The 57,671-nt window shown below is 36.0% G+C and carries 62 protein-coding genes, 3 other RNA genes and 2 riboswitches (1 of these 67 only partly in view); of the genes, 9 read left to right on the top strand and 56 right to left on the bottom strand.

The window, feature by feature from the left end; translation table 11 throughout:
- Positions 1-144: riboswitch (M-box (ykoK) riboswitch) on the bottom strand (it extends 22 nt beyond the left edge of the window).
- 125 nt (positions 145-269) lie between these two features.
- The 3 genes from CER22_RS11375 to CER22_RS11365 are packed head-to-tail and all read right to left on the bottom strand — an operon-like array spanning position 270 to position 2,203.
- On the bottom strand, positions 270-656 hold the full coding sequence (locus tag CER22_RS11375) for a DUF350 domain-containing protein (protein ID WP_000606860.1): 387 nt from the start codon (positions 654-656) through the stop codon (positions 270-272).
- Positions 653-1,888 carry a glutathionylspermidine synthase family protein gene (locus CER22_RS11370; RefSeq protein ID WP_088062737.1) on the bottom strand — a complete coding sequence of 412 codons (1,236 nt, stop codon included), beginning with the start codon at positions 1,886-1,888 and terminating at the stop codon, positions 653-655. Before CER22_RS11370 ends, CER22_RS11375 begins: the two co-directional genes overlap by 4 nt.
- A 3-nt stretch (positions 1,889-1,891) precedes the next feature.
- A complete protein-coding gene (locus CER22_RS11365) occupies positions 1,892-2,203 on the bottom strand; it encodes a hypothetical protein (RefSeq protein WP_000169026.1) in 312 nt (103 codons plus the stop codon).
- Between the two features lie 83 nt (positions 2,204-2,286).
- On the opposite strand from CER22_RS11365, the gene CER22_RS11360 reads away from it, so the two are divergent.
- A complete protein-coding gene (locus tag CER22_RS11360) occupies positions 2,287-2,736 on the top strand; it encodes a hypothetical protein (RefSeq protein ID WP_088062736.1) in 450 nt (149 codons plus the stop codon).
- A 54-nt stretch (positions 2,737-2,790) separates the two neighbouring features.
- Here the strand turns inward: CER22_RS11360 and ssrS (CER22_RS11355) are convergent.
- From ssrS (CER22_RS11355) to CER22_RS11335, 5 genes are all read right to left on the bottom strand, one after another.
- A non-coding RNA gene (ssrS, locus tag CER22_RS11355) (6S RNA) lies at positions 2,791-2,974 on the bottom strand.
- A gap of 21 nt (positions 2,975-2,995) precedes the next feature.
- A non-coding RNA gene (gene ssrS, locus CER22_RS11350) (6S RNA) lies at positions 2,996-3,178 on the bottom strand.
- Between the two features lie 116 nt (positions 3,179-3,294).
- A complete protein-coding gene (locus CER22_RS11345) occupies positions 3,295-4,128 on the bottom strand; it encodes a sulfurtransferase (RefSeq protein WP_000637539.1) in 834 nt (277 codons plus the stop codon).
- Positions 4,129-4,130: 2 nt separating this feature from the next.
- Positions 4,131-4,403, bottom strand: coding sequence for a YpbS family protein (locus CER22_RS11340; protein WP_000451816.1), 273 nt, complete (start codon positions 4,401-4,403; stop codon positions 4,131-4,133).
- Between the two features lie 21 nt (positions 4,404-4,424).
- Positions 4,425-4,892 carry a GNAT family N-acetyltransferase gene (locus CER22_RS11335; RefSeq protein ID WP_087985571.1) on the bottom strand — a complete coding sequence of 156 codons (468 nt, stop codon included), beginning with the start codon at positions 4,890-4,892 and terminating at the stop codon, positions 4,425-4,427.
- Between the two features lie 72 nt (positions 4,893-4,964).
- Here CER22_RS11335 and CER22_RS11330 point away from each other — a divergent pair, with 72 nt between their 5' ends.
- Positions 4,965-5,219, top strand: a complete 255-nt coding sequence (locus CER22_RS11330; protein ID WP_000369740.1) for a DUF3931 domain-containing protein — start codon at positions 4,965-4,967, stop codon at positions 5,217-5,219.
- 3 nt (positions 5,220-5,222) lie between these two features.
- Here the strand turns inward: CER22_RS11330 and CER22_RS11325 are convergent, their stop codons facing one another.
- A complete protein-coding gene (locus CER22_RS11325) occupies positions 5,223-8,882 on the bottom strand; it encodes a dynamin family protein (protein ID WP_088608770.1) in 3,660 nt (1,219 codons plus the stop codon).
- 549 nt (positions 8,883-9,431) lie between these two features.
- Between CER22_RS11325 and CER22_RS11315 the strand changes: the two genes are divergently transcribed.
- Positions 9,432-10,595, top strand: a complete 1,164-nt coding sequence (locus CER22_RS11315) for a DUF418 domain-containing protein (protein ID WP_088608768.1) — start codon at positions 9,432-9,434, stop codon at positions 10,593-10,595.
- A 15-nt stretch (positions 10,596-10,610) separates the two neighbouring features.
- Here the strand turns inward: CER22_RS11315 and pbuX are convergent, their stop codons facing one another.
- From pbuX to CER22_RS11250, 13 genes are all read right to left on the bottom strand, one after another.
- On the bottom strand, positions 10,611-11,933 hold the full coding sequence (gene pbuX, locus CER22_RS11310) for a xanthine permease PbuX (protein ID WP_088608767.1): 1,323 nt from the start codon (positions 11,931-11,933) through the stop codon (positions 10,611-10,613).
- 3 nt (positions 11,934-11,936) lie between these two features.
- Complete coding sequence (locus CER22_RS11305) at positions 11,937-12,530, bottom strand: xanthine phosphoribosyltransferase (protein ID WP_000866483.1); 594 nt, start codon at positions 12,528-12,530, stop codon at positions 11,937-11,939.
- 106 nt (positions 12,531-12,636) lie between these two features.
- A riboswitch (purine riboswitch) is annotated at positions 12,637-12,738 on the bottom strand.
- A gap of 116 nt (positions 12,739-12,854) precedes the next feature.
- Complete coding sequence (locus tag CER22_RS11300) at positions 12,855-13,601, bottom strand: type I methionyl aminopeptidase (protein ID WP_088608766.1); 747 nt, start codon at positions 13,599-13,601, stop codon at positions 12,855-12,857.
- Between the two features lie 154 nt (positions 13,602-13,755).
- Entirely contained in the window at positions 13,756-14,229 is a 474-nt protein-coding gene (locus tag CER22_RS11295; protein WP_087985567.1) for a GNAT family N-acetyltransferase, read from the bottom strand.
- Between the two features lie 47 nt (positions 14,230-14,276).
- Positions 14,277-15,794, bottom strand: a complete 1,518-nt coding sequence (gene ypwA / locus CER22_RS11290; protein ID WP_088608765.1) for a carboxypeptidase — start codon at positions 15,792-15,794, stop codon at positions 14,277-14,279.
- 100 nt (positions 15,795-15,894) lie between these two features.
- Positions 15,895-17,832: an ATP-dependent DNA helicase gene (locus CER22_RS11285; RefSeq protein WP_060489642.1), complete on the bottom strand. Its 1,938-nt coding sequence runs from the start codon at positions 17,830-17,832 to the stop codon at positions 15,895-15,897.
- Positions 17,833-17,970: 138 nt separating this feature from the next.
- Positions 17,971-18,153 carry a DUF3921 family protein gene (locus CER22_RS11280; protein ID WP_000376888.1) on the bottom strand — a complete coding sequence of 61 codons (183 nt, stop codon included), beginning with the start codon at positions 18,151-18,153 and terminating at the stop codon, positions 17,971-17,973.
- Between the two features lie 61 nt (positions 18,154-18,214).
- Entirely contained in the window at positions 18,215-19,354 is a 1,140-nt protein-coding gene (locus CER22_RS11275; protein ID WP_000521230.1) for a THUMP domain-containing class I SAM-dependent RNA methyltransferase, read from the bottom strand.
- A 180-nt stretch (positions 19,355-19,534) separates the two neighbouring features.
- An RNA gene (gene rnpB, locus CER22_RS11270) (RNase P RNA component class B) lies at positions 19,535-19,925 on the bottom strand.
- 87 nt (positions 19,926-20,012) lie between these two features.
- Entirely contained in the window at positions 20,013-20,351 is a 339-nt protein-coding gene (gene gpsB / locus CER22_RS11265) for a cell division regulator GpsB (RefSeq protein WP_000622425.1), read from the bottom strand.
- Positions 20,352-20,448: 97 nt separating this feature from the next.
- On the bottom strand, positions 20,449-21,003 hold the full coding sequence (locus tag CER22_RS11260) for a DUF1273 domain-containing protein (RefSeq protein WP_000862919.1): 555 nt from the start codon (positions 21,001-21,003) through the stop codon (positions 20,449-20,451).
- Between the two features lie 56 nt (positions 21,004-21,059).
- Positions 21,060-21,476: a CotD family spore coat protein gene (locus CER22_RS11255; protein ID WP_088608764.1), complete on the bottom strand. Its 417-nt coding sequence runs from the start codon at positions 21,474-21,476 to the stop codon at positions 21,060-21,062.
- 155 nt (positions 21,477-21,631) lie between these two features.
- Positions 21,632-22,231, bottom strand: coding sequence for a YppG family protein (locus CER22_RS11250; protein ID WP_088608763.1), 600 nt, complete (start codon positions 22,229-22,231; stop codon positions 21,632-21,634).
- A 177-nt stretch (positions 22,232-22,408) separates the two neighbouring features.
- On the opposite strand from CER22_RS11250, the gene CER22_RS11245 reads away from it, so the two are divergent.
- Positions 22,409-22,600, top strand: coding sequence for a YppF family protein (locus tag CER22_RS11245; RefSeq protein WP_000242661.1), 192 nt, complete (start codon positions 22,409-22,411; stop codon positions 22,598-22,600).
- A gap of 26 nt (positions 22,601-22,626) precedes the next feature.
- Here the strand turns inward: CER22_RS11245 and CER22_RS11240 are convergent, their stop codons facing one another.
- Both CER22_RS11240 and CER22_RS11235 read right to left on the bottom strand, forming a co-directional pair.
- Positions 22,627-22,971, bottom strand: coding sequence for a YppE family protein (locus CER22_RS11240; protein ID WP_000872967.1), 345 nt, complete (start codon positions 22,969-22,971; stop codon positions 22,627-22,629).
- 15 nt (positions 22,972-22,986) lie between these two features.
- On the bottom strand, positions 22,987-23,229 hold the full coding sequence (locus tag CER22_RS11235) for a hypothetical protein (RefSeq protein WP_001252041.1): 243 nt from the start codon (positions 23,227-23,229) through the stop codon (positions 22,987-22,989).
- Positions 23,230-23,314: 85 nt separating this feature from the next.
- Here CER22_RS11235 and CER22_RS33035 point away from each other — a divergent pair, with 85 nt between their 5' ends.
- On the top strand, positions 23,315-23,491 hold the full coding sequence (locus CER22_RS33035) for a phage portal protein (protein ID WP_087985562.1): 177 nt from the start codon (positions 23,315-23,317) through the stop codon (positions 23,489-23,491).
- A gap of 309 nt (positions 23,492-23,800) precedes the next feature.
- Here CER22_RS33035 and CER22_RS11225 read toward each other — a convergent pair whose 3' ends face one another.
- A complete protein-coding gene (locus tag CER22_RS11225) occupies positions 23,801-24,826 on the bottom strand; it encodes a DUF2515 domain-containing protein (protein ID WP_087985630.1) in 1,026 nt (341 codons plus the stop codon).
- 103 nt (positions 24,827-24,929) lie between these two features.
- On the opposite strand from CER22_RS11225, the gene recU reads away from it, so the two are divergent.
- Both recU and CER22_RS11215 read left to right on the top strand, forming a co-directional pair.
- Positions 24,930-25,532: a Holliday junction resolvase RecU gene (gene recU / locus CER22_RS11220; protein ID WP_046958934.1), complete on the top strand. Its 603-nt coding sequence runs from the start codon at positions 24,930-24,932 to the stop codon at positions 25,530-25,532.
- 65 nt (positions 25,533-25,597) lie between these two features.
- Entirely contained in the window at positions 25,598-28,297 is a 2,700-nt protein-coding gene (locus CER22_RS11215) for a PBP1A family penicillin-binding protein (protein ID WP_088608762.1), read from the top strand.
- Between the two features lie 23 nt (positions 28,298-28,320).
- On the opposite strand, the gene CER22_RS11210 is transcribed toward CER22_RS11215, so the two are convergent.
- The 10 genes from CER22_RS11210 to panB all read right to left on the bottom strand — a co-directional run bounded on the left by CER22_RS11210 (position 28,321) and on the right by panB (position 37,486).
- Positions 28,321-28,839: a YpoC family protein gene (locus CER22_RS11210; protein WP_088608761.1), complete on the bottom strand. Its 519-nt coding sequence runs from the start codon at positions 28,837-28,839 to the stop codon at positions 28,321-28,323.
- 3 nt (positions 28,840-28,842) lie between these two features.
- Positions 28,843-29,490 carry an endonuclease III gene (nth, locus tag CER22_RS11205; RefSeq protein WP_046958931.1) on the bottom strand — a complete coding sequence of 216 codons (648 nt, stop codon included), beginning with the start codon at positions 29,488-29,490 and terminating at the stop codon, positions 28,843-28,845.
- A 15-nt stretch (positions 29,491-29,505) separates the two neighbouring features.
- On the bottom strand, positions 29,506-30,213 hold the full coding sequence (gene dnaD / locus CER22_RS11200; protein ID WP_000728534.1) for a DNA replication protein DnaD: 708 nt from the start codon (positions 30,211-30,213) through the stop codon (positions 29,506-29,508).
- Between the two features lie 121 nt (positions 30,214-30,334).
- Positions 30,335-31,522, bottom strand: coding sequence for an aspartate transaminase AspB (aspB, locus tag CER22_RS11195; RefSeq protein WP_088608760.1), 1,188 nt, complete (start codon positions 31,520-31,522; stop codon positions 30,335-30,337).
- A gap of 18 nt (positions 31,523-31,540) precedes the next feature.
- Positions 31,541-32,044, bottom strand: coding sequence for a cell wall elongation regulator TseB-like domain-containing protein (locus tag CER22_RS11190; RefSeq protein WP_088608759.1), 504 nt, complete (start codon positions 32,042-32,044; stop codon positions 31,541-31,543).
- Between the two features lie 7 nt (positions 32,045-32,051).
- The gene (locus CER22_RS11185) at positions 32,052-32,222 is read right to left on the bottom strand and encodes a YpmA family protein (protein ID WP_000358351.1); all 171 of its coding nucleotides are present in this window, start codon (positions 32,220-32,222) and stop codon (positions 32,052-32,054) included.
- A 250-nt stretch (positions 32,223-32,472) separates the two neighbouring features.
- The gene (dinG, locus tag CER22_RS11180) at positions 32,473-35,277 is read right to left on the bottom strand and encodes an ATP-dependent DNA helicase DinG (RefSeq protein WP_088608758.1); all 2,805 of its coding nucleotides are present in this window, start codon (positions 35,275-35,277) and stop codon (positions 32,473-32,475) included.
- 128 nt (positions 35,278-35,405) lie between these two features.
- Positions 35,406-35,789 (bottom strand): aspartate 1-decarboxylase, encoded by a 384-nt coding sequence (gene panD, locus CER22_RS11175; RefSeq protein WP_088608757.1) that lies wholly within the window; start codon positions 35,787-35,789, stop codon positions 35,406-35,408.
- Positions 35,790-35,801: 12 nt separating this feature from the next.
- Entirely contained in the window at positions 35,802-36,650 is an 849-nt protein-coding gene (gene panC, locus CER22_RS11170) for a pantoate--beta-alanine ligase (RefSeq protein WP_088608756.1), read from the bottom strand.
- On the bottom strand, positions 36,650-37,486 hold the full coding sequence (gene panB, locus CER22_RS11165; protein ID WP_000853116.1) for a 3-methyl-2-oxobutanoate hydroxymethyltransferase: 837 nt from the start codon (positions 37,484-37,486) through the stop codon (positions 36,650-36,652). Before panB ends, panC begins: the two co-directional genes overlap by 1 nt.
- 408 nt (positions 37,487-37,894) lie before the next feature.
- Here panB and CER22_RS11155 point away from each other — a divergent pair, with 408 nt between their 5' ends.
- Entirely contained in the window at positions 37,895-38,284 is a 390-nt protein-coding gene (locus tag CER22_RS11155; protein ID WP_078183454.1) for a cupredoxin domain-containing protein, read from the top strand.
- A gap of 26 nt (positions 38,285-38,310) precedes the next feature.
- Here the strand turns inward: CER22_RS11155 and CER22_RS11150 are convergent, their stop codons facing one another.
- The 7 genes from CER22_RS11150 to CER22_RS11120 are packed head-to-tail and all read right to left on the bottom strand — an operon-like array spanning position 38,311 to position 43,866.
- Positions 38,311-39,291 carry a biotin--[acetyl-CoA-carboxylase] ligase gene (locus tag CER22_RS11150; protein WP_046955213.1) on the bottom strand — a complete coding sequence of 327 codons (981 nt, stop codon included), beginning with the start codon at positions 39,289-39,291 and terminating at the stop codon, positions 38,311-38,313.
- Positions 39,276-40,469 (bottom strand): CCA tRNA nucleotidyltransferase, encoded by a 1,194-nt coding sequence (locus CER22_RS11145; protein WP_088608755.1) that lies wholly within the window; start codon positions 40,467-40,469, stop codon positions 39,276-39,278. The genes CER22_RS11150 and CER22_RS11145 overlap by 16 nt, the downstream gene beginning before the upstream one ends.
- On the bottom strand, positions 40,456-41,601 hold the full coding sequence (gene bshA, locus CER22_RS11140; RefSeq protein ID WP_087985552.1) for an N-acetyl-alpha-D-glucosaminyl L-malate synthase BshA: 1,146 nt from the start codon (positions 41,599-41,601) through the stop codon (positions 40,456-40,458). Before bshA ends, CER22_RS11145 begins: the two co-directional genes overlap by 14 nt.
- Positions 41,602-42,303: a bacillithiol biosynthesis deacetylase BshB1 gene (gene bshB1, locus CER22_RS11135; protein ID WP_048543522.1), complete on the bottom strand. Its 702-nt coding sequence runs from the start codon at positions 42,301-42,303 to the stop codon at positions 41,602-41,604.
- An 11-nt stretch (positions 42,304-42,314) separates the two neighbouring features.
- The gene (mgsA, locus tag CER22_RS11130) at positions 42,315-42,710 is read right to left on the bottom strand and encodes a methylglyoxal synthase (protein WP_046955216.1); all 396 of its coding nucleotides are present in this window, start codon (positions 42,708-42,710) and stop codon (positions 42,315-42,317) included.
- Positions 42,711-42,724: 14 nt separating this feature from the next.
- Entirely contained in the window at positions 42,725-43,525 is an 801-nt protein-coding gene (gene dapB, locus CER22_RS11125; RefSeq protein WP_048543525.1) for a dihydrodipicolinate reductase, read from the bottom strand.
- On the bottom strand, positions 43,525-43,866 hold the full coding sequence (locus CER22_RS11120) for a nucleotide pyrophosphohydrolase (protein ID WP_048543622.1): 342 nt from the start codon (positions 43,864-43,866) through the stop codon (positions 43,525-43,527). The genes dapB and CER22_RS11120 overlap by 1 nt, the downstream gene beginning before the upstream one ends.
- Before the next feature lie 468 nt (positions 43,867-44,334).
- Here CER22_RS11120 and CER22_RS11115 point away from each other — a divergent pair, with 468 nt between their 5' ends.
- Positions 44,335-45,216 carry a YitT family protein gene (locus CER22_RS11115; RefSeq protein ID WP_000203306.1) on the top strand — a complete coding sequence of 294 codons (882 nt, stop codon included), beginning with the start codon at positions 44,335-44,337 and terminating at the stop codon, positions 45,214-45,216.
- 28 nt (positions 45,217-45,244) lie between these two features.
- Here CER22_RS11115 and CER22_RS11110 read toward each other — a convergent pair whose 3' ends face one another.
- The 14 genes from CER22_RS11110 to aroC form a co-directional block, all read right to left on the bottom strand.
- A complete protein-coding gene (locus CER22_RS11110; RefSeq protein WP_088608754.1) occupies positions 45,245-45,886 on the bottom strand; it encodes a uracil-DNA glycosylase in 642 nt (213 codons plus the stop codon).
- A gap of 109 nt (positions 45,887-45,995) precedes the next feature.
- Positions 45,996-46,676, bottom strand: coding sequence for a zinc metallopeptidase (locus tag CER22_RS11105; RefSeq protein WP_002096760.1), 681 nt, complete (start codon positions 46,674-46,676; stop codon positions 45,996-45,998).
- A 112-nt stretch (positions 46,677-46,788) separates the two neighbouring features.
- A complete protein-coding gene (gene ypjB, locus CER22_RS11100) occupies positions 46,789-47,577 on the bottom strand; it encodes a sporulation protein YpjB (protein WP_088062706.1) in 789 nt (262 codons plus the stop codon).
- 102 nt (positions 47,578-47,679) lie between these two features.
- A complete protein-coding gene (gene lit / locus CER22_RS11095) occupies positions 47,680-48,366 on the bottom strand; it encodes a lipoprotein intramolecular transacylase Lit (protein WP_060489613.1) in 687 nt (228 codons plus the stop codon).
- 17 nt (positions 48,367-48,383) lie between these two features.
- Positions 48,384-48,974 carry a DUF1405 domain-containing protein gene (locus CER22_RS11090; RefSeq protein WP_097889739.1) on the bottom strand — a complete coding sequence of 197 codons (591 nt, stop codon included), beginning with the start codon at positions 48,972-48,974 and terminating at the stop codon, positions 48,384-48,386.
- 121 nt (positions 48,975-49,095) lie between these two features.
- A complete protein-coding gene (gene qcrC / locus CER22_RS11080) occupies positions 49,096-49,863 on the bottom strand; it encodes a menaquinol-cytochrome c reductase cytochrome b/c subunit (RefSeq protein WP_000554601.1) in 768 nt (255 codons plus the stop codon).
- 43 nt (positions 49,864-49,906) lie between these two features.
- Positions 49,907-50,581 carry a menaquinol-cytochrome c reductase cytochrome b subunit gene (qcrB, locus tag CER22_RS11075; protein ID WP_000932700.1) on the bottom strand — a complete coding sequence of 225 codons (675 nt, stop codon included), beginning with the start codon at positions 50,579-50,581 and terminating at the stop codon, positions 49,907-49,909.
- Positions 50,582-51,094 (bottom strand): menaquinol-cytochrome c reductase iron-sulfur subunit, encoded by a 513-nt coding sequence (qcrA, locus tag CER22_RS11070; protein WP_001290419.1) that lies wholly within the window; start codon positions 51,092-51,094, stop codon positions 50,582-50,584.
- Between the two features lie 143 nt (positions 51,095-51,237).
- A complete protein-coding gene (locus CER22_RS11065) occupies positions 51,238-51,693 on the bottom strand; it encodes a YpiF family protein (protein WP_048543535.1) in 456 nt (151 codons plus the stop codon).
- A gap of 155 nt (positions 51,694-51,848) precedes the next feature.
- Positions 51,849-52,385 (bottom strand): ReoY family proteolytic degradation factor, encoded by a 537-nt coding sequence (locus tag CER22_RS11060; RefSeq protein ID WP_001095922.1) that lies wholly within the window; start codon positions 52,383-52,385, stop codon positions 51,849-51,851.
- Positions 52,386-52,458: 73 nt separating this feature from the next.
- Entirely contained in the window at positions 52,459-53,721 is a 1,263-nt protein-coding gene (locus CER22_RS11055; protein WP_088608752.1) for a tetratricopeptide repeat protein, read from the bottom strand.
- Positions 53,722-54,071: 350 nt separating this feature from the next.
- Positions 54,072-55,184, bottom strand: coding sequence for a histidinol-phosphate transaminase (gene hisC, locus CER22_RS11050; protein WP_088608751.1), 1,113 nt, complete (start codon positions 55,182-55,184; stop codon positions 54,072-54,074).
- Between the two features lie 120 nt (positions 55,185-55,304).
- Positions 55,305-56,390 carry a 3-dehydroquinate synthase gene (gene aroB, locus CER22_RS11045; RefSeq protein WP_088062697.1) on the bottom strand — a complete coding sequence of 362 codons (1,086 nt, stop codon included), beginning with the start codon at positions 56,388-56,390 and terminating at the stop codon, positions 55,305-55,307.
- The gene (aroC, locus tag CER22_RS11040) at positions 56,390-57,562 is read right to left on the bottom strand and encodes a chorismate synthase (RefSeq protein WP_088608750.1); all 1,173 of its coding nucleotides are present in this window, start codon (positions 57,560-57,562) and stop codon (positions 56,390-56,392) included. Before aroC ends, aroB begins: the two co-directional genes overlap by 1 nt.
- Positions 57,563-57,671 lie beyond the last annotated feature (109 nt).

Genomic DNA, 57,671 nt, shown 5'->3' with positions numbered 1-57,671 from the left:
TTTAGCACTGTATAGCATAGGTACATTACCAGCTACGTTAAGAAAAACCTTAATTCGATCATTCCTGTTGACCCATTGGCGTCTCTCGACATTTTTGGGCAGTAGCATTTCTCTATACAGGAGCCTCACCTAACAGAGACTTATTTTTATTACATAGAAAATGTTACTCTTATTTAAAATAGATGTCAACAGTAGCCTACAATTTTTTCGAAAGGTATGGCGAACTAACGTATATAAAATAAAAACCTTTACGTCTAAACGTAAAGGTTTTAATAAGTTATACAACCAGCAATTACAATCCCAATGGAAAGCGATAAAAACATAAGAAAAAGACCGACTGCTTGATTATCTTCTTCAAGACTTTTGTTTATATTAAAGCGTGGTGTAAGCCACTCAGCTAAATAAAAGACGATAATTTGAGCCAAAATCCCAACGGCTCCCCACGAAACCATATCAAGAAGTGAAATGGAATTAGCTGCTGTCGAATATAAAACAATAGCTAACCCAAGTAATCGTCCTCCAAGTACATAGCTTACCGCCTTATTCCCTTGGGCCATTAACTTAAATTCTTTTACTTTCGTTGTCACTTCCATGAGGAACAGACCAATGCATAAAAGGCCCAGTGTTACTGCTAAATATAATAAAAAATTAATCATATACTTTCCTCCTTTTTTATACCTACCGGTAAATAGTACGATTCATTCCCCGTAATTTTTTCCCCAGCGCGAATACCGATACTACTCGCTTTTCCAGCAATTAAAAACGAACCAAACACATACGACAGTTTCTCCATCCCTTTCTCTGTTTCCAAAGATACGACTGGAAGTTCTGTATACTTTTGAAATATCGGCAGTGACGCTTTATACGTTTGGTGTGCATTTTGAATCATAATATTTTCGTCCTTATCGCGAACGGTAATTGTGTCTCCTTCTCTACCAAATGAAGGTTTTTGAACGAAAGAACCTTTTCCCAAAAATAAATCTCGTTCTAAATATGTAGGTAACATATATTCTTTAATCCACTGTTGTTCCTCATTTGTATAAAAGGCCTTTTCTTCTGCTAACCCCCAAATCAGACACTGAATTGATTTTGGCTGAAGTAAAAATGCTGACAAAGGATTTATTATAAAAAGCTTTCCGGCTTTTACAAGTTGCAACAGTTCCACACCTACGAAGTCTCCTGTTTCAGGATCTTGATCCTCAATTAAATCTTCTATCGGATATGTTTGGCGATATAAAATATCAATCTGTACTCCATCCCTATCCACTAAAGCATCTTTTGTAATTCTAAGTTCTGACATTGGCACTACTTTATTTTCAACATGGCATAACTGACTCAAATACATAGTCGTATTCCAATCCTCAATATGTTCATGATGTGCTGTAAAAACAACATTTGGGTTATCTATTCCCTTTGTCGCTTCCATTACGGCCTTTGTAACACCAGAAGATAGTAATCGTTCTTGACCCAAGTTTGGATCATCATAGCCTAGTTTTCCACAAACTTTTCCATTCATTTGAAAGCATTCCATAATAAAAGTTGGTGTATCACTATTAAACTCAAGCATTTTAATTTGGTTATCACTTGTTAAAACGAAATCAAATCGTGAAATAACAGATTCAGGATATAATCCTTTCATTCTAATAAACGATAAGCTTGCAGGAGGATACCCAAGTTCAAGAAGCTGTTCGTCACTTAAATTCCGCAAAAGTTTAGCAGTCTTAAAAAATATTTTCCCCATTCGTTCAGTTGCTAATTGCAATTGTTTCATAGTCTGATTTGTTATAGAGAAAACATGAAACAAACTATACTCACATTCATATAAATCCGACCAAAAATTCGGATATTTCGAATAAAACGCTTTTCGTTCTCTTATGTATTGCGACATATGTTAGCCCCCAAATCCTCCCTTTGAACCGCTTCCAATTCCACCTTTAAATTCCGCAGACGATTGATAAGATTTAAACGCCGATGAATTTTTAAAAGTGGATTTATTTTGATAGTAACTCCCACCATAAAAATAATGCCCACGATAACCTGACCTACTATCATCACACTGCCATACCCCAAGTTCATCATCCCAATCCCAATCTGAACAACTATTATCATTCGGTTTTGGGGGAAGATCTTGTGCGCAGCCAAATAAGGTGCCAGTCATTAAAGACGTTACGACACCACCTACTAGCCATTTCGTTTTTGTCACCTTCGCACTCCCCTTTTTAAATTCTATTCCTATTATATAAGATAGCATGATAAAGTAGAAGAAAAAGGAAGAAGAGGGATAAAATGCGCTTAGAATATCGACTTAATGATGAAACGAAAAGATATCCTGCTTTATGGAGCTACGCAAATATTTCTAACTCTGAAATCATCGCACGCATGACGTGTGAATATTTTATAAAGGATAACAAGACATATGTTGTTACTGCTACTTCAGTAGATCCAGACGGAACAGCAGTTATATATATTCAAAAAGAAGAGTTTGCAAATGACCCTTCAGATCCTACATACTCTCACATCGGTTTTGAGGTTAGAGAACTAAGTGAAACGAGTTCAAGCATAATAGATCGGAAAGATGTATGGAACTATGAAGAAATTTTGCCATCTCTTCATTCAGACCTTATATATATTCAGCGCGACGGCATGCATATGGAGTTCGCTTTAGATTCAAGAGAGATTGATGAAGATAGAAAGTGCTATATTTATTATGGAAACTTCACAGGTGAATCCAGATAAAATAGATATATGTATGCAACAAAAAAACCTTACGTATAAAACGTAAGGTTTTTATATAGCCCCACATATGCCGTTCTCTCTAGATGTCCATAAACCTGCTCTCACAGGTGGATGCTCTCACAAATGTTTGTAACTTCCTTCTTAAAAAGATGGCATGTTAGCTACATTTAAATATTGAACTTCCATATTAAACTTATTGGTTTAAGACATGCATAAGCTACGTACACCGTAGGAATTTTATATAATGTTAGTTGAAATAAGACCCCCGCACGTGCCGCTCCTCGTAAATGTCCAAAAACCCGCTACTCGCAGGTGGATGCCCTCACAGTTACCGTACATCTTCCTCCACAAGGAAGGCTTGATGATGGTCGCTAAATATTGAGCTTCCGTATAACTAACATCGGTTTTAGACATAAATAAGTTACGTACACCGCAGGATGTATTATTTACTTGTCGTTATATTATCACATTGTTTCCAATGTGTAAAATACAAAGTTTTTCGAGCAATTTCTTGCTTGTGACCTTATTTTAATACAAATTATTTTTGCATGCAAGTGATTAATCTTCTTCTTTTGCAATTTGATTTTCTGGATAAGAAATCCAATCACTCCAGCTACCTGCATACAATTTAACATTTTGGAATCCAGCTAATTTCAATGCAAGGATATTTGGACAGGCTGTAACACCAGAACCACAATATACAATTGTTTCCTTATCTTTCGAAAGATTTCGGAATCGTTCTTGTTGCCCAGCTTCATTCTTAAATTGCCCTGATTGTACAATTCCATCCTTCCAAAAATAGTTTACTGCTGTCGGAATATGTCCTGCTTTTGGATCAACTAGTTCCTCTACACCAGCATAACGTTTTGGCTCTCTAGAATCAATTAACGTAACATCTGCACCTGCATGAATATTCTCTCTCACCGTTTCCATCGTTACAAGCATATGATCTTGTACATTTGCTTTGAATGTTTTTCGTATAGCAACAGGAATTTCCATTGTTATCGGTAGTCCATTCTCTTTCCAAGCTGGAAATCCACCATCTAATATATATACTTTCTCATGTCCTACATAGTTTAATAACCACCAGAGACGAGAAGCATTTGCACCCGCTTGACTGTCATATGCAATTACTGTCGTATGTTCATCAATACCAGCTTGTGAAAGCTTGTCTGCAAACTCCTCAATATTCGGCAATGGATGGCGACCACCATGTTCTGTTACAGGACTTGATAAATCTAAATTCAAATCAAAATATAATGCATGAAGAATATGTTCTTCCTCATACTTTTCTCTACCCCAATTAGGATTCGCTAAATCAAAACGACAATCGATTATACGGACATTCTCATCTTCTATATGCTCACGTAACCATTCGACTGTAACTATCATCTTTAACGACCTTCTTTCTCTTGCAAACGACTTACATACTCCATAACCATTTCTTCTGTAACATATTTACGCTCTAGTGTAACACCATTTTTTGCAAGATCATTAATTTGCTTTGTTACAACATTAATGACATCAACCGAAAATTCTTTCCCATTTGACGCAAGAGATACGGCTGCTTCAATAGCTGCTTCACGCTGCGCATCTAATTGTAAACATGCTTTTACACTTTCATTTTGTTTACGAGAATGTGCTGTAATTGCTTTATGTACTTCCATCTTCTCTTCCCCCTAAATAAGTTATACGTTCTCATTCAATTCCATTGCAAGCCGAATCATATCACGGCATACAATCCCATTTTCAATAATCTCTTCTTCATAATGCTTCGAAAAGTAATCAAAATCAATAGAAAAAATACGAAATCCACATTTTTGATATAAAGCAAGTTGTGAAACACTAGAATTGCCCGTACCAACTTCAAGTTTTGACATACCATATCCTTTAGCAGTTTCTACGGCATGACTTAATAGCTGCTTTCCAATCCCTTTTCCTTGCAAATGCTCTACAACCGCAATATTCATAATTTCCATCGTCTTCGGCCTTGTTTCCAAAAGAACATATACACCGACAACTCTCTCCTCCTGCTTAGCTACATATGTTTTCCCTCTTTGTACATATGTATCAATTTGCCCCTCACTTGGATCAGCAAGCAATAATAAAGGTTTCGGTATAGCTTCTTTCGAAATATACTCTATTACTACACACATAAAAAACTCCCCTTTCTCTATTGTTCTAAACCCTCCTTGTCTACCATAAATAATAGAAAGGAGGGATTCACCATGGACAACAATGAGAAAAAGTGCAACGTCATCTCTATTGATGGAAAGAAGAAGAAAAGCGACACGTATTCCTACCCAAAATTAGTAGTAGAAAACAAAACATATGAATTTTCTTCATTCGTCTTATGCGGTGAAACACCAGACGGCAGACGCCTCGTTCTTACTCATATGATTTCTACCGATGAATTTGCTGGGTTTGTCAAATCTTTAGATACAGTATTGCAAAAGAAAATTGAACGAATCTTTTTCTCATAACGACTATATCACATAAATTTCTTTTTCAATCTCTACTAACTGCTTTTGCAATTGTTCTTTACTTTGTTCATATAGTGATACATCAATTGTTTCAGCCAATGCAAATAATACACTTTCATAATAATTCATCACATCTTGCTGCATCACTTTTTGGAATAAGTTCCATTTCAAATCCCACTCTTGCTTATAATGATGAACAAATAAATCTTTTTCATCAGCTACATAGTTTGATACGAAAGGCTCTAATACAACTTTAGCCTCTTCTTGCATGAAAGCTTTATCATTTTTTTCAAAAAAGCTTTTTTCATTTTTAAAATGCGCCAGTGCTTTTTTGAAATCTTTTATTTCAACTGAAGGGAACGGTTCTTTATGTGCAATATCTTTATATTCATAATCCACTGTTCCACTCATAGAAATTGATTCATTTTCTACTTTACAGTTCACCACAATTTCATTCTTTGCACGCTTCATCGCTTCATCTATCCATTTCTCAAGGCGTAATGATGTCGCACGCATTTCTTGTAGTAAATCATGCTGAATAAATGCCACTAATTCCATAACGCACTGTTGCAACTGCACTTTCACATTCCCATCCGTTCGCAGCGATGCTGGATTAATAAATTCAGTAAACACATCGTTATAGCGTAGGAATAGACGCTGTTGCACGTAATAAAGCAATTCTTTCACTTCATTTTGCATCGCCTGCTCTTCAGCAAGCACACTATATGATGAAATAATATGAAGTAGCTGATCACGCTCTGCTTCATATTTTTTCGTTTGCTTCTCTTTCTCTTCATTCCCCTGCTTTGCACCGTTTATCATATTTACTAAAAGCTGATCTGCTCCTTGCAATGTACCATATAAAGCATGAACAGATACGAGCATTAAATCTCTCATCATAAAGGATGTAAATGATTCCTCGAACTTAGCAATCCCAGAGTTTTGTAAAATACCGTACTTCTCTTTTTCAATATTCTTTCCTTGCTTCTCTTCAAGTGCACATAAACTTGAAATTGCAAATAAACGCGGATTTCTAATACCGTATTGCAGTAGCTGGTCTGCGATATAACCTTTTACCATTTCAAGTTCTTCTTCAGACTCTGCTAAATCGGCCGCATTAATTAAGAAAAACATTTTATCAAGTGCAAAAGTATCCTTTACACGACCAAGCTGGATTAAGAATTCACGGTCAGCACGAGAGAACACATGATTATAATACGTTACAAATAAAATAGCATCTGCGTTTTTAATATACTGGAACGCAACGTCCGTATGGCGGGCGTTAATAGAATCCGCTCCAGGTGTGTCTACAAGCGCTACTCCTTGCCTTGTTAAAGCACAATCATAATAAAGCTCCATGTACTCAACAAAACATGATTTTTCTTCATTCGCTACATAATCAGAAAACTCTTCTAATGTAACTTGTACTTGCTCCCCTAAATGAGCAGAAACCGTATCATACCCTTTTTGTACCGCTCTTAAAAAGCTAAATGTTGTTTTTTGCTTCCCAGTTGGTGAAGGATATTTCATAACTTTATCAATTTGTGCTAACGCTGCATCTAACGTAGTAATCTCATAATGAAACAACTTATAAACAGCTTTCATATCTTCTAATAGAGCTTGCTTTGATTTGAATTGAACCATTACTGTTCCGTGTGGTTTTTCCTCTGTAACCGGCAAAATTTGATTAATCGTTGCCGTCGTCGGATTTGGTGATACAGGAAGTACATTCCCACCAAGCAATGCATTAGCAAATGATGATTTCCCAGCACTAAAAGCTCCGAATAACGCTACTGTAAATTGTTTCGTTTCCACACGACGCCTTTTTTCTATTACCTCTTGCTGTACATGTTTCAGCGCTGGCAATGGCTCTAATATCGTTTCAGCTTTCTTCACTTTCTCTAATATACGCTGAATATTTAAAGCTGCTGTTCCTTTTATCTCTTCCTCACAAGCCATTACGTTATCGTTTACGCTTTCCTGCTCTTGTAGTGTGAATTTCTCACTAACAATTTGTATTTTACTTTGCAATATCTCCTCTATTTGCAAGCCTTCTGGTGTAGCAACACGCTCGTGCCAAACATTTTGCAAATAACTTTCATATGTCTCTAAATTGTTACTGTATTGCAATTGCGTTTCTTTTGCCGTTTGCAACATCATATATTTTTCAATCTCTTCTTCAATGCGTGCAACTGCTTCCTTCACCTTTTGCTTTAAAACGACTGCACTTTTATCAAAAATTTGCTGCGCTTTTGTAAAATAACGTTTCTTCAGTTCATTCGCTACATCCGCTGTATAAAGAAGTAAGTAATCACCTGTGAAACCTGCACCTTGTTTAATGACTTCAGCTAACATTTCTGGTCCAAAAGCAATTTCTAAAGCATATATGTCTTTCCCAATTTCCTCTGTGAACAATCCTTCTTCTTTTAAGAAGGCAACAATAAATTCTTTCACATGAAAATCAAGTTGCGTTTCAACAGTCTTTTGCAAAGCAGAATAAAAAGCATCTAAACGTCTCTGTTTTTCTTGCTCCGTCTTTCCTTTCGCAAACAACAAACCGACCTTAAATTTAGTTAATTTCGTTTCTAAATACGCATTTGCCAATTCTCTCATTTCAAATGGCATTAAATACGCGTTATCTAATATAGCTTGTAAGCCTTTTATAAATTCGTTTCTCACATGAGATTCTTTACTAGCCTCGCGTTGTTTAGTTTCCGTTAGCTCTTCTTTCTTTTCAACTATCTCTGAAATAGAAAGCGGCGATGCTAGCTCTTCCTCATATTTCAAAAGAGCTTTTTCATTTTCTGAAAGAATAAATGAAAAATGTTCCCCCATTAAATATTCTGTTTCTCGCTCCATTCCATCTCTTACATACTGCACTTTTTCTTTCATAATAGAAGTAATTAATGTTTCTAAGCTCCCAATTTCATTATGTGTATGGTTCATCATTCGTAATGAAGTATAATACACTCCATCTACTTCAATATCCCAGTTAGAGAACGATTGTTTTACACTATCTTTATAATCCTCAAACGATAATTCATTTTCTTTATGTTTATCTATTTGATTTACAACGAGATAAACCGTTTTATTACGTTGTTTCAATTCTTTAACAAATTGCAAATTCACTTCCGATTGGACGTGATTATAATCCATCATATAAAAAATCACGTCTGCTAGATGCAGCGTTGATTCTGTCGCTAATTGATGGGCATCATCTGTTGAATCAATCCCTGGTGTATCAACTAACATAACACCCTCAGGAATTGGCGCATCATTCCGATAAATATGAACACCAATTACCTCATCACCGTCTTTACAAATTTGTTTTAATTCTTCAGCTGAATATGCACCATCATATTCGTACTGTTCTCCAGATTTAACTGTTACAACAACACGATCCATTCCTTTTTCAATTTTGACAACGTTAGCGCTTGTCGGAATTGGACTTGTTGGTAACAACTGCGCTTTATATAGATGATTCATCATCGTTGATTTTCCTGCAGAGAAGTGACCGCAGAACGCTATCATAAGCTGTTCTTGTTTATATTTTTGAATCACCTCAAACAACTTTACACTATTCTCTGCATCGCCGTGTTTTTGCCACTCTTCATAAAAACAAACAAGTTTTTTCATACCGTTTGTCTGTACTATGTTTGTCATCCCCTTGTTCCCCTTTATCCAAGATGTATATACTTTTTCCCGCTATTTGCGAGCTCATAATCATCAGGAGATACATCCCCTCATCGATTACAGTTTCACTTTACTATCATACTAAATTTTCAGCATATTCTCATTAAAAATAAAAAATCCCTTTCATTTTTTTTACAAATGAAAGGGATTTTATGTCATATCACTCATTTTGCTGTTCCTACTCCATTTAAAACATACTTTGCAATAACTGCATATACAGTGACTGTACCTGCTACTAATGCATATACCATACTCATGCACCAACCTTTTTTGATAATGATTATCACTTTTAAACACATTTTATCATTAAAGAGAATCATTATCAATACTTTTCATAAAGAAAGCCCCTTATAGAAAGGAGCTTTACTGCCTGTTTTGAAGAAGGTTAAAACTTGTTGTGCACTCTTATTATATCTCATAATACATATCTTAACAGTTTTAAAAATTGGAAATTACCTATATACCCTCCTCTTTACATTTTGTATAATAAAAGGGAATTACTTAACAAGGAGGAAAATAATGACACAAAATATTTCACAAGGCGAGAGGATACATTCCATAGATATTATTAGAGGAATAGCTGTACTAGGTATTTTTCTTGTTAACTGGCCAATTATCGCCGGGGTTGACTCACGTGATATTACAGGAATTTACGAAGGGATAGACAGCTATATTCGCCTATTTTACGATATGTTTATTCAAACGAAATTTTATACAATTTTTTCGTTTTTATTCGGATTAGGTTTTTATATTTTTATGAATCGTGCTGAGGCGAAAACCGATCGTCCAAAAACTTTGTTTGTTCGCCGCTTACTTATTTTATTATTATTTGGTTTCTTACACTACGTTCTTTTATGGGACGGGGACATTTTACATACTTATGCAATTACCGGATTTTTCTTATTTTTATTTTACAAGAGAAAGCCACGTACTATTTTAATATGGTCAATTGTACTATTAAGTTTCATGCAATTGTTCACATTAGTAGGTTCTCTTCTCATGTTATTAGTGCCGGTAGATGAACTAGGCCTTTCCATAGCCATTATGCCGTTAGAAAACTGGGGCTTACAAATTACAGACAGATTCCATTCTTTCTATTCTGAAGCAATAAGTAACAGTCTTATTATGCTTCCTGAAACACTAGGATTGTTTTTACTAGGATTATATGCCGGTAAAAAAGACATTTTCCGCCGTGCTAAAGAATTAGATCTAAAACTTAAAAAATGGCAAATCATTATGTTCATTTTAACATTACCGATGTGGTTTATTATGGTTTACTTCTTTATGAACAATCAACCATACACACCATTTTCACTTATGGGTATTACGATGATAAGCGGAAAGACATTGTTCATCTTCTACATTGTCACGTTAATGCGTTTATTACAAAAAGAAAGATGGCAAACATTATTACGTCCGTTCCAGTATGTTGGTCGAATGGCGTTAACAAACTACATTTCACATACAATTGTTACATTACTTGTATTCGGACTATTGTTCAAAAATGATTATCTTGCTCCATTATGGGTAGGTCCTCTATTTTGCATTAGTTTCTATACGTTACAAATCTTTATTAGCCGCTGGTGGCTGTCACGTTATCAATACGGGCCACTTGAGTACATTTGGCGTCTTGGTACGTATGGGAAAATGATGCCACTTAAAAAGAAAAGCAAGGTCTCATAATGAGACCTTGCTTTTTTACGCTTCTCTTACTGCACTTTGCATAGACACTGGCTCTTCTTTTACTTTCACTTTACGCTGCGGCACCATATTAAATACGATATTTAAAAGTACTGCTGACGCACTTCCAAGTACAATTCCGTTATCTGTTAAAATACGAATGTTTTCAGGAAGTTGTGAGAATAATGTCGGAACAACTGTAACCCCAAGCCCAATTCCGACAGAACATGCAACTATTAATAAGTTTTCTTGTTTACCAAAATCAACGCTACTTAACATTTTAATACCATATGCCATTACCATACCGAACATTGCTAACATTGCACCGCCAAGTACTGATTTCGGGATAATAGTTGTAATAGCTGCGATTTTTGGAATGAACCCAAGAACGATTAACATACCACCACAAGTATAAATAATAACGCGATTTCTTACTCCAGTTAATTGAACAAGTCCTACGTTTTGAGAGTATGTTGTATATGGGAACGCGTTAAAAATACCACCTAACACCATCGCTAATCCTTCTGCTCGATAGCCTTTTGTTAATTCTTTTTCACCGATCTTTTTATTGCAAATATCAGATAATGCGAAATATACACCTGTTGCTTCTACAATCCCTACGCAAGCAACTAAAATCATCGTAATAATTGGCGTTAATTCAAATGTTGGTGTACCGAAGTAAAATGGCTGAATACCGTGGAACCAATCCGCTTCTCCAACTGCTTGCAAACTTACTTTCCCCATAAACGCTGCAACAATTGTACCGAACAATAGACCTAGTAAAATAGAGATTGAACGAATAAACCCGTCAAAGAAACGATACATAATGATGATAAATAATAATACACCAAATGCTAACCCTAAATTCTCCAGACTACCGAAATCCTTACTTCCTACTCCCCCAGCCATATCATTAATCGCTGCTGGAACAAGTGTAACTCCAATTACGGTAACGACAGATCCTGTTACAACAGGTGGAAACAGTTTTACAAGCTTTCCAAATAATTTCGCAAAAATAACAACGAATAACCCGGCAGCAATAATCGCTCCATAAATAGAAGACACACCGTATTGTTTCCCGATTGCAATCATCGGCCCAACCGCTGTAAATGTGCAACCAAGTACAACGGGAAGTCCAATACCGAAAAAGCGATTTGATAATGCTTGTAAAATCGTCGCAACGCCGCACATTAATAAATCAATCGAGACTAAATATGTTAACTCTTTTTGATTTAAACCAAGTCCGCCGCCCACAATAAGCGGAACGATAATTGCGCCAGCATACATCGCCAGCATATGCTGCATACCAAGCGATGCGATTTTAAATGGATGTTGCTTCATCGTTTATTTCACCTCCGCAGTTTCTTGCTGTACAAATGTAACTGTGCCGTTATCAAGTGATGCAATTTCTGCTAGTGACTCAACACGAACTCCTTGTTCACGAAGCTTCTTTCCTCCATCTTGAAATGCTTTTTCAATAACAATACCAATTCCTGCAATACTTGCTCCTGCTTGCTCTACTAAACTCATTAAACCTAAAGCAGCCTGACCATTTGCTAAAAAGTCATCGATAATTAAAACACGATCATTTTCATCGATATGATTTCGAGATAATGAAATTTCATTCGTTTCTTGTTTCGTAAATGAATATACGTTTGCAACGTACATATTATCTTGTAACGTTAACGATTTACGTTTTCTTGCAAAGATTACTTTTACACCAAGCTCTAATGCAGCCATAACTGCTGGTGCAATGCCTGAAGATTCAATCGTCACGATTTTTGTAATGTTCTCTTCTTTAAAACGTTTAGCAAATTCTTTTCCGATCTCTTGCATAAGTACTGGGTCAATTTGATGATTTAAAAATGCATCTACCTTTAATACGTCACCAGATAAAACCTTTCCTTCGTTCAAAATCTTTTCTTGTAATACTTTCATGTTTGTTCCCCCTCTTATGCAATAAAAAACTCCAAAAGCCGCCACCACTCGTTACAAGTGAGAGACGCGCTTTTGGAGTTTCGCAAAAAAGAATGCTAAACAAGCAAATATATTCGTCCTCACTCATAGTCAAAGTATTTACGGTACTTCGGTAGAAACTTGCAGGCCATATCCCCGCGATTATATGAGTGTAGCTAACTATTTATTTTATAGAAGGATTATAACGCACTTTTTATACTTTGAAAAGCATTTCTTAATAAAACACGTACAAATTTTATAAAAACATCATTTTTGTTCGAGTTTTGTAAACTCTTACATATTATTTCAAAGTGTCGTTAAAATAATCGGCCCATCTTTTGTAATCGCAATTGTATGCTCATATTGCGCTGATAATTTCCCGTCCATCGTTCTTGCAGCCCATCCATTTAAATCTACTTTCGAATATCGCATACCTACATTGACAATAGGCTCAATTGTAATTACCATTCCTTCTTGTAGTTCAGGCCCTTGTCCTTGTTTCCCAAAATGAAAAATTGCTGGTTCTTCATGAATCTCTTTACCAATCCCGTGCCCCGTAAAGTCTCTTGCAACCGAAAAACCTTCAGTAGCTACATAACTTTCAATTGCATAGCCAATGTCTCCTACATGATTACCGATTACCGCCTGACCAATCCCTTTATATAAAGCATTCTCAGCTACTAACAATAACTTTTCTGCTTCATCAGAAACATTTCCAATTTTATACGTCCAAGCAGAATCTGAAAGACCACCATTTAAGTTTACTACCATGTCAATTGTTACAATATCTCCCTCAGTTAAAGGAACATCGGCGGGAAACCCATGGCACATTTCAGCATTTACAGATGCACATATCGCATATGGATACCCGTTGTAACCTTTCTGCTGAGATGTTGCACCATGCTTTTCTAAATAAGCTTCAACAAACGTATCAATTTCTTTTGTCGTAATACCTGGTTTCATCATTTTGGCAATTTCCCTATGACATGAAGCAAGTAATTTCCCAGATTCATGCATCAAATCTATTTCATTTTTCGTTTTAATTGTAATCATTCTACCTCTCCTTGCTAAACCTGCTATTTGCTACTAAAGTTCAATCATACACATCCTCTGTCAAAATTTCAAAACTCTCAATTACAACAAGTACAAAAATATGTATCCTATACTTCTAAATCAAAATAAAGAAACAGAAGATCCCCTCTGTTTCTTAATCATTTTTACATATATAATTCATTTTCAAAAACTCAAAACAACTACCATTTGTTTTCTGTATAAACGTTCCAACAGCTTCAAATCCTGCTCTTTTATACACTTTAATGGCTCTCTCATTACATGTCGCTACTGATAGTGTTATATAATTGCAACCATATTTTTCTTTACTAAAAGCTAGTCCAGCGTTTACGAACTGTAAACCAAATCCATTTCCAGTTATATCAGGTCTCATTCCAAGACCTATATCAACCGTTCCATCATTTATTTTACAAACAGTAAAAAAACCAATGAGAGTGCCATTTTCCTTCACAGAAAATGTATGATTTCCTCTACTCTCATCATGTAAAAACTCAGCTAAATCTTCTTCATCTGCACCTATATCGTAAAAGGAATACCTCCCTTCATAATGCCAGTTATATGCAATTTCTTCTGCTTCTTCTTGCGTCATTACTGTATATGTATAAGCCATTCTTCTATCCCCCTTGAAAAAAAGAGCTGCAATTAAGCAGCTCTTTTTTATAACTCATAGATTTCTTTATACTTCGCTTCTAAATAATCTGCTAAGTAGTTTGCATTTAATCCTTCACCTGTCACATCTTCTAAAATTTCAAGTGGCTTTTTCGTTTTACCGTATTGGTGAATATTTTCTGTTAACCATTCACGAATTGGTGTTACGTTTCCTTCTTCTAATAATGCATCAAAGTTCGGAATGTCTTTTAACATTCTTTGCTTAAATTGCGCTGCATACATATAACCAAGCGCATAAGATGGGAAGTATCCAAATGAACCACCAGCCCAGTGAACATCTTGCAATACACCTTGTGCATCGCTTTCCGGACGAATTCCTAAATATGCTTCCATCTTATCATTCCAAGCCACTGGCAAATCCTTCACTTGTAATGTACCATCAAATAATTCTTTCTCAAGTTCATAACGAACCATGACGTGAAGCGGATATGTAAGCTCATCTGCTTCTATACGAATGAACGATGGCTTCGATTCATTAATCGCATCATAAAACTCATCTACTGATATATCATTGAATTGACCATCGCTATACTCTTTTAATAAATCATAATTTTTCTTCCAGAATGATTTATTACGACCGATAAAGTTCTCAAAGAATAATGATTGTGACTCATGAATACCCATAGAAGTTCCACTACATAGCGGTGTACCTTCGAATTTCTCTGCAATATTTTGTTCATATACAGCATGGCCACATTCATGAATTGTTCCAAACACTGCCATACGGAAATCTTTTTCATCATAACGTGTTGTAATACGAACGTCCCCTCTATTTAATGTAATCTCAAATGGATGTACCGTTTCATCAAGACGACCTGCTTTAAAGTCATAATTCAATTGCTTTAATAACTCTAATGTAAAGTTCTTTTGTTTTTCTTTTGAAAAATGTTCTGATAAAGCACTTGTCTTTAATCTCTTTTGTGACTCCGATATTTCTTTTACGAGCGGAACGATACGCTCACGAAGTTGACCAAATACGTGATCTAACACTTCTACTGTAATACCTGGCTCATACATATCTAACAATGTATTATATTTATATGTTTCGTAACCCCAATATGTAATGAATTTCTTTTTAAATTCAACTATTTGTTCTAAATACGGACGGAACATTTCGAAATCAGATTTTTCCCGAGCTTCTTCCCACACACTTTCCGCTTTCGCTTCTAATTTCACATACGCCTCGTATTCCGCTTGTGGAATTTTCTTATTTCTATCATATTCTTTACGACACTCTTCAACCATTTTCTTCATCGTTTCAGAAAGTTTATCTTCACTTATTAAAGCTTCAAGCTCTGTTAAATAATTTCCCATCTCATCTGAAGTCGACATAACAAACACTTCTGATGAAAGCATACCAATTACTTCTGAACGCTGGTCTACACCTTTTTTAGGCGCACCTGTTCTTAAGTCCCAAAACATTAAGCTTAATGCTTCACCGTAATTTTGTATCTTCTTCACATATGTTAAAAATTGTTTTTCTACTTCATATGTAGCTACTGTCATCGTATAAAACCTCCCTTTTCTACCTCAAACTTAATTCGACATGGAAACCTAAATTCCTTTTATAATAGAAAAAAAGCTTGGCAAGCGCCAAGCTTTCTCCTTATAATTCTTTACCTTCTACTGGTAGTACGTTTTTCACCGCTTCTATCACTTTCTCATCTTCTGTATCAGATAAGAAGATTGATATAGCCCCTTTATCGTCGCTCGTACGAATTAAACGTCCAATCCCTTGACGAAGACGTAAAATCATATACGGTACATCTACATCCCAGAATGGATTATTTACATGTTTACGCTTCGCTTCAAACACAGGATCGTTTGGAGGGAATGGTAATGACCAAATAATAACATGCGATAATGATGAACCAGGAATATCTAAACCTTCCCATAAATGAACAGCACAAAGTACAGTCTCTTCTTCATTTTGGAAACGAGAAACGAGCTGACTAATTTCTTGATCCCCTTCATATAGGAACGGAACGGACATTTGTTCTTTACTTACATATTCTTTAAACGCTGCAAGTTCTTGTGTTGTACGGAATAATACAAGTGTACGTCCATTTGTTTTCTGTATATTTTCAAGTGTATATTGACACTTTCTTTCCCATTCGTTCTCTTTCGTATGCGATAGTAAGTTTACTGCCATTTGCTCCTCATAATCAAACGGTGAGGCAACTGAGAATGATAAGTAATCTTTTACCCCTAGGCTATTTGCTGTAAATGCGAATGAATCGTTGTTAGATAATGTAGCAGAAGAGAAAATATACGGGATTTTCTTCGAGAATACTTTCTCTTGTAATACTTCTTCAACTGCACGTGGCATAATCACTAACGTGAAGGCTCCATCACCTTCTTCACCCCATGTAATTACATTTTTCTCGTGCATGAACAGACGAAGTGAATGTTCTAATACATCTAAATGTTCATCAACGATATTTAAATCATACGTGTTTACTGTATGCATTTCACTTTCAAATACTAATGCATCACCGACTTCACCAATTTTCGCATAAAGTCTATTCGCTTCAGCTGTTACTTTTTCTGTCACAGTAATTTCTAAACGATCAGAACCGGCGATTTCCTTTTTATTTTCTTGTAACACATCAAAGAATCGCTCTGTTTGCCAAATTGTTTCTTCTACTAAATGTGCAAACTCTTCACGAATATCGTTTTGCAACAATCTTGTTAAAAGTTGCTCCATCATCGTTTGCTTTAAACGATATGTTAAAGCTTTTTGAGCTGCATATTCTACAAGATGTCCTTCATCGAATACAACGCAGCTACTTTCAGGTAATAACGGAATTTGCCCTTCACGCTTACGAGCATCGTACGTCCAAATATGATCCATATAGAAATCTTGAGAACAAATAATTAAATCTGCCGCTTTACGATAATGTTCACGAGAAAGAGTTTGACCACAACGATGACGAGAATCACAAGTGAAGCAATCTTGGAAGTAATCCCAATTTACTTTTGACCATTCCTCATCATTTAAAAGTGGAAATTCTTTTCTGTCGCCGTAGTGAGTAAAGTTTTGCATCGTACCATGATCGAATACAAACTGTGGTAATTCGTAGTATACATCTTCAATTACTTCTGGAGCTCGTCCACTCATAACATCTTCAAGTTTACGTAAACATAAATAATTATCCATTGATTTCGCAAGTCTAACATCAACAGATAGTCCTAATGCTTCAGATAACTTAGCAATGTCTCCTTCTTCTTTCACAAGCTGCTCAATTAACGTTTCATCAGCACAAGCGATAATAGCTGGTTTTCCAGTATAACGCGCATAGCAAATTGCATATAGAAGATATACAATTGTTTTCCCTGTTCCTACACCCGCTTCTGCGAACATTACTTTCTTTTCTTGGAAAGCACGCTCTAATTGAAACGCCATAAAAATTTGTTCATCACGCTCTTCAAAGCCTTTTTCCGGAAGGATATCGTAAAACACATCTCCAATCCATTCATTCAACTTATCATAAAAATTATCTTGTTTTCCTACTTCAAATGGTAATCTCTTCTCAGTAAACATCCTTAGCCTCCAACCAAAAAGTTTTTCTATAAAAAGATATAGCAACTGCTACTCATATGTGTGCAGCCACTTTCCCCTGTTGCCATACATAGAAATACACGAAAAAAAATTTTCCTTTCGAAAAAGGAAAATTTTTTTCTATATTAATGACTTTAAATACCGTTTATCAATCGCTGTTTCGTGTGAAAGAGCTGACAAATATTCTTCTTGTGCTTTTTGTATTTCCTCTACAATCGCACCTTGGCTATCCACTTCTTTCCCGATCTCATCATACGTACGATGAATAGCTTTTTGAATCATAGATAATTGGAAACTATCCATATCACGTCCTCCTTTACGCATTACATAATAGCCAGTATATGCGCGCTGGAGGAGTTTTATACTATGAATTACGCGGTGGACGTTTTCCGAAGTATTGGTAGTAATCTGTACGGATAAATCCATTAAACAGTTTACGTTTCTTCGATGCATCTTTTCCATAACACTTTTCAAATGCTTCGTAGCTGGTTAATACATACGCTGACCATGTATCTAATGGGCGGAATACTTGTCCCATTTCTTTGTACAATTGTTCAACGAGTGCTTTTTCACTTAAACGTTCTCCGTATGGAGGATTCGTTACAACATAGCCATAATCCTCTTTTGTCGTGAAATCTTTTACTTGCATTTGTTTAAATGTAATTAAATCACTTAAGCCCACTTCTTCTGCATTATCTTGAGCAACTCGGATCATACGATGATCAATATCTGATCCAATGATTTGTAGTGGTTGATTATAATTCGCTAAATCTTCAGCTTCTTGACGAGCTTCACGCCAGTTTTGTTTACCAACCCAGCCCCACTCATCTGATGCGAAGCCACGGTTAAATCCTGGTGCAATATTTTGTCCAATTAATGCTGCTTCAATCGGAATTGTACCTGATCCACAGAAAGGATCCACGAAAGGACGATCCGGCTTCCAGTTTGTTAACTTAATTAAAGACGCAGCCAATGTTTCTTTTAATGGGGCTTCCCCTTGATCCATACGGTATCCACGTTTATGAAGTCCAACACCACTTGCATCAATTGTTAATGTTGCAATATCCTTGAGCATTGCGATCTCAATACGGAATAACGGACCATCTTCTTCAAACCAAGTTGTACGTTTATATGTTGTTTTTAATTTTTCAACGACAGCTTTTTTAACGATACGTTGGCAATCTGAAACACTGAACAACTCAGATTTTAACGATTTACCAATTACAGGAAATTCCCCATTCTCTGGAATATAATCTCCCCAGTTTAATGCTTTCGTCTTTTCAAACAGCTCATCAAATGTTGTCGCTTTGAATTCGCCAACTTTAATTTTCACACGGTCCGCAGTACGTAACCATAAGTTCGTGCGACAAATCGCCTTTTCATCTGCTTCAAATGTTACTTTGCTGTTTTCCACTTGGCATTCATAACCAAGATCACGAACTTCTCGGGCAACTAACGCTTCAATACCCATTGCCGCTGTTGCAATTAAAGTAACTTTTCCCATTTGCATTCACCTCTTATGTATAGTTAAACAATAATTAATAGCAATTTGTCCTATTAATCATTACATTTTACGAAGAATTTTCTCATTAACCATTTTAACTCATAATTTATAACTTCATACAAATAAAAAGCCCTCCTCTAACAAAGGAGAGCTGAGTTATTTCATAGTTGGTTCATAACGTTCTGTAAGCCATGTTCTGTTCCTTTGTACTGCAAACGGCCCACGCCTCGTACTCCGGTGGCAATCATCTATCTACAGGTTATACAACCTGTCCTTTCCCATCGTTCATTTCCTTGGAAAAGATTCCCCTACCATTATTTGGGTTTCTCGCTCGTGGGGTTTACCTCGTTCCACTCCTATCATTTCTTCAAGGACTTCGTCACTGTGGCACTTTAAAGGTAGTCAAACCATATCCGAAAGGACTTAGGTTTTTTCCCTGCCGTTAAACCAGCCTTACAGCCAGAATACCCTAGCTTATGAATTGGCTAGGCACGAACACTACAGCCATCTCAGGCCGTGCGAGCATGGACTTTCCTCTACAACGTTAGCGTTGCAGCGATTACCCAAACGTTATGACATCCATTAGTATAGTGGAAACAAAAAGATTTTGCAATGTTTTTTTCTATGTAAAATGCTTTAACCTTTTTACCACTAGAAATTATTCGTATAACTTACTTCCAAATACAGCTTTTTCTAAATTAGATAGACGTTTTAAAATGTCCGTATTCGTGTTGTTATATACAGGTTGTGCAACTGGTGTTTGTACAACTGGTTGTTGTGGCACTTGCGTTGCTACTAATTTTTGTTCCTCTAATTCACGCTTTAAACGAGCATTTTGTTGCTTTAATTGATCAAACTCCTTGTGGAAAGCTTCATAGTCTTTAATGATCATATCAAGAAACTTGTCTACTTCTTCTTGTTGATAGCCTCTCATGCCTGTTTTAAATTCTTTTTCTAAAATATCTTTCGCCGTTAATTTAATTTTATCCGAAATCATTTTCTTCACCTCAAATTTTTGCCAAAACTTTCATTACCTAAATTTTTTCAGAAACAATGCCTTTTGTCAATCATATATACGAGTACTATATTACATATTACTCAGCATTATTCCACTGTTCCTCTTCTATTATATCTTGTAAATCAGAAAAAAGAATAAAATAACTATGATAATTTTCTATTTCTCCTTTTTTCTTTGCTGCTTCTACAATATATTTGGGACTCCCTGGTTTTTCTTCATCATATACAGCTAAAAGTGCATCACTTTTTTCAATAAAAAATTGATTTTTTAATTTAAATTGTTCCGGGCTTTCGTACTTCCGTTTCGTAATACTATCAATATGGTCTGCTTGAGAGAGAATACATTCGTAATATTCACGGTTATCTTCCTTCCAGCTTTCTTCTTGTTCTAAAAACGGAGTAAATACCGCTAATTTTAGATCTGGATATTCTACTTGAATTTCAAAAACAACTTCAGCAGCCCATAATTCGACTCCTAACTGCCCACTTATTATCACCCATTCCAAACCTTCTTCTACAAAAGTAGTTAATTTTCGATGCAATGCTTTTTTTATACATTCCACCCCTGGATGATCATTTTTAAATATACCAAGTTCAAATGGCTTATATCCCGTTACAGCAATAACTTTCATATCAACACTCCAATTACAAAAAAAGAACTAGCATTTCGCTAGTTCTAACATATCATTTACTTTTTAAATATTCCACCAACGTTTGGTCCAATATTCGGACCTACTGGTGATACATTATTCGGTAAGAATGGTGATACATTTGGTCCTGGACCAAATGGAGATATTTGATGTCCAAAATGTCCATGATGTCCAAAATGTCCATGATGTCCATGACCACATGGTCCACATCCGCCGCCGAATCCTGGATCAACTGGGTCTACCACATTTACATTCGAGTTTGTTTGTGGGAAGAAGTTTTGGTTTTTAATTTGTTGATGGTGTACATGTGTTGTATGCGTTGGGAAAATGTGTGGCACCACCGTTGTTGAAAAAGAGTGTGTTACGCATTGTTTCGTCGGATGAATGACAGGAGCAGTTGTACAAATAGGTCCTACAGGCTTATGCCCTCCAAAACAAGGATGACAATGATGCATAGTTTTTTCTCTCCTCTCTCGTTAAAAAAATCTGACTACACTTTACAATATGAGAAAAGAGAGAAAGCCGTTTGTTATATATACCCATTTATTACAAGGAAATTTGTCTAGCCTTCTGCTTTATACGTAATGCTTTTTATAGACAACCCCCAAAATTACTTACCAAAAAAACCTCCAACTTGCTTTACAATACCTGTCACTTGGTTCATCGCATTCATCATTTGTCCAGCTGTATTCATCATTTTATTTACATCATAGTTACCATCTGAGTTTTTAAATTGGGAAACAAAACTAGAAAATTGACTCGGTTGCTGTTGTTGTTTTTGTTTATTCTGCGTCGGGTACGGTTGTTTTGGTGGATAAAACATCGCTTGTTGATTTCCATAGGGAGATGGTGGTGGCATATAGTATTGTGAATTCATATAAGGTTGCTGTTGTTGATCCATATAAGGCTGCTGTTGTTGATTCGTATAGGGTTGTTGCTGTTGCTCCATATAGGGCTGCTGTTGTTGATTCGTATAGGGTTGCTGCTGTTGCTCCATATAGGGCTGCTGCTGTTGATTCGTATGTGGTTGCTGCTGTTGTTGTGGTTGATTCATAAACGATACTTCAAATGGCTGGTAATAATTTTGATTTCCATAATTAGGCTCGAAAGGATACATATTATACCGTAAATATGTATCCGTATTATATTGGTACATATTTTGCTGTGCATATGGATAAGATTGCTGATATACGTTAGATTGTTGAAACATGCATTCTCTCCTCCTTCACATAAGTTTCTACATATATAATATGTACTTGTAAAATAATTTGTGTGACGGAGTATCTGTCTATTTTTGTCGGAAGTTTAAATTTTTAAAAAATTAAAAAAGAAAACCCTTCCATGCTATGATAGTGAAGAAGAAGATTCTCATGGGGGAGGAATCAACATGGTATTAGGGGATTTAAAACAAGCGTTTTCTCAAAAAAAGGGGTATTACACAGAGAATGTAAATGAATTGTTAGACTTTGCGAGACATTGGTATCTCGAAGGGAAAATATGCATTTCAGATTACCGAACATTAATAAAAGAATTAGAAATAAACGGTGCAACAAAACCTACAACAATGACAGAAGCATAAAAAAAACAAGAGGGTTTCCCCTCTTGTTACTTACATTGCTCAATTATATTTTGCAAAGTATACGAAATGGCTTGATGTGTTTCAAAGAATCGCTTACCTTTACCTTTATTTACAAAACATTGCAACACATTTGTCTGTAAATTATCGTACACTTGATCAATTTGCTGTACATGTATATACTTCGGTTTTTCTTCCTTAATCCATTTATAAGCTAATTCTTTCCACACTTTTAATTCCTCATCTACCATATCTACAAATGGTTTCATATCCTTATAAAAATCGTACTCAATCATTTCTCTTTTTTTCACATTCGCTTCATTATTATACTGCATGAGTTTTTCTGAAGATTGTATCAATGCTTCATACTTCATTTTATTCCCACCTTATTATGCACTCACTACGACGTTTTGAAATGCCTTCACCCAATTCCCTTTTTCTTCGTGATGCACTAATTTATTTTCCATATGCTCAATATGCATTTCTGTTATTTCTATCTTATTGCATATTTTTTCACCCGTATCCTTCAATGCATGATTCATTCTAATCCCTATATTCATTTCCAGCAAATCGAGAGAACTTAACATTTGATCCATTGTTTTCATTACATCTTCCTTCTGAACCATCGCCATATACAAAACGCCCCCTTCTTTGCTTTTCCTTTGTCATGTAATTTCGCCGAATGACTCCTCACTCCTGCTCACATGACAAAACTAGTTGTTATTCGTCAAAGAAATCATTTTGTATGTCATTTATAGAAATGGTAACAATACAAAAAGGAGGTGTATGAAAATGACAAAGAACAAAAACGACAAAAAGAAAAAACAAAACAAACAAAATAAACCCGAGACTGGCAACCCTAAGTTAGATGGTCCAAACTTCCCTGCTACATAAAGTGAAACTTTAATCAGCAGGGGTTTTGTTCATCCCCACTGATTATTAGCCTTCTCAATCGGGCTTTTACGGGCAGTTGATCCACACCTAAATTCTTTGCTTTCACTGAATTTTGAGACGTGGGTCTTACTGCCCGGCAAGTAGCGGGATAAAGTGAAACTTTAGCACTTTTACAAAAAGCTAATTTCTGAAGCATCCTTAATCTCCTATATTCATTACGTTTTGAGATTAAATTGTTAGCATACACGGCAGGATTACTTCACATTAAGAAGTCCCGTCTTCATTTATGAAGACGGGACTTCTTTTTTATTATATCACGAACTCATCCATCCTTTTAACAAAACGATTTACGATAGAAGCAACATAGATTTGCTCCCTCTTTCTTTTATACCATTCTGTTATATCAACTTCACCCTTATACTCTTCCAGTAGAAACAACTCATTTATTTCCATATCTCTACAAAACCAATCTCTCATACTTATTTCCTTATGTGCAACGACAGGATAAACCTCTCTAAGGGCTGGCGTACAAGATTTTCTAGCTTCTCTTACATAATATTCATAATCTGCTCTTGATCCTGTGTGTATAGTTTGCAATGCAAACCTATGGAATAAACTTTTATAATTCGGATGAAACAGTAACTCCGCTAATTTCTGCCCTAGTTCTATACGCTTTTGTAACGTTTCAAATTGATAAACTGAAAAACCATACATCCTCCCTTCAACAGTCGGAAAAATAACAGCACTAATATGAAGCATTTCTTGCAATTTAAAAAGTGCAGTATGGAATACATGTTTTTTAAAATATGCATTCTCAATAACTGGTTTTTGAATTTTATTTTGCTCATTTATAATAAGCGCTGTCATGAGCCTATTTATATCTTTTTTTTCCCAAAAATAAATCCATTCTTTTTCCATAAAAATTGATACGTTAAAATATTGTAACAAATAGAATAGTGGTACCTGCCTCCTCTTACTTTCTTCGTATAACAATAGCTGAGGAAATGCATCTAAAAAAATAATCCAATTCGCTTCTTCATAAGTCAGAAACAAATGTTTTTTTACTGTTTGAGGTAAAACAGTAGCATAATATCTCCCTTTTAAATCAGTCATATTCCATCCAGCATTTCTCGAGACCATACTTGCTAAAAAGGCCCACCTAATTTCACTGTTCCTTACATAATATTCTTGATAAGACTGTGTTCGAGAAATATTGTCCATATTAGCCATTTCTATTTTCCTCTTAATGTTATAAACGATTGTTTTTTCTTCGTCTGTACAAACCATATTTTTACGATATTGTTTAATTTTCTCATAATCATTCCATGTAAACATAAATAAGTCATCATACCTTTCTTCAAAAAGGTCACATCTTTTTTCATTTTTTGTTATAATCACCTTTGTAAGTAATTCTTAGCAAGTTGGGAGTGGACACACTATGACCATTCGTTACCCAAACGGAAAACGGTACAATCAAGCTTCACAACCTCATAAAACACCAATTAAAAAACATACTTATAGTAATAGAGGTATGTCCCTTGAAGAGGAATTGAATGAAACAAATGAATATTACTTAACCCATAATATTGCATGTGTACATAAAAAACCTACACCTCTTCAAATTGTAAAAGTAGATTACCCCGCTCGAAGTGCTGCAGTGGTAAAAGAAGCGTATTTTAAACAACCTTCTACAACAGATTACAACGGTGTATACAAAGGGAAATACATCGATTTTGAAGCGAAAGAAACAAAAAATAAAACCAGCTTTCCACTTCAAAACTTCCACCTTCATCAAATTGAACATATGAAGCAAGTAATCGTTCATGATGGAATTGCATTTGTTATTATTAAATTTACACTTTTTGATGAACTTTATTTACTAGATGCAAAACATATTATTGCATTTTGGAATCGTCAAAATACTGGTGGACGGAAATCGATTACGAAAGAAGAAATAGAAGAGCATGGATCTTTATTATCATGCGGTTATCACCCTCGGATTGATTATATCCGTGTACTAGACACGGTTTATTTTTCGTGATAGAGTCATCACTAAGGCTCTTTTTTCGACTTTTGGGGAGAGAATGAAAGGTAGGAGAAAGTATAATGTCAGATAATTATCGTTCTCGTACAGAACGAAATCATGTAAAAAATCAAAATCAAAAGCAAGAAACAAATAAAGAAAAAAAACCAAAGAAAAAAGGCTCCTTTTTTAAAAAATTCCTTATAGGTTGTCTACTTCTTGGTATCGTTGGTCTTATAGCTAGCGTTTCCGCTTTCTTTGTTATGGTGAAGGACGCTCCAAAATTAGACAAATCAAAACTTGTCAATCCTTTATCAACAAAGTTTCTTGATAAGAATGGGAACTTTTTCTATGAATACGGTGCTGAAAAACGAACCCACGTTACGTATGATCAAATTCCAAAGGTAGTTGAAAGTGCATTCCTTGCAACTGAGGATTCACGTTTCTATGATCATAATGGAATTGATTTTAAACGAACTACAAAAGCAGTTATGGAAAATGTCACTGGAGGGTTCGGATCTCAAGGTGGTAGTACGATTACACAACAAGTAGTCAAAAACTATTTTCTAACGATGGACAAAACTGCGAAGAGAAAAGTACAAGAATGGTACCTATCTTACAAATTAGAGCAACAATACTCTAAACATGAGATCTTAGAAATGTACTTAAATAAGATTAACTTAGGTAACCGTTCGTACGGTATTGCAACAGCAGCCAAAAAATATTATAACAAAGATTTAAAAGACTTACAGTTACATGAAGCTGCAATGCTTGCAGGTTTACCACAAGGTCCTAATATTTATGATCCAACAAAAAAAGACAACGTTGAACGAGCTACACAACGTCGTAACGTCGTATTATCATTAATGAATCGACATGGTTATATAACAAAAGATGAAATGAATAACGCAATGAAAATCTCTGTAACTGAGGGTCTTCAACCGTCTTCAGAAATAACTGAGATGAAGTATCAAGCATTTTTAGATGCTGTTGTAAAAGAAGTTGAAAAAGAATATCCCGATGTAAATATCGGTTCAGATGGTTTAACAATTCATACAACAATTGATCAAGATGCTCAAGATTACGCTGAAAAAATTATGGATGGCAACCTTATTAAGTATCCGAACGATCAATTCCAAGGATCATTCGTATTTATGGATACACAATCTGGCGAAGTTCGAGCAATTGGAGCTGGGCGTAAAGAAAGTAAGTCTACTTTCAAAGGTCATAATATGGCAACTGATTTAAAACGCCAAGTCGGTTCAACGATGAAACCAATTTTCGACTACGGTCCAGCATTTGAGAATTTACAATGGTCTACATACCATCAATTAAACGACTCAGAGTATACGTATTCCAATGGTAAGAAAATACGAAATGCAACAAAAAGTTACAAAGGTGACGTTTCACTACGTGAAGCTTTGAAAAAATCATTAAACATCCCAGCTTTAAAGACAGCTCAAGCGGTTGGTCTTCCTAAGTCACAAGCGTTTGCTGAAGGCTTAGGTATGACATTTAAAGACGGCAAAACATATGAATCAACAGCAATTGGTAGTAACGATAGTTCTCCATTAGAATTAGCAGGTGCATATGCAACCTTTGGTAATGATGGTAACTATAATAAACCGCACTTCGTAAAAGAAGTCATCTTCCCAGACGGTAAAAAGAAAAGTTTTAAACCGAAAGAACAACGTGCAATGCAAGACTACACAGCTTACATGGTTACTGACGTTCTTCGTGACGTAGTAAAACCTGGTTCTGGTGGTACAGGTCCAACAGCATACGTTTCTGGTTTTGACGTAGCTGGTAAAACAGGGACACAAAACTTTGATGAAGACGTTCTTAAAAAATATGGTATTCCAGCTGATGCAAACAGAGATAGCTGGTTCGCTGGATATACACCACAATATACAATGGCTGTTTGGACTGGTTACGAAAAGGATGGTCCAGAAAATTACATTGGTGATCGCTCTACTAGAATTGCACAACAAATGTTCCAAGTAATGATGAGCAAATTTGCTACAGATAAATCTCGCTTTGAACGTCCTTCTTCTGTACAAGAAATAAACGGAGAATTATACGTAAAAGGTGCGAAAAAAGATGCAATTAAACAAATTAAAGTAGATGCACCTAGTGGTCTTAATGTTACTTTCGATGGGGCTAGCACCGTTACACTAAACTGGTCTGGACCAGCAGAAGTTGATGCGTATGCAGCAAGCTATAAAGCAACTGACGGTTCAAGTGGTAGTTTATCAATAAATGGTACGACAGCTTCTCTTGGTGGTATTAAACCAGGCGTTACTTACAGCTTCTCTGTGGTAGCGAAAAAAGGTACTGGAACAAGCCCTGCAGTTGGTGCATCCTTCACTGCACCTGGCGGAACTCCAGACCCTAAGAAAGCTGAAGAAGAGGCTAAGAAGAAGGCTGACGAAGAAGCTAAGAAAAAAGCTGATGAGGAAGTACAGAAAAAAGCTAATGAAGATAAACAAAAACTAGAAGAAGCTCAGAAAAAAGCTGCTGAAGAGCAGCGTAAACAACAAGAGCAACAGCAACAACAAGAAGAAGCTCAGAAAAAGGCTGCTGAAGAAGAAGCCGCTAGAAAGAAAGCCGATGAAGAAGCTGCTAGAAAGAAAGCTGAAGAAGAGGCTGCTAGAAAGAAAGCTGAAGAAGAGGCTGCTAGAAAAAAAGCTGAAGAAGAACAACACAAGCAACAAGAACAACAACAAAATACCGGAGGAGATACACCTCACGCAGACGGAAATGCTGTTATAACAGAGTCTTAATACAAAAAAAGAAGTCCTTTCTCTTAACGAGAAAAGGACTTCTTTTTTGTTATCATTTTCTTTACATATAGCTTTTCTATTTCAATATACAACTGCGCTAACTGAATATAAGAATGATAATTATTCGGTTTTTTTATAATGAACGAATATCGCTCTACAAAATTAACTGGTTGTACTTCCAATATACTCGTGTAATCTTCCATTTCGTTCAAACTATGGATAGGTTGCTCATTTAACCAATATACAATTGATAACAAATGTGCCGCAAAAAGAATCATTGGACCTTCAACTTCTTGCTTATTTCTGTTTCGAAATAGTGTAGCAATGTCTTCATGCTTACTTTTCCATACATTCAACAGTACAGGAATACTATTTTCAATTTCATTCCACGGCTCATATTGTCTTTCAATATCAAATATAAAGTAAGTATTTTGTATTATTTCTTCAAAAGACTGATCTGTATGATACGTAATCGAAGTTACGCTTTCTGTAAAAAATGGTAAGCACCGAAATTCTTTCGGTATTTCTATAACTCGCTCCATCCTTTATTTCCCCTTCATTCGCTTCTTTCCTTCACGACACACTTCTAGTAATCGGCACTCTTCACATTGTGGTCGCTGTGCTTTACAGTGGTAACGCCCAAAGAAAATCATACGATGATGTGTAACGCCCCATTCATCCATCGGAACTTTCTTCATTAATGTCTTTTCTACTTCTAACACCGAATCTTTCCACCTACAAATCGCTAACCGTTTACTCACTCTCTCTACATGCGTATCAACAGCAATCGCTGGAATTCCAAATGCAACCGAAACAACTACATTCGCTGTCTTTCTTCCTACTCCTGGTAATTTCGTCAGCTCGTCACGGTCTTCTGGAACTTTCCCGTTATAATCATCTAGCAACATCTGGCACAATTTTTGAATATTTTTCGCCTTATTTCTAAACAATCCAATGGAACGTATATCTTGTTGTAATTCTTCTAAAGACACGCTTAAATAATCTTCTGGTGTTTTATATTTTTGAAATAAATTTTTCGTCACTTTATTTACAAGTGCATCTGTACATTGTGCAGATAACGCCACCGCGATTACTAATTCAAATGGATTATCATGAATTAATTCACAATGTGCTTCTGGATACATATCCGCCATTGTGTCTAAACAATAGCGAATTTGCGTTTTATTTAACATATACTTCCTCCTACATTACTGCTCCAACCAATTATAAAAAGGCACTTTCCCAGTAAATTTCGTCTCTTGTTTTGTCGTTTGCTGCGTTCGTTGTTGATTTGCTCTAAATTTCCGTCCTTGGTTTTGGGCTTGATCTACTGTTTTAATACCATTCTTTTTCCACTCAAATAAAATACGATCAATATATCGGAAATTAAGCTTACCGCTCATTACAGCTTCCCTGAGGGCCGCTTGAATTAAATTCGGATGATGTTGATCTTGATCTTCCCACATACCCAACGTTTCACATTCAAACGGAGAAAGTGGTCTTCCAAATTCTTTTTCAAATACTGTATATAAATTTACTTGCAGTTGTTTTATTTCTTTTTGTTCTTCCTCTATTGATTCGTTCATTAAGAAATGCAATATTTTTTCCCATAGCGGTTGTAAAGAATAACTTTCACACATCATCGCTTCTGATTTTTGTCCACCTTCTAGTGATAAAAAACCTTTTTGAATCAATGTCTGAATTACTTCCATACATTTCATTTCAGTAATCGTCATCCGTTCTGAAATCTCTGACGGAGTCGGAAACGAATTGCCCGATTCTAAAAATGTGTGTACATGAAGTACAACCATAAATTCCATTTCATTTAGCCCTAATTTTTTATAATGCATCATAAGTAATTTTGGAATTGCAATGCTTCCCTGCTCAAACCACTGTAACATCATTTTCTTTTTCATCACCAAACACCTCGCTCTCTAGTATAACACACCTTTCGCTATTTCTTTTTGCCACAATTCGTCAAAAAAACCTTCCTATTATGTAGGAAGGTTTTTTGTATTGCGTTAATAAAATATACAATTAAGCTTGCACTTTACTTTTCATAAACGTATGAATGCGTTCTAATGCTTTCTCTACTTGTTCAAGAGATGTCGCATATGATAAACGAACGTTATTTGGAGCACCAAATCCTGTACCTGGTACAAGAGCCACTTTTTCCTCTTCTAATAGAGCTTTTGCCCAATCATCCACAGTTTCGTATCCTGATAAAGCTACAGCTTCTTTTACATTAGGGAATAAGTAAAATGCACCTTGTGGTTTAATGCAAGTAAAGCCAGGGATTTGAATTAATTTATCATAAATAATGTTTAATCTTTCTTCAAATGCTTGACGCATTTTTTCTACAGGTTCTTGTGAGCCTGCATATGCTGCAATTGCGCCGTATTGAGCGATTGAAGTAGGGTTTGACGTACTATGACTCGCTAAGTTCGTCATCGCTTTAATAAGCTGCTTATTTCCTGCTGCATATCCAATACGCCATCCTGTCATAGAATGAGATTTAGATACACCATTAATAATAAGTGTTTGTTCTTTTAATGCATTAGAAAGCTGGGCAATCGAAGTATATTCTGCTCCACCATAAATTAATTTTTCATAAATTTCATCTGAAACGATTAAAATATCGTGTTCTAAACATATTTCTCCAAGCTGTTGTAATTCCTCTTTGCTATAAATCATTCCTGTTGGATTGCTCGGTGAATTAATAATAACTGCTTTCGTTTTCTCTGTAATTGCCTCACGCAGCTGCTTCGCTGTAATTTTGTACTCATTGTCTTCCAGGCCTTCTACGTAAACTGGCTTACCTCCAGCAAGCTTTACTTGCTCAGGATAACTTACCCAATAAGGAGTTGGGATGATAACTTCATCTCCTTCATCAAGTAACACTTGGAATAATGTATATAATGCATGCTTTGCACCGTTACATACAATAATTTCAGATGGATCATACGCAATTCCTTGATCACGTGTAAACTTCTTCACAATTTCTTGTTTTAACGCTTGTAATCCACCTGTTGGTGTATACTTCGTATGTCCTTCTAACATCGCTTTATGTGCAGCATCCATAATATGTTCTGGCGTATTAAAGTCAGGTTCTCCTGCCCCTAATCCAATTACATCATGACCTTCTGCTTTTAATGCTTGTGCCTTTGCTGTAATTTCTAAAGTTGCAGATGGTGTTAAAGCAGCTACTCGCTTTGCTAATTTCATTTGTAGTTCCCCCTACATCTATTTTTCAATGCTGTAGTGACCAGCATAAGCCCCATTTTGAAACTCTAAATAATAATACGTATAACGATCTTCCTGATCAATATATGTAATTTCCCACAACGGAATATCGTTTTGAGCACCTAATTTTACTTTTATAATTTCTTTTGGCTTTGGCTTTGGCTCATCACCTTTTCCTGTAGCTTGTTCAGCCAACTTTTGCAAAGCTTCTTTTTCAGGAATACCTTCACTCTTTTTCTTCACAAGGACATTCCCTTTTTTATTAGGCACCCAAACAATAATTTGTTCTCCTTTTTCGTCTACACCTTGTACGACTGTATATGAAGAATTTCCATTATAATAATCAACAGATTTTACTTTTGTAAGCTTTGCCTTTTCTTTCGCAATTTCTACAGATTTTGCCTCTTTAGGGATTTTCTTTTCCATTGCTTTATTGTAAACATACGCCCCATATATTCCGCTAGCAACGATTACGATAACGATTGCAAAGATCCACTTTTTCATTGTATCACTACGTTCTGTAAATCGTAAATACAGCTATTTCTTTATCTTTTTCGTCTAATGCTAATCCGAACATGAGGTCCTGTTCTTTTAACGTACGATTCAAACTATCAACAATTTTATACAAGTCAGACGAATATTTAATACGCGTCGTTGATAGGACTTCGATTTTCTTATCCATGAAAAAACTCCTCCGTTACACAAAAATTTCTAATTATAGAAGAACGCAATACGGTTACAATAAGAGTACATTCTTTACAACCCCTGCTTCATCACCCATCTATTATAGCAGGACATGTACTGCAAAAAAAGGTTTCAAGTCGAAAACCAATACATTTTGTATACAAGAAGTAAGAAAAATAAAATTCCTCCTACCCACATTTTTTACGCCTGAAGCTTAAATGTACTTCAGGCGTATTTTTCTTCCAATTTTATTTATTTGGCCATGCCTTTAATTGTTCTAATAATTCTTCTAGAGGGCCTTCATAAAGCGGAACAGTTGGGATTGATTGTAAAAAACGTTTTCCATAAGAAGCGCTTATCAAACGACGGTCTAATACAAATACTGTTCCGGTATCTGTACTTGTTCTAATCAGACGACCAAATCCTTGTTTGAAACGCAAGATTGCTTGCGGGAGTGCTAACTTAGCGAATACGTCCTCTCCTTGATTTTTTAACCACTCTCCTTTTGCTTCCATCATCGGTTGATGAGGAGGCGTAAAGGGAAGCCGTACAATAACAAGACAACTAAGGGCATCTCCAGGTATATCTATCCCTTCCCAAAAACTACTTGTTCCTAACAAAATCGATTTGTCGAACTCTTGAAATTTACGAATGAGACGACTTCGGCTCTTATTATTTACACTTTGCGTTAATAATAAATACCCCTCTAATTCCTCATCATTTTTCAAATTCGTATACGCTTCTTTCAACATTTCATACGAAGTGAATAAAACAAGCATTCTGCCTTTTGTAGCTTTCGCGATTTTTGCAATATGTGCCGACACAGATTCAATATATTCTTCATTACTTGCTTGCTTAATAAAAGGCACATCTGTTGAAACCATTAATTTCATCTGTTCTTCAAAACGGAATGGTGATGGAACCTGTAATGTATTGGGAGCAAAATCATGTAAACCTAGCTCCTCTTTTATATAGTCAAATGAATCGTTTACTGTTAACGTTGCTGATGTGAAAATAACACTCTTTTTCTGTGTTAAAAATTCATCCGCAAGCCTTTCACCAATATGAACAGGCTGTGCATATAAAACGGTTGAATGAATTGTTCCCTTCGTTTCAGTCTCCATCCATGTCACATATGAATTTTTTTCTAAAATGAGTAATTGTAAAGATTTTTCCATCTTTCTCAACAACTCAATTAAATGCATAAATTCACCTGTAATAACATGCATCTCCCATTCTAATTTACTTTGCAATATATCAACTTGCTTCTCAAGTATAGTCAATAATTTTCTTACATCGTATACAAAACGATTTGTTAACTCGGTAATGCTATCCCATAACTTACCTTTCTCTACTTCCGTGTTATATCGATAAATGAGTGGCATATTGCTTATCCCTTGTTCCTGCTTTGTTTGTTTAAAGATGAAAGCACGTAACATTTGGAATAGCTCATCCGCATCAAATTTCAATTCCTTCAAACTATGACTCACCATACGGAAAGTCGAACGAGAGGCTTGCTCTGATTTTTTCATCATTTTATATACTTTAGAAAGTACATCATCTGTTTCTAGCGTACCAAGACGAGATAAAACTAATTGAAAATACATACAGGAGAACTGTTCACCTAATATTCTGCTCGCCGCTTCCTCGATATGATGAGCTTCATCAAAAATAATATGTTCACATGAAGCAAATAGTGGTTCTTCACTTGAAAAATCTTGAAATAATAACGCATGATTTGTAATAACGATATCTGCAAATAATGCTTTATTCTTTGCTCGTTGATAAAAACAACGGCTATACCAGTTGCTTTGCATTCCGCCTGGACTATGTACATCACTACAAATACGGTTCCAAAGTAACTTTCCACCCTCAGGAATATTTAATTCATCACGATCGCCAGTTTCTGTTTGCAATAACCACACTAAAATTTTTGCCTTTGTGAGCGCCATATCATAATTTTTCTCTTCCTCTTGCAAAGCATATTCAAATTTATGTAGACAAAGATAATGCTTTCTTCCTTTCAAAAGAGCTACTTCAAATGAAAATGGCATTATTTTCTGTAATAATGGAATTTCTTTTTCTAATATTTGTTGTTGCAGTTGTACTGTTTGGGTACTTATGATGACAGGTTCTTCTTTTTTCGTTGCAAAATAAATACTTGGAAGTAAATATGCAAGAGTCTTTCCTGTTCCTGTTCCTGCTTCAATTAGTGAAAACCTAGAATCTCTTAGTGCTGTATATATTTCCTTCATCATAATCTGTTGGCTTTCTCTTTTTTCAAACCTTGGCATATTCAATTCAAGTTTATCGATTGCCTTGTGCAAGAAAGCATCAAATTTAGATGAACATGTTTCACTGAGATTTAAAGCATAATTCCGTTTTCGAAGCGCAATATTTCGATACACTTCATACCCCTCTGCCACTTTTCTACCATGCATCATTTTCTTTAAAATATTTTCAGAAAGTACATCCGCTATATCACTTTGAAAAACATCGCTCAATTCATAAAGCGATTGCAAGGTGACAAGTGGTAACTTTTCAATTTCATTTAAAAATTGTAAAAATAATTCCGCTGTTGCAAGAGCATCACTATCCGCACGATGCGGTTGATCGTGCTCTAATTCATGTTGTTTAGCTAAATCACGTAATTTATAACTATCAGCTGTCGGCAAAAGAATTTGCGCCAACTCCACTGTATCAACTTTGGGACAATGTACTTCTGTATATCCAGCCCACCTTAATTCTTCCGTTAAAAAATTCCAATCAAAGTGAACGTTATGTGCAACAAAAGTTGCACCTTGCAATAGCTCAACAACCATCGGGGCTACATCATGAAATAACGGGGCTTGCTTAACCATACTCTCATCAATCCCTGTTAATTCTGTAATAAATGGCGGAATCTCTCTCTTCGGATTAATAAAAGATGAAAAAATCTCTAGTATCTCTCCATCTTCCACTACAACAGCTGCGATTTGGGTAATTTTATCCTTCCCGTCCTTCCAGGAGTTCCCTGTCGTCTCTAAATCCACAACGACATAACGTTTACTCATATATGTAACACCTCAATTTCTTACCTATCAATCACAAAATTATATAATGTTACTATACCACGTTTTATCTCATCTTAATGAAAAGATGCACAAAAAAGCTATCTCCGTAATAGAGATAGCCTTCTTACTTATAATATCGTACCCGCTTTTTCAGTGCCTAACATTTGGATAATTTGATTATCATCGTCTAATACTGCAATTTTCGGCTCTTGGTTATGAATATTTTCTTCTGCCACTAAACCGTAGCAAATAATAATAACTTTATCCCCTGGCTGTACAAGCCTTGCAGCTGCACCATTTAAACAAACAACACCGCTACCGCGTTCTCCTTTAATAACATATGTCTCTAAGCGCGCACCATTATTGTTATTTACAATTTGTACTTTTTCATTTTCTACAATATTTACTGCATCCATTAAATCTTCATCAATTGTAATACTACCTACATAATTTAAATTTGCTTCTGTTACCGTTGCGCGATGTAACTTCGCTCTCATCATTGTGCGAAACATAGATGCTCCCCCTTATTTAACCGTTAATGTTATATTGTCAATTAATCGTACATTCTCAAATTTAACTGCAATTGCTAAAATCATTCGTCCTTCAATTTTATCTATTACTTGTAGTGAAGGATAGGCATATAAATCAGCATAATCTACAGTGCCTTTCGTATACGTCTCAATATACTCTTTCACAAGAGTTGTAATGATTTCTGCATTACGTTCGCCTGCTTCAATTCTTTCTTTCGCTATACATAGACTGCGGTATAAATGAGGAGCCTCTTCACGCTCTTCTTGTGATAAATACACGTTACGAGAACTTTTCGCTAATCCATCTACTTCCCTTACAATATCCACTGGTACGATCGTAACCGGAATATTAAAATCAGCGACAAATCCTTCAATGACAGCAACTTGCTGTGCATCTTTCATACCAAAATAAGCACGCGTTGGCAATGTAATATTAAATAGTTTCATTAGTACAGTCGCAACTCCAGCGAAATGACCAGGTCTTTGTTTGCCACATAATACATCGGTACGCTTCACAACTGCTACTGTTGTCGTTTGTTCTGCTGGATACATTTCTTCTACGCTCGGATAAAATAAATAATCTACACCGTTTTCTTTTGCTACATTTTCATCTCTATCAATATCACGAGGGTATCGATCTAAATCTTCATTCGGCCCAAACTGTAGCGGATTGACAAACACGCTTAAAACCACAATTTCATTTTCTTCTCTTGCCTTACGTAATAAAGTCGCATGGCCTTCATGTAAATAACCCATCGTTGGAACAAAACCAATACTTTTTCCACTTATACGAAGTTCGTTTGTAATTTGCTGCATCTCTTGCACTGTAGTTACGATTTTCATTATTGTTTTCCTCCGTATAACGCTAAGCATTCTTCCTCTTTCATTGTGAATGAATGTTTTTCTTCTGGAAATTGCCCTGTCTTTACTTCAGTAACGTATTGTGAAATCCCTCGCACAATCTCCTCTTGAACAGACGTATATTGCTTTACAAATTTCGGAACACGATTTACGCCGTATGAGATAAGATCATGATAAACAAGTACTTGCCCATCTACTTTTTTCCCTGCTCCAATTCCAATCGTCGGAATTGTTAGTTGCTTCGAAATTAATTCCGCTAACTGCATTGGCACACATTCTAACACAAGCGCTATCGCACCAGCTTCCTCACATCTCTTCGCATCTTCTATTAATTTTTTTGCACTTTCAGCATCTTTTCCTTGTACTTTATACCCACCTAGTACTCCTACAGATTGAGGAGTTAAGCCTAAATGTGCCACAACAGGAATTCCCGCATTCGTCAAGTAATGAATAGTTGATACCACTTCCCCTGCACCTTCTACCTTCAGTGCATGAGCACCACTCTCTTGAACAATGCGGCGTGCATTCACCATCGTATCTTGAGGCGACACATGATACGACATAAATGGCATATCAGTTACAATAAACGTCTCTTTCGCTCCTCGGCGTACAGCTTTCGTATGATGAATCATATCCTCTACTGTTACAGGTACTGTTGAATCGTAGCCTAGCACAACCATCCCAAGGGAATCTCCAACTAGAATCATATCAACTTCAGCTTCTTCTGCTAACTTAGCAGATGGATAATCATACGCCGTTAGCATCGTAATCGGCTCACCTTGCTCTTTCATCTTCAAAAAATCTGTTTTTGTTTTCAAAAACTACTCCTCCTTTATACAGGAGAGAGGAGATGGCCGAAATCATATAAAAAACCCCTCTGGCCATAAAAGGGCAGAAGGGTTGTGTGTTAGTCGGCATTATTCATCCCTCTGTCCCAGTCCGTTATTGGATCAAGGCAGAATCCAAGTTATTATTTTTCGTATTGCTTCGAATCATGGTGCAGTTCGCTCTGATACTGCCCACATTCGAACTAATTATAGCAAACTCCAAAAAGGGATTACTACATTTTTTTGAAAAAATAATTTTTTATTCCTATTACGGTATGTGAAATTTTTATAAATAACTCAATCATAGAAAGATACAGCTTTGTTTAAAATGCCTCGTATAACTCTTAAACTAATGATGCAGGTTAATTGAGAAAAGTACTTACAAAAGGAGAATTGCGCATGTTTATGAACAAATGGTTATTTCCATTCACCGGTTTGCTTCTGATGATTGTAGGGATGATAACTTTTAGCTCCTTCCATGCATTTGCCTCAGTTAACGTCGTAACACAACCTATCGATTCAACGAAAGTAATTGAGGTCGAACTGAATGATGATTACTTTCATCCAAACGTCATCACCATTCCAATTGAAGAGTCAACAACATTGTTATTAAAAAACAAAGGTAAGAATGAACACACCTTTACAGTAAAAAAACTCGGCATTGATGTCGTAGTCGAGTCAGGAAAAGAAAAAAACATTACCGTGAAACCTAAAAATACTGGTACATATGAATTAATATGCCGGTACCACCTTCTTAAAGGAATGGAAGGCAAAGTAATAGTCAAATAAAAAGAAGTTCCCAAAAGGAACTTCTTTTACTTAATTTCGATATCCGCAGAATGAATGTGATGTACTTTCCCTTCATGGTCCTCCAGAAGCAATACACCATCCTCTGTAATTCCTTTTGCTACGCCTGTAATTGTCTCTCTCATCGTTCGAGCGGTAATTTCTTTCCCGATGCTCACAGCGTAACTTTCCCAAAGAATTTTAATGACAGAGAAACCATTTTGTAAATACTCTTCATATAATTTTTCTAGTTGTAAAAAGATTTGTTGCATCAGCTCTGCACGAACAATTGGCTCACCGGATTCAATCGCTAAAGAAGTAGCAATATGCTGAATTTCCTCATCAAAATGCTCTTGCTTTTGATTTGCATTAATACCAATACCCATAATGACAGCATTAATTTTATCAGGATCAGCCTGCATTTCTGTTAATATACCTACAGCCTTTTTACCTTGAATTAAAATATCATTCGGCCATTTTATTCCTACGTTTACACCCGTGCACTTTTCAATTGCTTGTGCAACGCTAACAGCCGCTAATAAAGTAAGTTGTGGTGCATGATGAACCGGGATTGATGGACGTAAAATAATACTCATCCAAATTCCTGTTCCTTTTGGTGAATGCCATTTCCTACTTAAACGACCTCTGCCGGCTGTTTGTTCTTCTGCAACAACAATCGTTCCTTCTTCTGCACCTTCATAAGCAAGTTTTGCTGCAATATGCTGCGTAGATTCAACAGACTCTTCAAAATATACCGTTCTACCAATATGTTTCGTTTGTAACCCTAACTGAATTTCATTAGCAGTCACTTTGTCTGGCTTACTCGCAATTCGATAACCTAATCGACGCACAGCTTCAAGTTCATATCCCTCATTCCGAAGGTCCTCCATATGTTTCCACACAGCGGTTCTTGAACAACCAAGTTTATCACTAATCGTTTGGCCAGATACAAACGCGCCATCCGCTTCTGAAAAAACTTGCAATAACTGCTTTCTTATAGTAGATTGCATTCTTGCAGCCACTCCCTTATACACTCTTTCTCATTAACTACGTTTCCTTGTAAGATTGCTTCTTCAACCTTTTGAATCATTTCAGCAACCCACGGACCTGGCTTTTTATTTGCCCAGTTTAATAAATCATTCCCAGTCACATTCATTTCTTGTCGATTCTTGATTGGCAATGCTTCAAACAACGTTTGTACTCGTTTCACAGATGTATTATCATAGCTTTCAATCATCGCTTCATATACTCTTTCTGCCATTTCAGCGATATGAATTCCCGTTTTATAAAGAAAGACTGTATCCCAATCCTTCTCCTTTCTCGTACGGAGTGTTAATAAAACTGCGACGATATCTTTTATTTTTTTATTTGAAAACTTCCATTGACGTAAAAAGACAGATGGATGCTCTTCCCCAATACAATATAAGAAGAATGCCCATGCCTCAATGTCCGTTTCAAAAGAATCCCAGTTATACTGCGTAGCTTTTAATAATCTCTCATCTGACATTTGTAAATATGGCAGATGAGAAAATAGCTTCGTTTCTACTAATTCTTGCAAGCCCTTCACGCAATATGTACCAGTTAACAGTTTCTCAAACTCCACTGTAATTCGCTCAATTGCAATGTGTTCTAGCAAATGTCCATATGTTTCTATTGCTTGTTTCGTTTTCATTTCTAAAGAAAAACCTAACGTACTTACGAAACGAATACCACGCATCATTCGCAGGGCGTCTTCTTGAAAACGATCCGCAGCATTGCCAACCGTCACAATTTCTCTCTTTTGAATCGCTTGCTGTCCAGCAAATAAATCAACCATTTTGCCTTCTTCTGTCATCGCAATTGCATTCATTGTGAAATCACGACGTTTTAAATCCTCTTCTAATGAACGAACAAATTGAACACTACTAGGTCTTCGAAAATCTTCATATTCGCCCTCTGTTCGAAAAGTGGTTACCTCATAAGGTTCACCATTTTCTACCACAATTACAGTTCCATGCTCAAGACCAACAGGAACATGTCTTGGAAATATAGCCATCACTTCTTCTGGTAAAGCAGATGTCGCAATATCAATATCTCCAATCGGCCTATCGATAATAAGATCTCGTACGCTTCCACCGACAAAGTAGGCCTCATGTCCTTGTTGCTTTAAAGTCTCAATAATAGAACTAGCTTTTTTAAATCTTTCCATTTTTGTCATCCCTTAGTACATCATAGTAAATCGTTTCATATTGTGAGACGATTTTTTCAGAGCGGAACTGCTCGTAAACACTTTCTCTTGCTCGCTCTCCCAAATTACGGTGAAGTTCTTCATCCTTTAATAGCTGAATGGCTTGATTTGCCACTCCTGTTGGATCGCCAACTTCACATAAATATCCTGTTTCACCATGTTGAATGACTTCTGGAATACCTCCAACCCTTGTTCCGATACAAGGTACACCACACGCCATCGCTTCTAATAAAACAAGACCAAAACTCTCCTTCTCTGAAAGAAGCAACATTAGATCACTCATCGCAAGTAGCTCTGCAACATTATCTTGCTTCCCTAAGAATAAGACGCGATCTTCAATATGTAAATTTTTTACTATCTGTAAAATCGTGCAAAATTCTGGTCCATCTCCAACAAGAAGCAACTTCGCATCTACTTCTGTAACAATTTTAGCAAATGCCTGAACAACATCTTGCACACGTTTCACTTTACGGAAATTTGAAATGTGAATCAGTATCTTTTCACTCTCACTTATACCGTATTCTTTCTTTAATTGAGACATATCACGCTTGAAATATACACGCTCGTCTATAAAGTTATATACCGTTTGAATGTTTTTATTTGGTTTTACAAGCTCATGCGTTTCGTTAATCAATGAATGCGAGACAGCCGTCACAACATCAGATTGCTCAATACCAAAACGAATTAAATTATTTAACGAAGGGTCAGAACCTAACACAGTAATATCTGTTCCATGTAAGGTTGTAACAATTTTAATACGCTCTCCAATCATTTGTTTTGCTAAATAAGCACAAATGGCATGTGGTATTGCGTAATGCACATGTAAAATATCTAGGTTCTCTCTTTGTGCAACCTCTGCCATTTTACTCGCTAACGCTAAATCGTATGGTGGATATTGAAATACAGAGTATTGATTTACCGTCACTTCATGAAAATAAATATTTGGATACACTTTATTTAACCGGAATGGTAAACCCGATGTAATAAAATGAATTTCATGCCCGCGTTCCGCTAATTGCTTTCCTAATTCTGTTCCAACAACTCCAGAACCACCTACAGAAGGATAACATGTAATACCTATTTTTAATTTCATTTACATCCCCCCTATTAAATCAGCATGTAATAAAACCGGTTTCTTACTCATAAATCCCTCGGCATATAAGACTCCAACTTCTTTTCCAAACATTTTCTCTCGAGCGACCACAGTTTCAACGTAACCTTCTGTTAACGGCGTTTTCACACCATCACTCCCTGTTGAAAACTGACTTTCATACGCTTCTAATGCTTCCACTTTTATAGAAAGGTACTCACTTATATCTATACAAAAATTCGGTTTATGAAAACCATTAATCATATAATAATAAAAAGACTCCACGCGATGTGGCGAAACCTCTGGCATATATTTACGAATTCCCGCTGAAAAAATAGCTTCTTCCACAAGTTTTGCACAATTTGCATGATCTGGATGACGATCTTCATAATACGGCGCGAAAACTAGTTTCGGTTTATATGTACGAATCACCTTTACAATTTCACGTATATACTCTTCTTTCATATACAAACCACGGTCTGGCATCGCTAAATTCAGTCTCGTTTTTACTCCCATTATACGAGCTGCCGCCTTTGCTTCTTCTTTTCTCAATTCTATCGTTCCATTAGAAGAAAGGTCAGCTTCTGTTAAATCACAAATACCTACTTCATACCCTTGCTTCGTATATTTAGCAATGGTACCAGCCATGCCGATTTCGACATCATCGGCATGAGCACCAAACGCTAATATATGTAATCCACTCATAATTGTTCCCCTCATTTTCTAAACTTGCGGTAATCTAAATCTCCTCGCTCTAATGCGTGCATTAACATTTCAGCACTTGCCATATTCGTTGCAAGTGGAATCGCATATACATCACATAAACGAAGCAATGCATTTACATCTGGTTCATGCGGCTGAGCAGTTAGTGGATCTCGGAAAAAAATCACCATATCCATATCGTTTTTTGCAATCATGGCACCAATTTCTTGATCGCCACCAAGAGGACCCGACTGAAATCTTGTTACAACTAAACCAGTTGCCTCCATAATACGAAGTCCTGTCGTCCCTGTTGCAAATAATTCATGTTGTTCAAAAATTGGTTTATATGCGTATGCAAACGAAACCATGTCATCTTTCTTTTTGTCATGTGCGATTAAGGCAATTTTCATCCGTTGTCTCCCCTTTAGTCGATAATATTTTCTAAACCGTACACAAGATGATCTAGATTCATTACTGTATCAATTGATAGTTTTACACCCGACATAAATGATGCACGATTGAATGAATCATGACGAACCGTTAACATTTGTCCATCTCCACCAAACATTACTTCTTGGTGTGCAATAAGTCCTGGTAAACGTACACTATGAATGTGAATGCCGTCTACATTTGCACCACGAGCACCTTCTAGTTGTTCTACTTCATTCGGATGACCTTGCTGCTTTGATTCACGATTTTGACGAATTAATTCTACTGTTTTTACTGCTGTACCAGATGGTGCATCTAACTTTTGATCATGATGCAATTCAATTACTTCAACATCTTGGAAATACTTCGCTGCCATTTGTGAGAATTTCATCATAAGAACTGCACCAATTGCAAAGTTTGGAGCGATAATTGTTCCTACTGCTTTTTCTTTCGCATTCTCTCTTAATTGCTTTAGTTCTTCTTCTGTAAATCCAGTTGTACCAATAACAGAACGAAGTCCACGCTCAACTGCTAGTGTAACGTGTTGTTTCCCAACTTCTGGCGTTGTTAAATCTAACAACACATCTGCTTCTACTTCCTCTAAACAAGTATGTAAATCTGCGTAAATTGGCGCTTGTAACGCTGGCATGCCCGGTAAATCAGAAATTTTCTCTCCACCATGCTTATAATCCACTGCTGCTACCAAATTAAAATGTTCCGTTCTTTCCATAAGAAGGACTGCTTCATGTCCCATACGTCCTCTTGGTCCAGCGATAATTACTTTAATTTCTTTCATTATTCTTTCTCTCCCTCATCAATACGTGTCCAGCGATCTTTATCACGTGTATTAAATTTATTCATTACAATGTTATGTGCCGTTTCTAAATCAATATTTAAACTATTTGCCATACAAATCATAACAAATAATACATCTCCAAGCTCTTCTTCCAGACTACGTTCTTTTTCAGTTGTTTTCTTCGGTTTCTCACCATAATAATGATTTACCTCTCTTGCAAGCTCCCCCATTTCTTCCGTTAAACGAGCCATCATTGCAAGTGGACTGAAATAACCTTCTTTAAACTGACCAATATATGCATCTACTTCTTTCTGCATATCCTTCATCGTTTTTGCTTCCATATAATTCACCTCTAATCCTTCCTCTTTCATGTTAGCCAATTCATCGCGATTTGACAAATATTATTCCCCGCCAAACACCTATTTGCGACCCTTTTTTGGATAGACTATAATAAAGTGAAACTTTCTTTTGCGTTTTTTGCAAAAGATTAGTTGAACCAATCGGGCTCTTACGGCTGGTTTGATCTCACTTCACTGCTTTATCCTCTACCAGCCGTTAGAGCGGGGTAAAGTGAAACTTTCTTTTGCGTTTTTTGCAAAAGATCAGCCAGAACCAATCGGGTTCCTACGGCTGGTTTGTCCTTCTTCAGAGCTTTATCTCCTACCAGCCGTTGGAACGAGGTAAATAGAAACTTCTTTTGCGTTTTTTTACAGCCTTCTCTATTTTTACTAACAACTAGAAATTACTTATCATTATGTTTTACCGTATCAGCGGAGCAATGCAATTTACATAATTAGGAGGATTTCTATATGACATCAAATTTGAAGATTCGAAATATCATTTTCATTTTAATCGGTTCCGCTATTTTTTCTTTCGGTATTGTGAATATCAATATTGAAAATCACCTTGCAGAAGGTGGATTTACCGGTATTACACTATTATTGTATTTTCTATTTAAGTTTGATCCTTCTTATTCAAACTTAATTTTAAATATCCCTATATTTTTTATTGGTTGGAAGTTACTTGGAAGAACGACATTTATCTATACACTAATCGGCACCTTCAGCGTATCTTTATTTCTATGGATTTTTCAACGTTACGAAGTTCTTAACTTACATTTAAACTTACAAAATGATATGACACTCGCGGCTTTATTCGCCGGGGCATTTATCGGTGTCGGTCTTGGCATAATATTTAAATATGGCGGGACTACTGGCGGTGTAGATATTATCGCAAGACTCGCTCATAAATATGTTGGCTGGAGTATGGGGAAAACGATGTTTATGTTTGATGCTATCGTCATTATCGTCTCTATTCTTACCTATTTATCATACCGCGAGGGCATGTATACGTTAGTTGCTGTTTTTATCGGGGCGAAAGTCATTGATTTTATGCAAGAAGGAGCCTATGCGGCAAAAGGAGCAACTATTATCTCAGATAAAAACGATGAAATTGCTGCCAAAATTTTATCTGATATGGAACGCGGAGCTACTTTTTTAAAAGCTGTTGGATCGTATACGAAAGTGGAACGGAACGTATTATATTGCGTTGTTGCTAAAAATGAAATCGTGAAATTAAAAAATATTATTACTTCTGTAGATCCTCATGCCTTTGTTGCTGTAAGTGATGTACATGATGTAGTTGGTGAAGGTTTTACGTTAGATGAAAATAAAAATCCGTTACATAAATAAACGCAACTAGAAAAGCTCTCTAGCTTTTCTAGTTTTTTATTACATATTTTTTAAGTTTATCTAAATCCTCATAAATAAGCTCCAATAAACTCCGATTATAAAAAATGGAAGCAGGATGAAAGGTCGGAAAGATATGATATTCTTGCTCTGACCATGTAAACACTGCACTTTGCATATCCTTTAATTTTTGAATGGGCTGTTTTAATAATTGTCCGTGCACATCTGTTATTTTTTTATTTTTTCCTGTTAAACGTTGAAGACCGATATTTCCAAGGGTGACGATAAGCTTCGGATTTATTTTCTCTAATTCATAATCTAACAAAGGCGCATGGGCAAGTATTTCTCCTTGATTTGGTGTTCTATTATATTTTTTCTGTATGATTTCACCATTTCGTTCTTTTTTCTCTCGCCATTTATAAGGCCTACTTCGGACAGCGCTCGTAATATATACTTCTTCCCTTGTAACATGAATCCGTTCTAAAAAACCCATTAATTGTTTTCCCGCTCTCCCGCTAAACGGAATCCCATTATGAATTTCTGTTTCACCAGGCGCTTCTCCTAACAGCATAAATTTTGGATTTTCAGGACCTTGTCCACTTAAAAAGCCTTCTAACTGATAAGAAGCGCTTTGTTCTTTCACTTGTTTTACTAAACGACTTGGATATTTCACTTCCCCCACCGCCTTTCCGCATTACTTCTATTCCTTCTATTATTTCTATTTGCAATACATTATATAATTCAATCCACAAAACAAAAAAGACTATCAAAATTGATAGTCTTTAGTCGTCGCTACGCTGCATACCAGTATACATTAATACGAGACGTAATAATTCAAATACTGCTACAGCTGCAGCCGCTACATATGTTAATGCTGCCGCATTTAATACTTTACGAGCTTGGCCATATTCATCTGTTGATACGATACCTAACGCTTCAATTTGTTGCATTGCACGCTTTGATGCATCAAACTCAACAGGTAATGTCACAAGTTGGAACACAACACCTGCTGCCATTAAAATGATACCTAATAACAACAAGTTAGACATAGATGCAAAGGCACCAATCATAATAAATACCCAAGAAATATTCGATCCAAAGTTTGCAACTGGCACTAACGAATGACGAATACGCATAAAGTTATAATCTTTTGCGTCTTGAATTGCGTGTCCTACTTCGTGTGCTGCAACTGCTGTACCAGCAACTGAATGACCGTAATAGTTATCTGTTGATAATCGAACTGTTTTGGCAGTTGGATCATAATGGTCTGATAAATGACCTGGTGTTTCTTCTACAGCTACGTTGTATAATCCGTTCTCATCTAAAATTTTTCGAGCCACTTCCGCTCCTGTCATACCTGAAGTTGAATAAACTTGTGAATACTTGCTATAGGCACTACGTACTTTTGACTGTGCATACAACGGTATGATCATTATGATCGCGAAGTAAATTAAATAAAACATCATGAACCTCTGAACCTCCATTGAAGTTTTAATTATAGTACTTCTCATTCTATTTTCTTCTGACATCATTGTCAATGAATAAACCTTACAATCCGTATCTTTATTTATTGCATTATCTATTCTTAGAGTGTACATTACTTTTTCTTTTTTCTCTCTCTCCTTTATACTTTCTCCATCCAACATAAGTTAATGTGAATAAAATAAGACCTCCAGTAATTGTCATAAACCAAATGAGTGAGGGTGCAATTTCATCTTTTTTTACTGTGTGAAATATTTTTTGCAAATCCCCTTTAATGATTCCTACTTGCATTTGCCCCCCTTTCGTATTTAACATAACGTTACGAAATTCATCCAAATAAGATAAATGGGCATTTACACGCTGCACTTCATTTTCTGGCAGGGCGATCATTAAGCTTGGATAAATAATATTAAATTCATGTAAAAATGTGTTTAACGTTTGTTGAAACTGTCCCGTATCTTCTTTTTTCATCGCTTTTTCCATTTGAGAAAAGGCACCCATTACTTTTCTTTCTCTTTCCATCCAAAGCGGTTGATATTTCGACACTTGCGCATCAACAGCGAGCTGCAGGGCTAACACATTATCAATTTTAACTTGTTTACCTAAATCTGTTTCCGAGAGAGATTGTTTCGCCTTGTCGTAAGCTAAAGAAATAACTCTAACCTGATCTGGCGTTACTTCTTGCTTCTTTTCATTCCCCTTTATAACAAACTGCTCGGAGAAATGTTGTAATACTTGTACTGCTTTTCCATCTTCATTACGCTTCACTAATTGTAATGAGTCGTCTAACAACCCTGTTAGTTCACTCCACTCTTCAGCATATATACGTAACGGAAACATTATAATTAGAAATGCTATTAATCCAATTAATGTTCTCTTCATCACGGTCCCCCCTATAACTACTAGTACAAAATATGTTAATTTGGACAAGAATAGAACTGGACCGAAAAATATATTATCATTTTACAAACAAAAAAATTCTCTTTAAACAGAGAATTTTTCCTTTGAAACCCTTTTCTTTTTTACAAAATATCTATACAAACTGTAACAAATTATGCTGCCGCATAAAATAAATAATAAAATAGCACACGCAGCATGCATAAAGAATTCTTCTGGTAACATTAATATAATTGGATCCGTTTCAATATCAAACATCCAATAATCATTACTGAATAAAAGTTTATGGAATAATACAAAACTCTTTTCAAAATTAATAGCGATCGGTAACATGAGCGCTATCGGTAAGATAATTGTTAAAATTGATCCGTGCAGTAAAAACTTTTCATTTTTCTTTTTTAATAAATAAATCCCGCCTATTATTGCAATCATAATTGTCGCATACATTACATATTGAATCTTTACTAAAATATTTTTAACATCTACAAAATGAATACGGCCATTTGTAGACATATCTAATGTTGGCAACTGCAATGCTCCATCATAAAACGGCGATAAATATGTAATAAGCACATCATAATTTCTTTTAATATCATCCTTCGTCATATCCGCTAAATCTGGAATGTTTAAAAAATCAATTTCAAAATAATATAGCCATTTTCCGTATACAACCGCTGTTGTTGCAAGTGCAAATATAGAAAATGCTATGCTATATGAAACAACTATAGTAATCAATCGATCCAATATTTTTGTACGACTCTTATTCTTCTTCATTTTCTCCCCCTAAATGTTCATAAAGAAAACTGTTTTCGGTTCTCACGTAAGCAATAATAATATGTAAGACATAGTGTGACGATGCTTAGCCAAAACGTAAAGTAACCAATTTCTTCTACAAACAAATGCATAATTCCATATCTCGGCATTTGCCAAAATAAATAATCAATTGCATCATTATGTAATGTCCATATAGCTGCTACCGCAAAATGCCATTTTTTTATACGGTAAAACGGCGCATATAGCACTGCTTGTACTGCCATCGCAAAATGCGAAAGCATTAACATATACCCCATAAGACCAATAGGACCTTTTACATAGATCATAATTGCATTTACAACAACAGCCCATATACCATATTTCATTAAAGTAACAATCGCTAGCGCCTCTATTAATCCCCAATTTCTCTTTCTAAAAAAAGCAATTAAAACAAAGACAAAAAAGAGACTCGCCATCGGGCTATCGGGTACAAACGGCCAAAATATAGGTGAGGTTTCTTTTAATTGATTTCCATACCATATAAATCCGTATATTGTACCTAATATGTTAACAACTAATAAAAATAATAATATAGAGCGTTGTCTTAACATTGCATACAAATAAACCAAGCTGTATGTCCAACACCTTTCAAACAAAGTCATTCTTTCCTCAAACTCTACTCTATTATATAGTAAACTTTCTTTCATCAAAATAAAAAGCTGACTACAAATTTTTGTAGTCAGCTTTTTATTATTTTTTATTATACTTTGCAACGAATTCCGAAAGTTTCTTCAGTTCCTCATCTGTACCTTTAAATACTCCTTTAGGCATTGAACCTTTTCCATCTTTCGCAATTTTAGCAATTTCTTCTGGCTTTAAAGTTAAATTTTGCAGTGCCGGTGCTGCTGCCCCGCCTTGTAAATTGTCACCGTGACATGTTAAACAAGTATTTTTTTGCATTAATTTATAGCCGTCATCATTTTTATCAACTGGTGCTGTTTTTACAATTGCTCCTTGTTTTTTTGCAGCTTCCCAGTCGTGGTGTGCTACAGATTCCCAAGTTAAAAAGATAATCGATGCAATTGCTAAAAGCATAAATCCAGTTGCTACAGGACGCTTCAATGGGCGTCTTTCTGGGCCTCGGTCAAGAAATGGAGCTAACAATAATGCGCCAAACGCAATCCCTGGCATAATAAACGCTCCAATTACAGTAAATGAACCAGAAGCATAAGAATACTTTAATAACTGATACAAGAATAAGAAATACCAATCTGGAAGTGGTATATATCCGGCATCAGTTGGATCCGCCATTCTCTCAAGTGGTGACGGATGCGCCACTGTTAAACATAAATAACCGATTAAAAAAACTGCACCAACCATCCATTCTTTTAACAAAAAGTTCGGCCAAAACGCTTCTGTTTTTCCTGGGTATTCAGAATAGTCTTTTGGAATATTTGGTTTCCGAGCTACTGGTACCCGAGAATCTCCTACAAACTTCATCCCTTTGCCTCGATGCATAATCTCCCTCCTTTAGTTCTTTCCCCTTTAATTTAGCAATCTCTTATAGCGGACCGGAAATACCTTGTTTGCGAATCATGATGAAGTGGAAGGCCATTAAACCTAGAAGTGCTGCTGGTAAGAAGAAGACGTGAATAGCAAAGAAGCGAGTTAATGTTTGAGCGCCAACAATTTCGGAATGACCAGCGAGTAATGTTTTAATATAAGGACCAATGAGCGGCGTTTGCTCTGCAATTTGAATCCCTACTTTCGTAGCAAATAATGCTTTCATATCCCACGGTAATAAATATCCGGTAAAACCAAGACCTAACATAACAAAGAAAATAAGAACACCAACAATCCAGTTTAACTCACGAGGCTTTTTATACGCACCCTGGAAGAAAACTCTAAGTGTATGTAAAAACATCATTACAATGACGAGACTAGCGCCCCAGTGGTGCATACCACGAACAATTTGCCCATATGCAACTTCATTTTGTAAATAATAAACCGATTCCCAAGCATTTTTAATATCAGGCACATAATACATCGTCAAAAACATTCCTGATAAAATTTGAATTACAGTAACGAAAAAGGTAAGTCCTCCAAAGCAATAAACGAATGCAGAAAAGTGATGTGCCGGGTTTACATGTTCAGGTACTTCATGATCAGCGATATCACGCCATATTGGTGTAATATCTAACCTTTCATCTACCCAATCATAAATTTTATTTAGCATCTACTTTGCACCCCCTTTTGGCTTCGCTTTGCCTAAATACAGCGTTCCATCTTTTACTTTGGACTCGTATACATCAAGCGGAGCAAGGGGCGGCGTGCCTTTAATGTTCATCCCGTCTTTTGTGTAACGGCCCCCGTGACATGGACAAAAGAATTGATTCGGATGTGCTTTGTCCGAATTCCAGTTAACTGTACATCCTAAATGTTTACATACTGGAGAGAACGCAACAATGTCTCCGCTTTCATCTTTATGAACCCAAGCTGATTTTGGCTCTTCGGACTTGTACCAACCATCAACCTGCTTCACCTTAAAGTCGAAACGTTTCGGCTCTGTTGTAATATCCTTTACTTGTGCAACAGCAACCATATCCGTTCCCGCTTCTTTTCTTAACACCGGATCAAGCGCAAATCGCGTCATCGGCATTAAAATACCCGCTGCCATAAAGCCTCCTACCCCTGTAAGGGTGTAATTTAAAAACTGTCTTCTTGATACACGATGTTCTTTCTCGCTCACGAAAATTTCCCCCCTCTATCAGAAATTGTCCCCTCGTGATAAATTATATAAAAAATAAAAACTAGGACACTATCATGATATAATACGCTTAGGTACAGGTCAATATCATACTACTCATAATAATAAGAACTTTCTGTTTATTACTACTTTCCCCATTTTTCTTCTAACATCACCATTATATTTTTTATATGTGCATGAATAACTTCTCTTTTCGCTTGATCACTAAATTGTTCTAACGCTAATGAAGGAAACCAAAATAAATCTCCTTGTAACTCTTGCATATCTTCTTTCCATGAAAAATCACTTGTAACATAAGCAATATGCTTAAAACCTTGCTTTTGCAAATGATTTGTCCATTCTTGCAAACGACCTTTTTCATTTTTTTGACTTTCTACTAAATACGTAAATGCAGGTAGTAAAAGTACTCTTCCTTTATATTCTCTTTCCAACTCCATACTCAACAATTCGATAAATTCACCTTGTTCTACTACCATTTTCATTTCTTTTGCTGCCGAAATTGATAAAAGTGGTATAACACCAGTATCTACATAATCTCTTGCTTGCTCAAACTGCTCCACATCTTTTACACTCCATTTCAAATGTCTTCCCTCCCTTCATTTTCAAATGACAGAACTTTCACTTTATATATATTAAACCATACTAAAAGAGGTAAAAAAAGAAAAACTACCTATATTAAGGTAGTTTTTCTTAAAAAAGTCTGAAATTTGTAAAATTTTATGAATCCAAATGAATTCTATAACATCTTTAACTCAGCTGTTAACTTATGAAACGCTTCCTTATCTTGCTTATCCAGCGCTTCATCAATTTGTTTCAAAAGACGTTCTCTTCTAAAAGAAAATACACTTTCTTCTAAAAATCTTTCTGCAAGTAAACGATCTTTTTCATTTACTTCAATATGCTTTGGTAAATACGGGTTTTCTTCTAATACAGCTACATAATTGGCATTTTGAAACGATGATTTAAAATTGAGTTGAATATAAATATCTTCATCTCGATTTAAACGAATATCATGAAACGATTTTTCAGCATCTGTTGTCATAACATTTTGTTTAAAAAAGTGAAATGGTGTGTCTTTCACACAATTCGCGGACATCACTAAACCACGCGGACAATATTTTGCATGCTCTACGAAGTGGACTTTATGCATCAATTGGTCATGACTCATTAAATAATTCAAAATCCATACACATTCACGCTGTTTCAGTTGGTAATTATTCAAAAACCATTTTACAAAATCCTTCTTCTCGTTTACAGAAACAGGGGTATTCATAGCAATTAAGTCCCTCCTCTGTCTTTCTCTTTTCTTTTTAGATTCAAGAAGCGGTATTCAGTTTCCTTCCAACTTATGAAAAATCCTCTAAATTATATAACAATTCTTCAATATGAATTTGTGTCGGGTCTAGTTGTATTAACTGAGTAAATACTTCTTTCGCCTCTTTTCGCATACCTTCTTCCAATAAGAAATAACCGTACTCTTCCAAGAAGTCTGGATGATTCTTAAAAGAAGTATATGCACTTTCATAGTGTTTTAATGCATCCGAATACATTTCTAATTGTTTTTTTGCAAACGCAAGATCCCAAAGTAGTTGTGTATCTGGTTCTCCGCTATCAATCGCACGCTCTACAACTGCAATTAACTCTTCATATTTTTCTTGTTCTTTTAAGATATACGCATATTTTAATATCGCACCTAAATGTCCTGGATCTAACTCAAGTGCTTTTTGAAGCACTTCCTCTGCTTCCGCTATTCTTCCTAATTTCGCCGCAATGTTCGCTAATTCTACATAAAATGGTACAGAAAGCTCATCTACTTTAATTCCTTCTTGAAGTGTTTCATAGCTTTCTTGAAGCATTCCTTCTTTTTCATAGCTTTTCGCCAAATACATGTACAGCGATGCATACTCCGGATCTAATTCTTTTAGTTCTTGCCAAGCACCAATTGCTCTTTGATATTCTTCACCTTGGTATAATGTGAAGGCATATCCAAATAATGAGTGGATATCTTTTTGTTCCTCTAAACCTGCTTCATAGTAAGAGATCGCTTCTTCCCAATTTCCAATCGCACTTAACGTTTCTGCGAGGCGAAGTGCAATGCCAACACCACCCATGACTTTATGTTCTGCTAATAGCGACTCATAATGAGTGATTGCCTTTTGTTCTTCACCTTTACTACTATATAACTCTGCTAATCCAAACGTAATAACAGGTTCGTCAGGCATCATTTCTTTCGCCTTTAATAGTTTTTGTTCTGCTACATCATCGAAACCTTGCATTTGGAATAAATCTGCAACAAGTAATAACGATTGAACATATAAGTCATCATTTTCTGGAATATCATGAAGCACTTCAATCGCTTCATCTTCTTTGTCTAGATCAATATATAATTCTGCTAAAAATACAGTGAATTCACTTTCTTCCGGATACAATAAACGCAAGTCTTCTGTAATAGCTAACGCTTCATCCGTAAATCCAAGTGTATGATAATAGCGAGCGATATCATACTTCTCTTCATCATTCGCAATTTTTAATTGTTCTTTTAATAATTGTAATCCTTTTTCCGCTTCACCATTTTCAATATATGAAACAGCTTGTTCAAACTTTTGCATAAACGTCTCCTTTAATTCTAACAAATATTATTTTCTGTTCATTTACCCCGATTGGTGCGGGCTAATAATCAGTGAGGGGATGAGCATCCCCTCACTGATTAAAGTTTCACTTTATCATAAGCAACTAGGTGTACGAACGCAACCTTTAGAATGAGCATACTTCATCTTGTACTTTCACTGACAACGATTCAAACATGACACCGATACCGCATTACTACTTTCTATTGTACCGTTTTCTTTCATTACCGTGCAAATAACTTCCCTTATTAATTATTAACACGCACGGATCAAGCTTTACAGGCCTTCATTTAAATAAAAAAGACTCCTATATTAGGAGCCTTCACAAACTCTTAAGAGTATGTTTCTTCTTTCTTTACTTGCTCGTTTACAAGCTCTTTCAATAATTCTATAATTTCATCATTTTCTTCTTTCAAACCGACAGTAATACGAATACCATCATGTATACCAAATGCAGCACCAGAACGAACAATATATCCTTTCTTCATTAATCGTTCGAAAGCCTCATTACCAGGAATACCGAGTTTTAAGAAAATGAAATTTGTTTGAGATGGATAATAGAATACGTTATATTCCTTACAAAATGCGTAATATTGATTTAATCCTTCTTCATTCTTTTTCACACATTCTTGTAAAAATACTTGATCTTCTAATGCAGCGAGTGCTACAGCCTGCGCTACAGTCGATGTATTAAATGGTAACCTTGCTACTTCTAGCTGCCCGATTAAATTCGCATTACCAACCGCATATCCGATACGGAAAGCAGCTAAACCATATGCTTTTGAAAACGTGCGTAAAACCATAAGATTTTCATACTGTTCAAGAAATGGTAATGTTTGCGGATAGTCTTCTGCCACAGCATATTCATAATATGCTTCGTCCATAATAACGAGCGCTGACTTAGGAACTGATTCTAAAAATGAAAGTAAATTTTGTTTCTCTACATATGTACCTGTCGGATTATTCGGGTTACAAATCCATACAATCTTCGTTTTATCATCTACTTGCTGTAACATCGCATCTAAATCGTGAATGCCATCTTTAAGTGGTACTTCACGAACTTCTGCTCCTTCAATAACAGCATGGTGATGGTATTGCGAGAATGTTGGATTCGCCATTACAACATTTGTTCCTTCATGTAGTAATGCACGACTAATCATTTGAATGACTTCATCTAATCCACTACCAAATAACAGTTGTTCTGCTTTGACACCTAACTGCTCTGCTACTTTTGTCCGAAGTTCAAATGCATATCCATCTGGATAAAGAGCGTATTGACTCGCTAAAGAAGTTAATGCTTCTGTTACGCGTGCTGAGCAACCGAATGGATTTTCGTTCGATGCTAATTTCACAATTTTTGATAATCCATATTCCCTTTTTACTTCTTCAATATTTTTCCCAGGTACATATGCTCTCAAAGTTAACAATTGCTCTTTCACTCTCATTTTTCTTCCCCCAGTCGTTTTATTCAATTCAATTACAATAAGGTTGTAATTTCTCACTGTAATCGTTTATCTTAACCGTCACTATTACGAGGATACCTTTAAACAAGCACTTCTTAGCTCTTAAACCATATCCTTTTGAAATGCCTCTAACGCAATATGAACAGTCTCATCTGGAATAGATACGACATTCACTACCCCATATTCCTGCATTAACACCATATGAATTGCTCCAGCGTTCGCTTTCTTATCTTGTTTCATCAATTGAACGAGACGCTCTACACTCAAATCACTTGGCATTTTTGGATATCCGTACTTTAAGAACCACTGCTTCATCTCTTCATAAGAAAGATTAACCTTGTACACTTGCTCACTTAAAAACAAGGCAAATAACATTCCAACCGCTACTCCGTCACCGTGAGTAATATTTCCATATCCTAGTTCTTTTTCAAGAGCATGGCCTAACGTATGTCCAAAGTTCAAATGAGCACGTACACCTTTTTCTGTTTCATCTTGCGATACAATGTTTGCCTTTACAGGAATTGCCTTCGTTAATATATGGATTAACTTCTCATCACGAAGATCCGCTAATGTTTGCACTTCTTCTTTTAACCAATGATACAGCTTTACATCACCAATAAGAGCATGTTTTATCACTTCTGCATAACCTGAACGCCACTCTTTTTCAGGAAGTGACTGTAAAAACGGCGTATGATATACAACTACTTCCGGTTGATGGAATGCACCGATCATATTTTTACCTAACGGATGATTGATCGCTACTTTCCCACCCACTGCGCTATCGTGAGCTAATAAAGTCGTTGGAACTTGAACGAAGCGAATTCCACGCATAAACGATGCAGCAACAAAACCAGCTAAATCTCCAATCATCCCGCCTCCAAGTGCAATAATTAAAGAATTTCTATCTAATTTATTTTCAAGAGCTGACGTATGAGCCGCATAGAAATTTTCAAAAGACTTCTCTTTTTCGCCACTCGGTACGACAAATGAAAATACTTTTTGCTTTATTTGCAACGCGTCTACAACTGTCTGTAAATGTAAAGACGCAACAGCTTCATCTGAAATGATCATGATGTTTGACACAGATGGCTGCATGTTTTGAACAATCGTTGTCAACTTTGACAACGATTGTTTTCCTACATGTACATCATATTCTTTTGATTTCGTTTGAATATGTATGTTTCCCATTAAAATCCCCTCGCATATTCATTATGTTTCTCAATATTTTCACGAATAAGGTCCATACGATCTAATCCGAATTGTTCTATTAAAGCTGTCGCTAATTCCCAAGCCACAACCGCTTCTGCAACGACACTAGCTGCTGGAACAGCACAACTATCTGAACGTTCAATACTTGCTGTAAAAGGCTCTTTCGTATCAATATCTATACTTTGAAGAGGTTTATATAGTGTAGGGATCGGTTTCATCACACCGCGCACAACAATTGGCATTCCAGTCGTCATACCGCCTTCTAATCCACCTGCATTATTTGTTCTTCGTGTATATCCATGTTCCTCATTCCACAGAATTTCATCATGAACTTCACTTCCCGGTCTATGCGCTGCTTCAAAACCAATTCCAATCTCGACGCCTTTAAAAGCATTAATGCTCATAATTGCAGCTGCTAATTTTGCATCCAGTTTTCGATCATAATGCACATAGCTACCGACCCCAATTGGCATTCCTTCCACAATCACTTCAACGATTCCACCTATTGAATCACCATTTGCTTTCGCATCATCAATTGCTTTCATCATTTGGTTACCTGCTGCTTCATCTAAGCAACGTACAGGTGATGCTTCTGTAATACTTTTTAATTCTTCAATTGAACTATAGGTAAATTCCTGAGCCTGTACACCGCCAATTTCAATTACATGGCCCGCCACTGTAATACCAAGTTCTGCTAACACTTTTTTAGCAACCGCACCAGCAGCAACACGCACTGTCGTTTCGCGTGCTGAAGAACGCTCCAGTACATTTCTCATATCTCTATGACCATATTTAATCGCACCATTTAAATCAGCATGCCCAGGTCTTGGTTTTGTTACTTTCCTTTTCATTTCTTTTTCTTCTTGTTCCGTTAAAGGCTCTGCGCCCATAATTTTTGTCCAATGTGCAAAATCACGATTTTCAACAACAAGTGCAATTGGAGAACCTAATGTCTCTCCATGTCTAACACCACTTACAATTTGCACTTGATCTGTTTCAATTTGCATGCGTCTACCACGCCCATGCCCCTTTTGCCTTCTAGCTAACTCTTTATTTATATCATCCGCTACTAAAGGCAGTCCTGCCGGAACACCTTCTATAATCGTTGTAAGTTGTGGACCATGAGATTCACCAGCTGTAATATATCGCATACGTTATTCCTCTTTTCGTATATGTATTTATCCCGCTATATTAAGCAATGATATTATCTTTCCTTACTCTAAAAATATGAAAGAAATTATATATTTGATCAGCCATTCG

The organism is Bacillus sp. K2I17 (assembly GCF_002209985.1).
GTDB lineage: Bacteria > Bacillota > Bacilli > Bacillales > Bacillaceae_G > Bacillus_A > Bacillus_A wiedmannii.
The sequence above is the reverse complement of the archived record's forward strand: the minus strand, read 5'-3'. Positions and strand labels throughout refer to the sequence as shown.

What these genes read in the sequence shown, in the direction of transcription:
- aroB (WP_088062697.1), bottom strand. Translation starts at nt 56,390, where the DNA reads ATGGGAAACATACATATTCAAACGAAATCAAAAGAATATGATGTACAT.
- CER22_RS11325 (WP_088608770.1), bottom strand. Translation starts at nt 8,882, where the DNA reads ATGACAAACATAGTACAGACAAACGGTATGAAAAAACTTGTTTGTTTT.
- CER22_RS11245 (WP_000242661.1), top strand. Translation starts at nt 22,409, where the DNA reads ATGGTATTAGGGGATTTAAAACAAGCGTTTTCTCAAAAAAAGGGGTAT.
- CER22_RS11260 (WP_000862919.1), bottom strand. Translation starts at nt 21,003, where the DNA reads ATGAAAGTTATTGCTGTAACGGGATATAAGCCATTTGAACTTGGTATA.
- CER22_RS11060 (WP_001095922.1), bottom strand. Translation starts at nt 52,385, where the DNA reads ATGAATACCCCTGTTTCTGTAAACGAGAAGAAGGATTTTGTAAAATGG.
- panD (WP_088608757.1), bottom strand. Translation starts at nt 35,789, where the DNA reads ATGTTTCGCACAATGATGAGAGCGAAGTTACATCGCGCAACGGTAACA.
- CER22_RS11340 (WP_000451816.1), bottom strand. Translation starts at nt 4,403, where the DNA reads ATGGAAGTACATAAAGCAATTACAGCACATTCTCGTAAACAAAATGAA.
- dnaD (WP_000728534.1), bottom strand. Translation starts at nt 30,213, where the DNA reads ATGAAAAAGAAAATGATGTTACAGTGGTTTGAGCAGGGAAGCATTGCA.
- CER22_RS11225 (WP_087985630.1), bottom strand. Translation starts at nt 24,826, where the DNA reads ATGTTTACATGGAATGATTATGAGAAAATTAAACAATATCGTAAAAAT.
- aroC (WP_088608750.1), bottom strand. Translation starts at nt 57,562, where the DNA reads ATGCGATATATTACAGCTGGTGAATCTCATGGTCCACAACTTACAACG.
- CER22_RS11185 (WP_000358351.1), bottom strand. Translation starts at nt 32,222, where the DNA reads ATGGATAAGAAAATCGAAGTCCTATCAACGACGCGTATTAAATATTCG.
- CER22_RS11370 (WP_088062737.1), bottom strand. Translation starts at nt 1,888, where the DNA reads ATGTCGCAATACATAAGAGAACGAAAAGCGTTTTATTCGAAATATCCG.
- CER22_RS11115 (WP_000203306.1), top strand. Translation starts at nt 44,335, where the DNA reads ATGACATCAAATTTGAAGATTCGAAATATCATTTTCATTTTAATCGGT.
- CER22_RS11250 (WP_088608763.1), bottom strand. Translation starts at nt 22,231, where the DNA reads ATGTTTCAACAATCTAACGTATATCAGCAATCTTATCCATATGCACAG.
- CER22_RS11150 (WP_046955213.1), bottom strand. Translation starts at nt 39,291, where the DNA reads ATGCAATCTACTATAAGAAAGCAGTTATTGCAAGTTTTTTCAGAAGCG.
- gpsB (WP_000622425.1), bottom strand. Translation starts at nt 20,351, where the DNA reads ATGATTTCGGATAAAATTAAATTAACGGCGAAAGATATTTTAGAAAAA.
- CER22_RS11105 (WP_002096760.1), bottom strand. Translation starts at nt 46,676, where the DNA reads ATGTTTTATTTAATTTACTTCGCGATCATAATGATCATACCGTTGTAT.
- CER22_RS11300 (WP_088608766.1), bottom strand. Translation starts at nt 13,601, where the DNA reads ATGATTACAATTAAAACGAAAAATGAAATAGATTTGATGCATGAATCT.
- nth (WP_046958931.1), bottom strand. Translation starts at nt 29,490, where the DNA reads ATGTTAAATAAAACGCAAATTCGCTATTGTTTAGACACAATGGCGGAT.
- CER22_RS11345 (WP_000637539.1), bottom strand. Translation starts at nt 4,128, where the DNA reads ATGATAGTTACAGTCGAATGGTTACGTGAGCATATAGAAGATGAGAAT.
- mgsA (WP_046955216.1), bottom strand. Translation starts at nt 42,710, where the DNA reads ATGAAAATTGCCTTAATCGCACATGACAAAAAGAAAGATGACATGGTT.
- CER22_RS11255 (WP_088608764.1), bottom strand. Translation starts at nt 21,476, where the DNA reads ATGCATCATTGTCATCCTTGTTTTGGAGGGCATAAGCCTGTAGGACCT.
- CER22_RS11215 (WP_088608762.1), top strand. Translation starts at nt 25,598, where the DNA reads ATGTCAGATAATTATCGTTCTCGTACAGAACGAAATCATGTAAAAAAT.
- CER22_RS11235 (WP_001252041.1), bottom strand. Translation starts at nt 23,229, where the DNA reads ATGGCGATGGTTCAGAAGGAAGATGTAATGAAAACAATGGATCAAATG.
- CER22_RS11285 (WP_060489642.1), bottom strand. Translation starts at nt 17,832, where the DNA reads ATGTTTACTGAGAAGAGATTACCATTTGAAGTAGGAAAACAAGATAAT.
- bshB1 (WP_048543522.1), bottom strand. Translation starts at nt 42,303, where the DNA reads ATGAGTGGATTACATATATTAGCGTTTGGTGCTCATGCCGATGATGTC.
- qcrB (WP_000932700.1), bottom strand. Translation starts at nt 50,581, where the DNA reads ATGCTAAATAAAATTTATGATTGGGTAGATGAAAGGTTAGATATTACA.
- CER22_RS11120 (WP_048543622.1), bottom strand. Translation starts at nt 43,866, where the DNA reads ATGGAAGCAAAAACGATGAAGGATATGCAGAAAGAAGTAGATGCATAT.
- recU (WP_046958934.1), top strand. Translation starts at nt 24,930, where the DNA reads ATGACCATTCGTTACCCAAACGGAAAACGGTACAATCAAGCTTCACAA.
- CER22_RS11210 (WP_088608761.1), bottom strand. Translation starts at nt 28,839, where the DNA reads ATGGAGCGAGTTATAGAAATACCGAAAGAATTTCGGTGCTTACCATTT.
- CER22_RS11335 (WP_087985571.1), bottom strand. Translation starts at nt 4,892, where the DNA reads ATGTGTGTAGTAATAGAGTATATTTCGAAAGAAGCTATACCGAAACCT.
- CER22_RS11275 (WP_000521230.1), bottom strand. Translation starts at nt 19,354, where the DNA reads ATGGGAAAAGTTACTTTAATTGCAACAGCGGCAATGGGTATTGAAGCG.
- aspB (WP_088608760.1), bottom strand. Translation starts at nt 31,522, where the DNA reads ATGAAATTAGCAAAGCGAGTAGCTGCTTTAACACCATCTGCAACTTTA.
- CER22_RS11305 (WP_000866483.1), bottom strand. Translation starts at nt 12,530, where the DNA reads ATGAAAGTATTACAAGAAAAGATTTTGAACGAAGGAAAGGTTTTATCT.
- bshA (WP_087985552.1), bottom strand. Translation starts at nt 41,601, where the DNA reads ATGAAATTAAAAATAGGTATTACATGTTATCCTTCTGTAGGTGGTTCT.
- CER22_RS11190 (WP_088608759.1), bottom strand. Translation starts at nt 32,044, where the DNA reads ATGAAAAAGTGGATCTTTGCAATCGTTATCGTAATCGTTGCTAGCGGA.
- panC (WP_088608756.1), bottom strand. Translation starts at nt 36,650, where the DNA reads ATGAAAATCGTAACTACAGTGCAAGAGATGCAGCAAATTACAAACGAA.
- CER22_RS11055 (WP_088608752.1), bottom strand. Translation starts at nt 53,721, where the DNA reads ATGCAAAAGTTTGAACAAGCTGTTTCATATATTGAAAATGGTGAAGCG.
- hisC (WP_088608751.1), bottom strand. Translation starts at nt 55,184, where the DNA reads ATGAGAGTGAAAGAGCAATTGTTAACTTTGAGAGCATATGTACCTGGG.
- CER22_RS11360 (WP_088062736.1), top strand. Translation starts at nt 2,287, where the DNA reads ATGCGCTTAGAATATCGACTTAATGATGAAACGAAAAGATATCCTGCT.
- CER22_RS11315 (WP_088608768.1), top strand. Translation starts at nt 9,432, where the DNA reads ATGACACAAAATATTTCACAAGGCGAGAGGATACATTCCATAGATATT.
- dapB (WP_048543525.1), bottom strand. Translation starts at nt 43,525, where the DNA reads ATGAAAGAAATTAAAGTAATTATCGCTGGACCAAGAGGACGTATGGGA.
- qcrC (WP_000554601.1), bottom strand. Translation starts at nt 49,863, where the DNA reads ATGCATCGAGGCAAAGGGATGAAGTTTGTAGGAGATTCTCGGGTACCA.
- CER22_RS11145 (WP_088608755.1), bottom strand. Translation starts at nt 40,469, where the DNA reads ATGGAAAGATTTAAAAAAGCTAGTTCTATTATTGAGACTTTAAAGCAA.
- pbuX (WP_088608767.1), bottom strand. Translation starts at nt 11,933, where the DNA reads ATGAAGCAACATCCATTTAAAATCGCATCGCTTGGTATGCAGCATATG.
- ypjB (WP_088062706.1), bottom strand. Translation starts at nt 47,577, where the DNA reads ATGAAGAGAACATTAATTGGATTAATAGCATTTCTAATTATAATGTTT.
- dinG (WP_088608758.1), bottom strand. Translation starts at nt 35,277, where the DNA reads ATGAGTAAACGTTATGTCGTTGTGGATTTAGAGACGACAGGGAACTCC.
- ypwA (WP_088608765.1), bottom strand. Translation starts at nt 15,794, where the DNA reads ATGACAGTAGCTACATATGAAGTAGAAAAACAATTTTTAACATATGTG.
- lit (WP_060489613.1), bottom strand. Translation starts at nt 48,366, where the DNA reads ATGAAGAAGAATAAGAGTCGTACAAAAATATTGGATCGATTGATTACT.
- CER22_RS11280 (WP_000376888.1), bottom strand. Translation starts at nt 18,153, where the DNA reads ATGGATAGTTTCCAATTATCTATGATTCAAAAAGCTATTCATCGTACG.
- CER22_RS11155 (WP_078183454.1), top strand. Translation starts at nt 37,895, where the DNA reads ATGTTTATGAACAAATGGTTATTTCCATTCACCGGTTTGCTTCTGATG.
- CER22_RS11330 (WP_000369740.1), top strand. Translation starts at nt 4,965, where the DNA reads ATGGACAACAATGAGAAAAAGTGCAACGTCATCTCTATTGATGGAAAG.
- CER22_RS11240 (WP_000872967.1), bottom strand. Translation starts at nt 22,971, where the DNA reads ATGAAGTATGAAGCATTGATACAATCTTCAGAAAAACTCATGCAGTAT.
- CER22_RS11375 (WP_000606860.1), bottom strand. Translation starts at nt 656, where the DNA reads ATGATTAATTTTTTATTATATTTAGCAGTAACACTGGGCCTTTTATGC.
- CER22_RS11295 (WP_087985567.1), bottom strand. Translation starts at nt 14,229, where the DNA reads ATGGCTTATACATATACAGTAATGACGCAAGAAGAAGCAGAAGAAATT.